67 protein-coding genes (2 of these 67 only partly in view) are annotated in these 56,215 nt (G+C 44.9%); 9 read left to right on the forward strand and 58 right to left on the reverse strand.

The window, feature by feature from the left end:
* Positions 1-163, forward strand: partial view of a GNAT family N-acetyltransferase gene (locus tag WA325_RS07770; RefSeq protein WP_336183423.1) — the 3' portion only. 335 nt of this gene lie to the left of the window's left edge; 163 of the gene's 498 nt are visible here — the last part of the coding sequence; its start codon lies off the left edge, out of view; it ends in the stop codon at positions 161-163.
* Entirely contained in the window at positions 160-678 is a 519-nt protein-coding gene (locus tag WA325_RS07775; protein WP_105990822.1) for a DUF5362 family protein, read from the forward strand. The genes WA325_RS07770 and WA325_RS07775 overlap by 4 nt, the downstream gene beginning before the upstream one ends.
* Before the next feature lie 27 nt (positions 679-705).
* On the opposite strand, the gene WA325_RS07780 is transcribed toward WA325_RS07775, so the two are convergent.
* A complete protein-coding gene (locus WA325_RS07780; protein WP_024123133.1) occupies positions 706-1,143 on the reverse strand; it encodes a DUF5392 family protein in 438 nt (145 codons plus the stop codon).
* A 243-nt stretch (positions 1,144-1,386) separates the two neighbouring features.
* Between WA325_RS07780 and cls the strand changes: the two genes are divergently transcribed.
* Together cls and WA325_RS07790 are read left to right on the forward strand one after the other, a co-directional pair.
* On the forward strand, positions 1,387-2,835 hold the full coding sequence (cls, locus tag WA325_RS07785; protein ID WP_202853143.1) for a cardiolipin synthase: 1,449 nt from the start codon (positions 1,387-1,389) through the stop codon (positions 2,833-2,835).
* A gap of 297 nt (positions 2,836-3,132) precedes the next feature.
* Complete coding sequence (locus WA325_RS07790) at positions 3,133-3,522, forward strand: DUF5362 family protein (RefSeq protein ID WP_105990821.1); 390 nt, start codon at positions 3,133-3,135, stop codon at positions 3,520-3,522.
* Positions 3,523-3,559: 37 nt separating this feature from the next.
* Here the strand turns inward: WA325_RS07790 and WA325_RS07795 are convergent, their stop codons facing one another.
* The 22 genes from WA325_RS07795 to WA325_RS07900 form a co-directional block, all read right to left on the reverse strand.
* Positions 3,560-4,201, reverse strand: coding sequence for an NAD(P)-dependent oxidoreductase (locus WA325_RS07795; RefSeq protein ID WP_336183424.1), 642 nt, complete (start codon positions 4,199-4,201; stop codon positions 3,560-3,562).
* A gap of 67 nt (positions 4,202-4,268) precedes the next feature.
* A complete protein-coding gene (locus tag WA325_RS07800; protein ID WP_024123137.1) occupies positions 4,269-4,670 on the reverse strand; it encodes an Rrf2 family transcriptional regulator in 402 nt (133 codons plus the stop codon).
* A gap of 134 nt (positions 4,671-4,804) precedes the next feature.
* On the reverse strand, positions 4,805-6,514 hold the full coding sequence (gene ureC / locus WA325_RS07805; RefSeq protein WP_105990820.1) for an urease subunit alpha: 1,710 nt from the start codon (positions 6,512-6,514) through the stop codon (positions 4,805-4,807).
* Positions 6,511-6,885, reverse strand: a complete 375-nt coding sequence (ureB, locus tag WA325_RS07810) for an urease subunit beta (protein WP_105954093.1) — start codon at positions 6,883-6,885, stop codon at positions 6,511-6,513. Before ureB ends, ureC begins: the two co-directional genes overlap by 4 nt.
* Positions 6,882-7,199 carry an urease subunit gamma gene (gene ureA / locus WA325_RS07815; RefSeq protein ID WP_024123140.1) on the reverse strand — a complete coding sequence of 106 codons (318 nt, stop codon included), beginning with the start codon at positions 7,197-7,199 and terminating at the stop codon, positions 6,882-6,884. Before ureA ends, ureB begins: the two co-directional genes overlap by 4 nt.
* A 101-nt stretch (positions 7,200-7,300) precedes the next feature.
* Positions 7,301-8,002 (reverse strand): urea ABC transporter ATP-binding subunit UrtE, encoded by a 702-nt coding sequence (gene urtE, locus WA325_RS07820; RefSeq protein ID WP_336183425.1) that lies wholly within the window; start codon positions 8,000-8,002, stop codon positions 7,301-7,303.
* On the reverse strand, positions 7,999-8,748 hold the full coding sequence (gene urtD / locus WA325_RS07825) for an urea ABC transporter ATP-binding protein UrtD (protein ID WP_336183426.1): 750 nt from the start codon (positions 8,746-8,748) through the stop codon (positions 7,999-8,001). Before urtD ends, urtE begins: the two co-directional genes overlap by 4 nt.
* Entirely contained in the window at positions 8,723-9,793 is a 1,071-nt protein-coding gene (gene urtC, locus WA325_RS07830) for an urea ABC transporter permease subunit UrtC (RefSeq protein ID WP_227598584.1), read from the reverse strand. The genes urtD and urtC overlap by 26 nt, the downstream gene beginning before the upstream one ends.
* A gap of 11 nt (positions 9,794-9,804) precedes the next feature.
* Positions 9,805-10,707: an urea ABC transporter permease subunit UrtB gene (gene urtB, locus WA325_RS07835; RefSeq protein WP_305934317.1), complete on the reverse strand. Its 903-nt coding sequence runs from the start codon at positions 10,705-10,707 to the stop codon at positions 9,805-9,807.
* 32 nt (positions 10,708-10,739) lie between these two features.
* Complete coding sequence (gene urtA / locus WA325_RS07840; protein ID WP_336183427.1) at positions 10,740-11,996, reverse strand: urea ABC transporter substrate-binding protein; 1,257 nt, start codon at positions 11,994-11,996, stop codon at positions 10,740-10,742.
* Between the two features lie 199 nt (positions 11,997-12,195).
* Positions 12,196-12,384 (reverse strand): CsbD family protein, encoded by a 189-nt coding sequence (locus WA325_RS07845; RefSeq protein WP_024123146.1) that lies wholly within the window; start codon positions 12,382-12,384, stop codon positions 12,196-12,198.
* A 73-nt stretch (positions 12,385-12,457) separates the two neighbouring features.
* A complete protein-coding gene (locus WA325_RS07850) occupies positions 12,458-12,937 on the reverse strand; it encodes a hypothetical protein (RefSeq protein WP_024123147.1) in 480 nt (159 codons plus the stop codon).
* 199 nt (positions 12,938-13,136) lie between these two features.
* Positions 13,137-14,270, reverse strand: a complete 1,134-nt coding sequence (locus WA325_RS07855) for a response regulator aspartate phosphatase (protein WP_059353697.1) — start codon at positions 14,268-14,270, stop codon at positions 13,137-13,139.
* A gap of 202 nt (positions 14,271-14,472) precedes the next feature.
* Positions 14,473-15,498 carry a GTP 3',8-cyclase MoaA gene (gene moaA / locus WA325_RS07860; protein ID WP_059292355.1) on the reverse strand — a complete coding sequence of 342 codons (1,026 nt, stop codon included), beginning with the start codon at positions 15,496-15,498 and terminating at the stop codon, positions 14,473-14,475.
* Positions 15,495-16,301, reverse strand: a complete 807-nt coding sequence (gene fdhD / locus WA325_RS07865; RefSeq protein ID WP_044159713.1) for a formate dehydrogenase accessory sulfurtransferase FdhD — start codon at positions 16,299-16,301, stop codon at positions 15,495-15,497. Before fdhD ends, moaA begins: the two co-directional genes overlap by 4 nt.
* Positions 16,302-16,401: 100 nt before the next feature.
* On the reverse strand, positions 16,402-16,563 hold the full coding sequence (locus WA325_RS07870) for a hypothetical protein (RefSeq protein ID WP_044159716.1): 162 nt from the start codon (positions 16,561-16,563) through the stop codon (positions 16,402-16,404).
* Between the two features lie 90 nt (positions 16,564-16,653).
* Positions 16,654-17,328 carry a vWA domain-containing protein gene (locus WA325_RS07875; RefSeq protein ID WP_105954140.1) on the reverse strand — a complete coding sequence of 225 codons (675 nt, stop codon included), beginning with the start codon at positions 17,326-17,328 and terminating at the stop codon, positions 16,654-16,656.
* 322 nt (positions 17,329-17,650) lie between these two features.
* Positions 17,651-18,334 (reverse strand): vWA domain-containing protein, encoded by a 684-nt coding sequence (locus WA325_RS07880; protein ID WP_024123154.1) that lies wholly within the window; start codon positions 18,332-18,334, stop codon positions 17,651-17,653.
* A gap of 423 nt (positions 18,335-18,757) precedes the next feature.
* Positions 18,758-19,789: a stage II sporulation protein D gene (gene spoIID, locus WA325_RS07885; protein WP_248338199.1), complete on the reverse strand. Its 1,032-nt coding sequence runs from the start codon at positions 19,787-19,789 to the stop codon at positions 18,758-18,760.
* 193 nt (positions 19,790-19,982) lie between these two features.
* Positions 19,983-21,293, reverse strand: coding sequence for a UDP-N-acetylglucosamine 1-carboxyvinyltransferase (murA, locus tag WA325_RS07890; protein ID WP_024123156.1), 1,311 nt, complete (start codon positions 21,291-21,293; stop codon positions 19,983-19,985).
* A 33-nt stretch (positions 21,294-21,326) separates the two neighbouring features.
* Positions 21,327-22,067, reverse strand: coding sequence for a YwmB family TATA-box binding protein (locus WA325_RS07895; RefSeq protein WP_105990813.1), 741 nt, complete (start codon positions 22,065-22,067; stop codon positions 21,327-21,329).
* Between the two features lie 142 nt (positions 22,068-22,209).
* Positions 22,210-22,440: a DUF1146 family protein gene (locus WA325_RS07900; protein ID WP_010332226.1), complete on the reverse strand. Its 231-nt coding sequence runs from the start codon at positions 22,438-22,440 to the stop codon at positions 22,210-22,212.
* Between the two features lie 177 nt (positions 22,441-22,617).
* Here WA325_RS07900 and WA325_RS07905 point away from each other — a divergent pair, with 177 nt between their 5' ends.
* Positions 22,618-23,091, forward strand: a complete 474-nt coding sequence (locus WA325_RS07905) for a hypothetical protein (RefSeq protein ID WP_336183428.1) — start codon at positions 22,618-22,620, stop codon at positions 23,089-23,091.
* A 34-nt stretch (positions 23,092-23,125) separates the two neighbouring features.
* On the opposite strand, the gene WA325_RS07910 is transcribed toward WA325_RS07905, so the two are convergent.
* The 18 genes from WA325_RS07910 to spoIIR form a co-directional block, all read right to left on the reverse strand.
* Positions 23,126-23,524, reverse strand: a complete 399-nt coding sequence (locus WA325_RS07910) for a F0F1 ATP synthase subunit epsilon (protein WP_010332228.1) — start codon at positions 23,522-23,524, stop codon at positions 23,126-23,128.
* A 23-nt stretch (positions 23,525-23,547) separates the two neighbouring features.
* The gene (atpD, locus tag WA325_RS07915; protein ID WP_105954102.1) at positions 23,548-24,969 is read right to left on the reverse strand and encodes a F0F1 ATP synthase subunit beta; all 1,422 of its coding nucleotides are present in this window, start codon (positions 24,967-24,969) and stop codon (positions 23,548-23,550) included.
* A gap of 25 nt (positions 24,970-24,994) precedes the next feature.
* Positions 24,995-25,855, reverse strand: coding sequence for an ATP synthase F1 subunit gamma (gene atpG / locus WA325_RS07920; RefSeq protein WP_010332230.1), 861 nt, complete (start codon positions 25,853-25,855; stop codon positions 24,995-24,997).
* A 76-nt stretch (positions 25,856-25,931) separates the two neighbouring features.
* Positions 25,932-27,440, reverse strand: coding sequence for a F0F1 ATP synthase subunit alpha (gene atpA, locus WA325_RS07925; protein WP_044159727.1), 1,509 nt, complete (start codon positions 27,438-27,440; stop codon positions 25,932-25,934).
* Positions 27,441-27,456: 16 nt separating this feature from the next.
* On the reverse strand, positions 27,457-28,002 hold the full coding sequence (locus tag WA325_RS07930; RefSeq protein ID WP_326049846.1) for a F0F1 ATP synthase subunit delta: 546 nt from the start codon (positions 28,000-28,002) through the stop codon (positions 27,457-27,459).
* Positions 27,999-28,511 (reverse strand): F0F1 ATP synthase subunit B, encoded by a 513-nt coding sequence (gene atpF, locus WA325_RS07935; RefSeq protein WP_024123166.1) that lies wholly within the window; start codon positions 28,509-28,511, stop codon positions 27,999-28,001. The genes WA325_RS07930 and atpF overlap by 4 nt, the downstream gene beginning before the upstream one ends.
* A gap of 162 nt (positions 28,512-28,673) precedes the next feature.
* Positions 28,674-28,886, reverse strand: a complete 213-nt coding sequence (atpE, locus tag WA325_RS07940) for a F0F1 ATP synthase subunit C (RefSeq protein WP_003151167.1) — start codon at positions 28,884-28,886, stop codon at positions 28,674-28,676.
* Between the two features lie 45 nt (positions 28,887-28,931).
* Positions 28,932-29,666: a F0F1 ATP synthase subunit A gene (gene atpB / locus WA325_RS07945; RefSeq protein ID WP_024123167.1), complete on the reverse strand. Its 735-nt coding sequence runs from the start codon at positions 29,664-29,666 to the stop codon at positions 28,932-28,934.
* A 7-nt stretch (positions 29,667-29,673) separates the two neighbouring features.
* Positions 29,674-30,057 (reverse strand): ATP synthase subunit I, encoded by a 384-nt coding sequence (gene atpI, locus WA325_RS07950; RefSeq protein WP_010332235.1) that lies wholly within the window; start codon positions 30,055-30,057, stop codon positions 29,674-29,676.
* A gap of 421 nt (positions 30,058-30,478) precedes the next feature.
* Positions 30,479-31,108, reverse strand: coding sequence for a uracil phosphoribosyltransferase (gene upp / locus WA325_RS07955; protein ID WP_003235778.1), 630 nt, complete (start codon positions 31,106-31,108; stop codon positions 30,479-30,481).
* 134 nt (positions 31,109-31,242) lie between these two features.
* Positions 31,243-32,490, reverse strand: a complete 1,248-nt coding sequence (glyA, locus tag WA325_RS07960) for a serine hydroxymethyltransferase (protein WP_105954104.1) — start codon at positions 32,488-32,490, stop codon at positions 31,243-31,245.
* Positions 32,491-32,698: 208 nt separating this feature from the next.
* A complete protein-coding gene (locus tag WA325_RS07965) occupies positions 32,699-33,241 on the reverse strand; it encodes a TIGR01440 family protein (RefSeq protein WP_024123168.1) in 543 nt (180 codons plus the stop codon).
* A 12-nt stretch (positions 33,242-33,253) separates the two neighbouring features.
* Positions 33,254-33,703, reverse strand: a complete 450-nt coding sequence (gene rpiB / locus WA325_RS07970) for a ribose 5-phosphate isomerase B (protein WP_024123169.1) — start codon at positions 33,701-33,703, stop codon at positions 33,254-33,256.
* A 157-nt stretch (positions 33,704-33,860) separates the two neighbouring features.
* Entirely contained in the window at positions 33,861-34,313 is a 453-nt protein-coding gene (locus tag WA325_RS07975) for a low molecular weight protein arginine phosphatase (RefSeq protein WP_105990808.1), read from the reverse strand.
* A 75-nt stretch (positions 34,314-34,388) separates the two neighbouring features.
* On the reverse strand, positions 34,389-34,946 hold the full coding sequence (locus WA325_RS07980) for a manganese efflux pump MntP (protein WP_103671876.1): 558 nt from the start codon (positions 34,944-34,946) through the stop codon (positions 34,389-34,391).
* A gap of 77 nt (positions 34,947-35,023) precedes the next feature.
* On the reverse strand, positions 35,024-36,064 hold the full coding sequence (locus WA325_RS07985; RefSeq protein WP_105990807.1) for an L-threonylcarbamoyladenylate synthase: 1,041 nt from the start codon (positions 36,062-36,064) through the stop codon (positions 35,024-35,026).
* A 156-nt stretch (positions 36,065-36,220) separates the two neighbouring features.
* Positions 36,221-36,664 (reverse strand): hypothetical protein, encoded by a 444-nt coding sequence (locus WA325_RS07990; RefSeq protein WP_024123174.1) that lies wholly within the window; start codon positions 36,662-36,664, stop codon positions 36,221-36,223.
* 67 nt (positions 36,665-36,731) lie between these two features.
* Positions 36,732-37,406, reverse strand: coding sequence for a stage II sporulation protein R (spoIIR, locus tag WA325_RS07995; RefSeq protein ID WP_336183429.1), 675 nt, complete (start codon positions 37,404-37,406; stop codon positions 36,732-36,734).
* 140 nt (positions 37,407-37,546) lie between these two features.
* Between spoIIR and WA325_RS08000 the strand changes: the two genes are divergently transcribed.
* Positions 37,547-37,912, forward strand: coding sequence for a UPF0715 family protein (locus tag WA325_RS08000; RefSeq protein WP_248338191.1), 366 nt, complete (start codon positions 37,547-37,549; stop codon positions 37,910-37,912).
* 15 nt (positions 37,913-37,927) lie between these two features.
* On the opposite strand, the gene WA325_RS08005 is transcribed toward WA325_RS08000, so the two are convergent.
* The 3 genes from WA325_RS08005 to prfA all read right to left on the reverse strand — a co-directional run bounded on the left by WA325_RS08005 (position 37,928) and on the right by prfA (position 40,227).
* Complete coding sequence (locus WA325_RS08005) at positions 37,928-38,215, reverse strand: DUF5316 family protein (protein ID WP_105954109.1); 288 nt, start codon at positions 38,213-38,215, stop codon at positions 37,928-37,930.
* Between the two features lie 73 nt (positions 38,216-38,288).
* Entirely contained in the window at positions 38,289-39,155 is an 867-nt protein-coding gene (gene prmC / locus WA325_RS08010) for a peptide chain release factor N(5)-glutamine methyltransferase (RefSeq protein ID WP_326049849.1), read from the reverse strand.
* 1 nt (position 39,156) lies between these two features.
* Positions 39,157-40,227: a peptide chain release factor 1 gene (prfA, locus tag WA325_RS08015; protein WP_024123179.1), complete on the reverse strand. Its 1,071-nt coding sequence runs from the start codon at positions 40,225-40,227 to the stop codon at positions 39,157-39,159.
* A 121-nt stretch (positions 40,228-40,348) separates the two neighbouring features.
* Here prfA and gloA2 point away from each other — a divergent pair, with 121 nt between their 5' ends.
* Positions 40,349-40,738: an SMU1112c/YaeR family gloxylase I-like metalloprotein gene (gene gloA2 / locus WA325_RS08020; protein WP_202853149.1), complete on the forward strand. Its 390-nt coding sequence runs from the start codon at positions 40,349-40,351 to the stop codon at positions 40,736-40,738.
* A gap of 121 nt (positions 40,739-40,859) precedes the next feature.
* Positions 40,860-41,414 (forward strand): chromosome-anchoring protein RacA, encoded by a 555-nt coding sequence (gene racA, locus WA325_RS08025; protein WP_095712809.1) that lies wholly within the window; start codon positions 40,860-40,862, stop codon positions 41,412-41,414.
* 35 nt (positions 41,415-41,449) lie between these two features.
* Here racA and WA325_RS08030 read toward each other — a convergent pair whose 3' ends face one another.
* The 11 genes from WA325_RS08030 to spo0F all read right to left on the reverse strand — a co-directional run bounded on the left by WA325_RS08030 (position 41,450) and on the right by spo0F (position 51,996).
* A complete protein-coding gene (locus WA325_RS08030) occupies positions 41,450-42,409 on the reverse strand; it encodes an AEC family transporter (RefSeq protein WP_024123182.1) in 960 nt (319 codons plus the stop codon).
* A gap of 81 nt (positions 42,410-42,490) precedes the next feature.
* On the reverse strand, positions 42,491-44,188 hold the full coding sequence (gene malS, locus WA325_RS08035; protein WP_336183430.1) for an oxaloacetate-decarboxylating malate dehydrogenase: 1,698 nt from the start codon (positions 44,186-44,188) through the stop codon (positions 42,491-42,493).
* A 288-nt stretch (positions 44,189-44,476) separates the two neighbouring features.
* A complete protein-coding gene (locus WA325_RS08040) occupies positions 44,477-45,064 on the reverse strand; it encodes a thymidine kinase (RefSeq protein ID WP_024123184.1) in 588 nt (195 codons plus the stop codon).
* A gap of 89 nt (positions 45,065-45,153) precedes the next feature.
* Entirely contained in the window at positions 45,154-45,354 is a 201-nt protein-coding gene (rpmE, locus tag WA325_RS08045) for a 50S ribosomal protein L31 (protein ID WP_003151132.1), read from the reverse strand.
* Positions 45,355-45,473: 119 nt separating this feature from the next.
* Positions 45,474-46,757 carry a transcription termination factor Rho gene (gene rho, locus WA325_RS08050; RefSeq protein ID WP_010332253.1) on the reverse strand — a complete coding sequence of 428 codons (1,284 nt, stop codon included), beginning with the start codon at positions 46,755-46,757 and terminating at the stop codon, positions 45,474-45,476.
* Positions 46,758-46,788: 31 nt separating this feature from the next.
* The gene (locus tag WA325_RS08055; protein WP_032731180.1) at positions 46,789-46,950 is read right to left on the reverse strand and encodes a hypothetical protein; all 162 of its coding nucleotides are present in this window, start codon (positions 46,948-46,950) and stop codon (positions 46,789-46,791) included.
* 214 nt (positions 46,951-47,164) lie between these two features.
* Entirely contained in the window at positions 47,165-48,130 is a 966-nt protein-coding gene (gene glpX / locus WA325_RS08060; RefSeq protein ID WP_044159762.1) for a class II fructose-bisphosphatase, read from the reverse strand.
* Positions 48,131-48,161: 31 nt separating this feature from the next.
* On the reverse strand, positions 48,162-49,451 hold the full coding sequence (locus WA325_RS08065) for a UDP-N-acetylglucosamine 1-carboxyvinyltransferase (protein ID WP_336183431.1): 1,290 nt from the start codon (positions 49,449-49,451) through the stop codon (positions 48,162-48,164).
* A gap of 376 nt (positions 49,452-49,827) precedes the next feature.
* Entirely contained in the window at positions 49,828-50,466 is a 639-nt protein-coding gene (gene fsa, locus WA325_RS08070) for a fructose-6-phosphate aldolase (RefSeq protein WP_024123188.1), read from the reverse strand.
* 117 nt (positions 50,467-50,583) lie between these two features.
* The gene (locus WA325_RS08075; protein WP_024123189.1) at positions 50,584-51,441 is read right to left on the reverse strand and encodes a class II fructose-bisphosphate aldolase; all 858 of its coding nucleotides are present in this window, start codon (positions 51,439-51,441) and stop codon (positions 50,584-50,586) included.
* 180 nt (positions 51,442-51,621) lie between these two features.
* Entirely contained in the window at positions 51,622-51,996 is a 375-nt protein-coding gene (gene spo0F, locus WA325_RS08080; protein ID WP_003227621.1) for a sporulation initiation phosphotransferase Spo0F, read from the reverse strand.
* A gap of 165 nt (positions 51,997-52,161) precedes the next feature.
* Here spo0F and WA325_RS08085 point away from each other — a divergent pair, with 165 nt between their 5' ends.
* Positions 52,162-52,683 (forward strand): DUF2529 domain-containing protein, encoded by a 522-nt coding sequence (locus WA325_RS08085; protein WP_326324455.1) that lies wholly within the window; start codon positions 52,162-52,164, stop codon positions 52,681-52,683.
* A gap of 82 nt (positions 52,684-52,765) precedes the next feature.
* On the opposite strand, the gene pyrG is transcribed toward WA325_RS08085, so the two are convergent.
* The 3 genes from pyrG to acdA all read right to left on the reverse strand — a co-directional run.
* Entirely contained in the window at positions 52,766-54,373 is a 1,608-nt protein-coding gene (gene pyrG / locus WA325_RS08090; protein WP_095712807.1) for a glutamine hydrolyzing CTP synthase, read from the reverse strand.
* A gap of 243 nt (positions 54,374-54,616) precedes the next feature.
* Positions 54,617-55,150, reverse strand: coding sequence for a DNA-directed RNA polymerase subunit delta (gene rpoE / locus WA325_RS08095; protein ID WP_202852759.1), 534 nt, complete (start codon positions 55,148-55,150; stop codon positions 54,617-54,619).
* 182 nt (positions 55,151-55,332) lie between these two features.
* Positions 55,333-56,215, reverse strand: partial view of an acyl-CoA dehydrogenase AcdA gene (gene acdA / locus WA325_RS08100; RefSeq protein ID WP_336183432.1) — the 3' portion only. It continues 257 nt past the right edge of the window; 883 of the gene's 1,140 nt are visible here — the last part of the coding sequence; its start codon lies beyond the right edge, outside the window; its stop codon occupies positions 55,333-55,335.

A 56,215-nucleotide genomic window follows, 5' to 3' on the forward strand; every position in this document is an offset into this window, starting at 1 on the left:
GCTCGGCATCCGCTCGCTTATGGCCTTCATTTTCGGACATAATAAGCCTAGCCTGAAGCTGTTTGAAAAGCACGGTTTCAAGGAATGGGGGTTATTCCCCGGCATTGCCGAAATGGACGGCAAGCGATATGACTTAAAAATATTAGGGAGAGAGCTATCATGATTAGTCTTGATAAAGATGAAAACCATATTGAAAATCACCACGAGGAAAACAGCGTGATCGAGCAGGAGAACAACAGCACAGAGGGCGAAAAACGGGAGCTGAGCGCTGCTGCTGTCAAATCGCTTTCAGACATTGCAAAGTGGGGCAAAATAACAGGAATTCTTTTGATTGTCATGGGCGCGCTGGCTGCCCTGTCGGCTTTAATGACAGTCATAGGCGCTATTCCAGGCGTTCTGCTCATTATTTCAGGCGTATTTCTGATGCGGTCAGCAAAATCAGCAAAAGAGGCGAGCGGAAATCTGACCGGCAGTGCGGGTGAAAGCATGCTGGAGAACTATGGAAAATTTATTAAAATGCAATTATTCTACGCTGCATCAAGTATCGCCGCAGGCCTTATCGGAATCATTTTGCTCATTTTCTTCCTCGTATTTGTCGGCATCGCCGCTTTTGAGGATATGGATACGTATGAAGACCCGGATTCCTATTATTATGAAGATGAGCCCGTATTTGAATAAAAAGAGCTGACCCATGTCAGCTCTTTTTTAATACAGCATTTTCTTGCGTCTGTCTTCTTCAGTCAAAAACTCAACAAAGCTCCGCATCGCAAACGGTTCTTCCTTGATCTGGCGCGTATACGTGTTTTTGCGCTCTTCTGAAAGAATTTCGCTCTTTTTGATTCTGTTCAGCATATAGATATGAACGGTCTTTTGAATTTGTTTATGCTGATAGCCCGCTTCTTTAAAAAATGCTAATCCAAGTGCAGCAAGAAGCGCAAAAAGTCCGGCGCTGATCAGAGACTCTCTGTCTGCTGAAGCATGAAAAAGGAAAGCAGCCAAATTAAAGAGAGAGAATGCAGCAAGCGGAACAGCAAGAAAACGGTAGATGACAGTTTTCTTCATTAAAGGCTGTACAGCCTTTTGAATTTTTTGCATTTCTGTTTTAATGAACCCCGGCATTTGTTCAATTCTGTAAAAGTTCATGTAATTCTCCCCCTTTATTTGATTTTGCAAGGCTTCACGAACGTTATCATATGAGTTTATTTTAACGCAGGTGCAAGCTGGTTTTAAAGAAATCTGCCCGTGTTTTTCGCGAAGAATCTGGATCAACACACTTTATTCTTTTAAAAAGTCAGTGTTATAATTTGTAATGGGAATCAGATTGCTGTTATTCATGGAATACTAATGGCAATCTTCTTGATAAATATGAATTAGCGGGGTTACAAAGTGAGTATTTCTTCCATCCTTTTGTCACTTTTTTTCATTTTGAATATTCTTTTGGCCATCATTGTCATATTCAAAGAACGGCGCGATGCCAGTGCATCATGGGCTTGGCTGCTTGTTCTTTTCTTTATTCCCGTTTTAGGCTTTATTTTATACCTATTATTCGGTCATAATCTCAGACGCAAGCATTTGTTTCAATGGGAGGATCGAAAGAAAATCGGAATCGAAAAGCTGCTGCAGCATCAGCTTGAAGAATTAGATAACAGGCAATTTCAGTTCAACAACCGGGCAACCTTTGATAATAAGGATTTAATATATATGCTCATCATGAATAATCACGCTGTCTTTACAGAGGATAATTCAGTTGATGTCATAACAGACGGACGTGATAAGTTTCAGCGGCTTTTACATGACATATCAAAGGCAAAGGATCATATCCATTTACAATATTATATTTACAAAGGTGATGAATTAGGAAAAAAATTGCGGGACGCCCTCATTCAAAAAGCGAAAGAAGGTGTTCAGGTCAGGGTTTTGTATGATGAGCTCGGGTCCAGAACGCTGCGCAAAAAGTTTTTTAAAGAACTGCGTGAGGCCGGCGGGCATGTGGAGGTCTTTTTCCCTTCAAAGCTCAGGCCGATTAACCTTCGGCTGAATTACCGCAACCACCGAAAGCTTGTTATCATAGACGGCATAACCGGTTATGTCGGAGGGTTTAATGTCGGGGATGAATATCTTGGCCTCAATCCGAAGTTCGGCTATTGGCGCGATACCCATATTCGATTGCAGGGAACGGCCGTTCACGCCATTCAGACACGATTCATCCTTGACTGGAACCAAGCTTCACATCATCATACGCTCACCTATATCCCGAACCACTTTCCCGATTGCAGCCCAAAGGGAAACGTCGGGATGCAGATTGTTACGAGCGGGCCCGATTCCGAATGGGAACAAATTAAAAATGGCTACATCAAAATGATTTCAAACGCCAAGCGGAACATTTTGATACAAACACCTTATTTTATTCCGGACGCAAGCCTGCTGGATGCATTGAGAATCGCGTGCCTGTCAGGCATTGATGTCAACATTATGATACCGAACAAGCCTGATCATGCTTTTGTATACTGGGCCACGCTTTCGTATATCGGGGATCTTTTAAAAGCCGGAGCCACCGTCTATATATACGATAATGGCTTTATCCATGCGAAAACAATTGTTGTGGATGACGAAATTGCATCGGTCGGTACAGCGAATATTGACGTCCGAAGCTTCAGGCTGAATTTTGAGGTTAATGCATTTATTTATGATATCAATATTGCCAAAAAACTGGTTTCTACATTTAAAGAAGATTTGCTCGTATCCAGAAAATACACCTACGAGGAATATCAGCAGCGGTCATTATGGATCCGCATCAAGGAATCCGTGTCACGGCTATTGTCCCCGATTTTATAAGATGTGCCAATCCCCCCGGCCTTTATGGCCGGGGTTTTTCAGCATGGTCATAATCTATCATCACGCACCCCGTAAAAACGCGCGTGACCTTTCCCATATAGCGTACAACCGTAATAAAAAATCACTAATATGATCACGTAATTTATCAACAGCGGCTTGCACCTCCGGATCGTCAGGCCAAACCCCATTCACACCGCGGCAAATTCCATTCACTATTTTTATTTCTTTATACAAAACTTCTCACAAATAGTGTATAAAAGAAAAGTGAGTATTTTTTTGTAAAGGGGACCCGTGTCAATGAATCCGGAAACGGTCAACAAAACCCTCATCAGTATTTCAAAATGGGGAAAAGCAACAGGCATCTTATTTATTATTATGGGCGCTTTTACTGCGCTTTCAGGCGCGTTCTTTTTTCTTATCGGCGCAGTGCCGGGCGTACTGCAAATCATTGCAGGCATCTTTTTGATGCGGTCAGCAAAAGAAGCAGGCTTAATGGCTGAAAAGCATAGCGGGCAATCTGAGGATTTAATGCTGGAGAACTATGCGAAATTTGTAAAGATGCAAGGGATTTATTTAATCGTGAGCATCGCTGTATCGATTCTGGCGATCATCGCATTCTTCATCTTTCTCATGCTTGGAATTGCCGACGGCATATTCAGCGATTATGATACGTACAGCACTTATTAATTAGAAAAACCCGGAGCATCCTCCGGGTTTTTTCTTGTTATTCCGCTTCGCTTACTACTGTGAAGCGTTCATTTTTGTGTGACGGATGTTCAAGCTCATCCAAAACAGCAATCGCATAATCGGCATAGCTGATATAACTGTCGCCTTTTGCGTTTACGATCACATTGTCTTTTCCTTTTTGGTAAGATCCCGTCCGCTTTCCTGCCGGATCAAAAAACGCCGCCGGGCTGAGGAACGTCCAGGAAATAGAGTCTGCCTTTTGCAGGTCTTTCAGGTTCTCTCCTTGATTTGATGCAGTCGGAAGATATTCTTTCGGGAATTCCGGTGTATCCATTAAACGTGTTGTTTTGGCTTCATCAACAAACAGGCTTCCCGCTCCGCCGACGACAAACAATCTTGTATGTTTTGCATTCTTTAGCAGGCTGATTAATGTTCTGCCTGCTTCAACATGAAGATGTTCCTGGCCAGGCGCAGCTCCAAAAGCGTTAACGAGTGCATCGAAAGGCTTGAGATCTTCTGCCGTCAGTTCAAAAACATCTTTCTCTAAAATCGCTGTATCCTGATCCTGCACTTTAGATGCATTTCGGACAATGGCAGTTACCTCGTGACCTCTTTCCTTGGCTTCTTTCAAAATCAGACTTCCCGCTTTTCCGCTTGCACCGATAATCCCTATTTTCATTTTTGATTTCCTCCTTATTTGTAACAATTTTAGTTACATGTTAGTGGTGAGAAGTCATCCCTTTTGATCAAAAGAGATGATTCATTACATCTTTTAATGACTTGCTTGCCAGCTCATTTTCCATCGCTTTTTGCACACTTTCAAATGTCTCATCCAGCGCGCACTGAATTTTTTTGCCTACCGGACACTTCGGGTTCGGGTTTTCATGAACCGCAAATAGTTCCTCTTGGTTTTGAACAGCCCGATATACTTCTAAAAGAGAAATATCAGCCGGATCTTTTTTGAGGCTCGCGCCCGGCACCCCGGCGCGTGATGTGAGAATATCGCCCTTTTTCAGCAGGCTGATCATCCTTCTTACAACAACCGGGTTGGTGTTGACACTGTCAGCGATGATTTCCGAAGACGCTTTTTCATCCATCGAAATGAGAGATAAAATATGAATGGCGACAGCAAGACGGCTGTTAATCATGTTTTTTTCACCACCGTTGTAACTATAATAGTTACATTTAATTCGTTTGTCAACATATAATATACACTAAATTTGCGCTTCTTGTGCATCCGTTTAGTCAATAAAACGGCCGGATGCACTCCGGCCGTGTCTTGTCAGAATAAGAAATATCGCTGTCCCAGCGGAACATAATCGACAGGCTGGCAGGACAATTCTTCTCCGTCTGCAAAGACCTGATACGTTTTCGGATCGACTTCAATCTTCGGCAAAGCAGCGTTTAATTTCATATCCAGCTTGCTCAGCTTGCGGATGTTTTTCACAGGAGAAATTCTTTTTTCCAGCCCTAACCTTTCCGCCACACCGCTTTCAATGCCCGCCTGGGACATAAACGTGACGGAAGTTGAGCGGTTGGCTTTACCATAGGAAGCATACATTTGACGCATGAACACCGGTTCCGGAGTCGGGATAGACGCGTTTGGATCCCCCATTTGCGCGCGTGCTATCATGCCGCCCTTTAAGACCAATTCCGGTTTCACGCCGAAAAATACAGGATCCCACAGGACAAGGTCAGCGAGCTTTCCTTTTTCTACAGAACCGACTTCATGGCTGAGGCCGTGAGTAATTGCCGGATTAATCGTATATTTGGCAATGTAGCGTTTCGCACGTACGTTATCGTTTCCGTTTTCTCCAATGAGAGCGCCGCGCTGTTTTTTCATTTTGTCAGCCACCTGCCAAGTGCGGATAATGACTTCGCCAACCCGCCCCATTGCTTGGGAATCCGATGATGTCATGCTGATCGCTCCGATATCATGGAGAATGTCCTCTGCCGCAATCGTCGCAGCCCTGATTCTGGAATGGCTGAACGCCACGTCCTCGGGCACCTTCGCATCTAAATGGTGACAGACCATCATCATGTCAAGGTGCTCATCCATCGTATTGACGGTGTAAGGGATTGTCGGCGTTGTGGATGACGGCAGAATGTTCGCGTAGGAGGCGAGCTTCATAATATCCGGAGCGTGGCCCCCGCCTGCTCCTTCAATGTGATATGTATGAATCACCCGGTCTCCGATTGCGTCAAGCGTGTTTTCCAGGAAGCCCGCTTCATTGATCGTATCCGTATGGATTGCGACTTGAATATCGGCTTCATCCACAACTTCCATACACGTTTTGATAGCGCTTGGCGTCGTGCCCCAGTCTTCATGAAGCTTCAGGCCGATGGCGCCGGCTTCCACCTGTTCGATCAGCGGCGCTTTATCGGATGCATTCCCTTTTCCTAAGAAGCCGACATTGATCGGGAATTCCTCGGCCGCTTCCAGCATCCTTGCCATATACCATGCACCTGACGTACATGTTGTCGCTTTGCTTCCTGTAGCAGGTCCCGTTCCGCCTCCAAGAAGAGTCGTCACTCCTGAAGAAAGCGCAACTTCCATCTGCTGAGGACAAATAAAGTGAATGTGCGTATCCACTCCTCCAGCCGTTAAAATTTTGCCTTCACCGGAAATCACCTCTGTACCCGCACCGATGACCATATGCGGATCGACTCCATCCATGATATCGGGGTTGCCGCTTTTTCCGACACCCACGATCCGGCCATCCTTTACACCGACATCCGCTTTAACAATGCCTGTGTAATCCAATAACACGACGTTGGTGATCACCAAATCCAAAGCGCCGTCTTTTCCTGTGATGCTGCCGTTTTGGCCCATGCCGTCACGGATCGTTTTTCCGCCTCCAAAGATCATTTCTTCACCATAAACAGTGAAGTCCTTTTCGACTTCGATCCATAAGTCCGTATCGCCCAATCTGATTTTATCGCCCGTTGTCGGACCAAACAGCTCCGCGTATTGCTCCCGTGACATTTTCATCGAATCACACCCTCCATCCAGCCGGCTTTCTTTAAGTTGGCTAACGTTTTTTCTTTCCCGCGTTCATCGATATACGTATCGGCCATTCCGTTCAGTCCTCTTACTGTTTTTCGTCCACTGAATTCAACAAGCGTGACCGTTTTCTCCTCACCTGGCTCAAAACGGACCGATGTGCCTGACGGAATGTCGATACGCATGCCGATGGCTTGTTCGCGGTCAAACGATAGCGCACCATTGGCTTCCGCAAAATGAAAATGTGAACCGACCTGAATGGAACGTGATCCGGTGTTTTTCACCGCTATCTCCCGTATCTGGCGGCCTTCGTTAATCGTAATGGTCCCCTCAGCAATCTGAAATGCTCCCGGCTTCATGACTTCACCTCCGCAGAAATCGGCTGGTGTACTGTGACAAGCTTCACTCCGTCAGGGAATGTAGCTTCCACCTGAATGCTGTCCAGCATCTCAGGCACGCCCTCCATGACATCTTTTTCAGTCAATACATGGCGGCCGGCTTCCATCAGCTCCGCCACTCCCTTTCCGTCACGCGCGCCTTCCATGATAAAACAGGTGAGATAAGCGGCAGCCTCGGGATAGTTCAGCAGAACGCCGCGCGCCTTTCGCTGTTTGGCTAATTCTCCCGCTGCAAAAATGAGCAATTTCTCTTGTTCAACTGGTGTCAGTTTCATCTTAGGTCCTCCTTATTATCGTCATTCATAAAGCGGATTGCGTTACATGAATCTCCGGAACGATGCAGGCGGGCCATCACCTCCCTTTCTCAGGATGCTGATCATACGGTGAGATGCCTTTCAAAACAGCGAGCCGTCTCTTCGTCAGCCTTTCCGTGAGCGACGACCGTTCCCCTGTCCATGACGTAAAGATAATCAGCGCACGTTAAGGCGTTCTCTAAGCTGTGTTCCACCAAAACAATTGCAGTCTCTTCTTTTCTGGAAATTTCTAAGATGACTTTTTGAATCAATTCCACGATTGAGGGCTGAATTCCTTCCATTGGTTCATCAAGTAAAATAATTTTTGGATTTCCCATCAGCGCTCTGGCAATCGCAAGCTGCTGCTGCTGTCCTCCGCTTAAATCGCCGCCTTTCCGGTCGAGCATGTCCTTCAAAATAGGAAACCACTGAAAAATCTCTTCCTTGATCCGCCCTCTCCGCTCCTTCTTAGGAAGCGGTTCTTCTCCGAGCAAAAGATTGTCGCGAACGGTTAAAGCGGGGAAGATGTCTCTCCCTTGGGGCACGTACGCAATTCCAGCTCTTGCCCGTTTTTCCGTCTTTTCGTTTTGAACAAACGTTTGATGAAAACGGATCTGTCCCTGTTTGGCCGGGATCAGGCCGATGATCGTTTTCAGCAAAGTGGATTTGCCGACTCCGTTTCGGCCTAATACAGCGACGATCTGCCCGGGGCGGACCTCCATGCTGAGGTTATGCAAAACCATGGATTGATCATAACCGGATGTCACATTACTGACTGCTATCATGACGCTCCGCTCCTTCCTAAATACACCGCTGCCACCTCTTCATTGCTTGTAATCTCATCCATCGATCCTTCACAAAGCACTCTCCCTTCATGCATCACCGTGACTTTTCTGGAAAACGAGCGGACAAACTCCATATCGTGCTCCACAATTAAAACGGAACACGTTTTGGCAATCTCCTCAAGGAGAGCCCCGGTTTTATCACGCTCTTTTCCCGTCATACCGGCGATCGGTTCATCCAGCAGCAAAAGCTTCGGCTCCATGGCGAGCTGCATGCCGATTTCGAGCCATTGTTTCTGCCCGTGTGACAGGCTGCCGGCTTCTGCATCCCGCTTCTCTTCTAACCCGATCAGCTTCAGGATGTTTGTCACCCTGTCACGCTGCTCTCTTGTCATACGCGCCATCAGCAGAGAGAGAATCGTTTTTTTCTGCTTCATGGCAAGTTCTATATTTTCAAACACGGTCAGCTGCGAAAAGACACTCGGAGCCTGAAACTTTCTGGCGACGCCCATTTTCGCGATCTGATATTCCGGAACCTTTGTCAGTTCAGCCGTTTCCTGAAACACAATCTCGCCCGAATGCGGCTTTGTTTTCCCGCAAATGATATCCAGCATGGTTGTTTTCCCGGCGCCATTCGGCCCAATCAAAAAGTGAATATCACGTTCCTGTACACTGATATCTGCCCCCTGCAGCGCCCAAAACCCGTCAAACTGAACCTTCACGTCACGGCAAATAAGTATCGGTTTCATATGCAGCCGCTCCTTTCTTTTTAGAGAAGGAAAGCTGGGTTCCAAGCTTTTCAAACAGTCCGACAATCCCTCTTGGCAGATAAAGCACGACGATCATAAACAGCGCACCGAGGAAATACAGCCAAATGTCAGGATAATATTCGCTTAAATAGCTTTTCATGCCGTTCGTTAACAGCGCGCCCAGCACAGCTCCGAAAATGGAGTGCCTGCCGCCGATCGCCACCCACAGCACCATTTCCACTGAAGGGATGATGCCCATCATTTCCGGCGAGATCATCCCGTCCTGAAGCACAAACAGCATCCCGGCAATTCCCGCCATCGCAGCGGACACACAGTAAATAAACACTTTAAAAACGGTGGAATGATAACCGAAAAAACGCACCCTGTTCTCTCCGTCGCGAACCGCCTGCAAAAGCCGGCCAAAGCGGCTTCTCGTAAGAAACAAAGCGAACACAACAGTAAGGCCGAGAAAAAAGACTGTGGCAAAATACAGGATCTGCTTCAAGGCAGGATCAGCCAGAGAATATTGAAAAATCGTATAGAAGCTGGTAAGTCCATTGGTGCCGCCGGTGATTTCCTGGCTGCCGATGAACAGTGTGACCACCACAACGACGACAGCCTGTGATATCAAAGAGAAATAAACTCCCTTTATATTGTTGCGAAACGTAAAATAGCCGAGCAGAAACGCCAGTAGCACAGGCACAGCGACAGCCGCCGCAATTGCAGCGAAAGGGTGCCTGAACAAAGCCCAGATCCACGGCAGTTCGCTGACACCCGCCCACTCCATAAAATCAGGAATGCCGGACGGTGAGGCTTCTATTTTTAAATACATCGCCATGCAGTAGGCGCCCAATCCGAAAAAGACGCCGTGCCCCAAGCTCAAAATGCCTGTATATCCCCAAATCAGGCAAATGCCGACCGCCACAATCGCAAAGCATAAAAACTTCGCCAACAGCCCCAATCGAAACTCCTGAAGAAAGAACGGAGCGGCGATAAAAAGGGCAAACATCACAACATACGGACTGAATTGCGAAAACCGCTTCATCCGGCACCCCCCTAATCAAGTAATCTCGTTCTGACGCTTGTGAGACCCGAAGGCCGCCATTGCAGAAAGAGAATAATAAACGCAAACACCACAACCTTGGCTATAGTGGCGCTTGTCGAATACTCTACAAATGTACTGAGTAATCCCACCATCACAGCCCCGATAATCGTTCCTTTTAATTTTCCGATCCCGCCTAAAATGACGATCATAAAAGCATCGACCAGATAAGACGAACCGAGAGTAGGCCCGATTGACCCAAGCAATGTGAGTGAGCTCCCCGCAATACCAGCCAGCCCGCTTCCGAGCGCAAAAGCCAATGTATCTGTTTTTCTCACAGATACACCAAGACAGGATGCCATACTCCGGTTCAGCGTAACAGCCTGCATCCTCCGCCCCGCCGGAGTTTTAAACAAATAGAATCCCAGCAGCGCAAGCGTAAAAAGAACAAGCGCCAAAATAAACAGCCTTTTATATGGAAAGGTGACCGAAAATAGCGTCACTCCTCCCGACAGCCACTCAGGAGACTGAACAGCGACATTCGGCGCGCCAAAAATCGATCTGGCCGCCTGCTGAAGGATCAAGCTTACCCCCCATGTTGCCAAAAGGCTGTCGAGCGGACGGTCATATAATCGCCTGACAATCACTTTTTCAATGACAATGCCAAGCAGTGCCGCAACTGTAAACGACATGATGACCGCAATAAAAAAGTAATAGGAAAAGAGAGAAGCCGGCAAATAGCTTAAAAACAGCTGCTGAATGACATATGTCGTGTAGGCTCCCGCCATCATCAGCTCACCGTGCGCCATATTCATAATGTTCATCAAACCGAATGTAACGGCCAATCCAATCGCAATGAGAATCAAAATAGAACCGAGACTGATCCCGTTAAATAATTGAGTCACGACGACAGACATGTTCCGCCTCCTCTCCCGCAAACGGCTTTCATTTATTTAGATAACCCCTTTGCCCAGTCGTACGTTTTTAAATACGGATCAGGTTTTACCGGATCACCTGAGTTCCATACTTCTTTAAACTGTCCATCCCCCGTGATTTGCCCGATTCTAACTGTTTTGTAAAGATGCTGTGTATCCCCATCGATTTTCACTGTGCCGCCCGGGGCCTCGAATGCAATCCCGTCAGCCGCTTTCTTCACTTTATCGATATCAAAGGACTTGGCTTTTTCAACGGCTGCCGCCCAGAGATACACCGCATTATAGCCGGCTTCAATCGGATTACTGGTCACCCTCTTATCTCCGTTCTGCTTTTTGTAATTCTTCACGAATGTATGATTTTCTGCTGTATTTGTTGTTTGGAAGTAATTCCACACCGCAAAATGCCCTTTTAGCACATCTGTCCCGATCCCCCGAATTTCTTCCTCTGCGACACTCGCCGACATGACAGGAATATCATCAGCTGTCACGCCCGCATCTTTCAGCTGTTTGAAAAATGCCACATTGCTGTCGCCGTTTAATGTGTTAAAAATCACATCCGGCTGCTTTTCTTTGATTTTGCTGACCAGCGTACTGTAATTCGTGTGGCCGAGCGGCGTATACTCTTCACCGGCAACTTCTCCCCCAGCAGCTTTCACTTGTGATTTAATGATTTTATTGGCTGTTCTCGGGAACACATAATCCGAGCCGATCAGAAAGAATGTCTTGCCTTTATTCTTCAGCAGCCAATCGACAGCCGGCACGATTTGCTGATTTGTCGTTGCTCCGGTATAAAAAATATGAGGCGATGACTCCATGCCTTCGTATTGCACCGGATAGAACAGCAGCCCGTTATTTTGCTCCACAACCGGAAGCATCGCCTTGCGGCTCGCTGATGTCCACCCTCCGAATACAGCCGCCGCTTTGTCCTGCTGAAGCAGCTTTCTCATTTTTTCGGCATAGGTAGGCCAGTCAGATGCCCCGTCCTCCACGACAGGTTCAAGCTTTTTGCCGAGAACGCCGCCTTTTTGGTTGATTTCATGAATAGCCAGCAGCTCTGCATCATGGACGGATACCTCGCTGATTGCCATTGTCCCGCTTAATGAGTGAAGAATCCCAACCTTCACTGAATCCCCGCTTGTGTCAATTTCAACTGTTTTTTTCGCATCTCCGCTGGCTTCCGACACTTTCTTCGGCGCCGTACATCCCGTGATCAGAATCATGATAAGAAACATCAGAAAGACAGCCTGTTTTCTAACCCCTTTGCTTTTCATTCAGAACCTCCTTTGTCTGATTGAGTCAACTGATGTCATAAAAGTTAACAACTTATGTCATTTATTATATAGAACAGAGGCATTACTTTAAAGAATATTTAAAAAATTTAGATACTTTAACCAAATCGATTGTCTTTTTTGTCATATTTATTCACATAAAAAAAGGCAAGAAACAATGTTTCTTGCCTTGCCGATCTGATTAATCTTTATCTGTGAATTTATCCTTCGCTTCACCGATACCCTTTTGGACCTCGCCTTTTGCCTTATCTTTTTTGCCTTCAGCCTGCATGTCCGTTTTGTCGGTCATATCTCCAACTTTATCCTTCACTTCTCCCTTGGCTTTATTTAAGCCGCCTTTCATTTTATCTTTTACACTATCGTTACCCATGTATCATTCTCTCCCTTCATTTAAGTGTGTACTTGTTACCTTCCCGATCTGAGCAGCGGTAAACATTTGAATATTATTTATCGATTTCATAACGCTCTCCGTAACGGAGCACCTTGTAGAGCGCCAGCCCGTCAGATGATTTATTTTCTGAGTAACGGACCGGCAGCAGGGCAAAAAACACATAATACGTAGAAAAGTAGACAAACTGATAGAAAAACACATTTGGCTCCAATACACTGTGTATAATGAGCAAATTCACTGCGAAAATGGTTATTAAGTTAAACAGGCAGCCTCCCGCATAAACGAGTGCGTGTGAGAATCGGTTGTCGATCTTCAGCTCACCGTACCGGCAAAACGAATCCATAAAATAAATGGTTCTGACCTGTATCGGCCCGATCTTGAACAGTTTTTTGCCCATTCCGATATCCAATGAACCCTTCCCGCCAAAAACAAAAGCCATAAAGCTGTGCCCGGCAACATGTATAATAGATACAAGCGGCAGAACGATGAGGAAAGACCATAGAAACTTCACCATATCATCAAATCCAAACATTGAATTCCCCCTCACGCTTGTCATAAACAACAACACATATGCACTCCGCCATTTCTCTGTTTCACAAAATCGCGGCTTTCCATTCGTTTGTGTTCAAAAACAGTATGTAGCGATTTTTCCTGTTCTCCACGGAAATAAACGTCCCGATGCTCCCCTTTTTTTGTATAAAAAAAACCATCCGGCATCAGATGGTTTCGTCTTACACTTGATATAAACAGTCTTCCTTCAGAATCAGCGCTCTCATGCTGACCGCTTTTTCATAGAAAAACACCGCATCTTTATAGTTTTCATGAAGGCTGGAATATGCAGCCGCATCCAGAGCAAATTCCTCAATATACACATACAGGGACTTGGCTTCCATATAATCAAATACCTCTTGAATCATATCCATATTAACGGATTCCACATATAGAGCCTGCAGAAATTTATATTTTTCCAGACTGAAGCTGTCGTTTCGTTTTCGGGCGATGGCAATCCCTTTTTCATAATAATGCATAGCCGCCTGTTCTGCCTGTTTTTTGAAGAGTACACGCGTTAAGCTGAACAGCGCTTTCGGGAGCTGCTCCAGCTGGTGTTCTTCAAAGACAGGAAGCGCTTTTTCAAAGTACGCAGCCGCCTGGTCCAGTTCTCCTTTTTCATCATAACAGTTCCCCATGTTGTAGAGGGCTGATCCGATCAAGCGGGGCTGTCCTTCCAGTAAAGCCAAACGATAAGCGTCATCGAGATGCTCGAGCGCTTTTTCATAATTTCTGTAGTCTATATAGTTTCCTGATATGACAAAATGGCATTGAATTCTTCTGACCCTGTAAAAATCATGAGCCTTGTAGGTCTCAAGCGCCTGTATCGCATGATTCATGGAAAAGTGGGTCTGCTTCATAATATAAAATACTTCCGCTACTTTAAAATGAAATTCCGCTCTTTCAATATCATCCTCTACAAACGCAAGCATTTTCTCAGCTTTCCGATAGAAAGATATGGCTGAGATGTAATTGTTCTGTTCAAATTCATACATCCCTCTGAACAAATGAAAATAATACTCAGATAATCCCGAGATGCTGTCCTTGCTGCTTTCCAGCCTCTCGATCAATTCACGATATTGGAGCTGAGATTCCTCGTGCAGGTCGGGCTTTACATAATCAAGCATAATTTGATGACGGTAGCTGATCAGCTGATAGTACAACAGAAGCAGCTGATCCTCTTCCATATGTTCTATATCATGATCAATCTCTTCCTTCAGCTGAACGGCATCAGCCACTTGAAATGCTAAAATGTGCTTATACCACTGATTGATTTTTACTCCTACTTGAGATGACGGGATCTCGTAAGCGGCCATGCCTCTCCAACCCTTTCTATGAACTAGTGGTTATATTTTATCATATTGTATGGCTTTGGAATTAAAATTTCTTCCAGTGATTCCTTCTTTTTGCCTATCCTTATATTTTTCGGTTTCTGATTGGATTTTCTGCACTTTTTGGCGCATTACAGTTTTTGACACAAAAAAGCTTACCGGACTTAGCCGATAAGCTTTTATCATATTAACCGCCAATATAAGACATTTCCACTTTCTTTTTGCCCGCTGTTTTTGAAAGAGTCCGGTCAACTGAATATTGGTCTATCCGATTCTTCCACACTGTGCCGATCATCGCTGTCAGCTCGCCGTCACTTAATCCCTGCCGAACCGGCGCTCTGAGGTCATATCCGCTTGAAGCAAACAGGCAAGTAAACAACTCACCGCGCGCAGACAGGCGGGCCCTGTTACACGAGCCGCAGAACGCATCAGATACAGAAGAAATTACGCCGATTTCGCCAGATCCGTCCAAGTAGCGAAACCTTGAAGCAACTTCCCCTTTATAATTAGGCGCGATCGGCTCAACAGGCATGTGTTCATTGATTACATCAATGATTTCCGCCTTTGTCATGACGTCTTTCTTTTCCCATTGGTTGGTGTTGCCGACGTCCATAAATTCGATGAATCTCAAGATATGCCCTTTTTCTTTAAAATAGCGCGCCATAGGCAGGATATCTTTTTCATTGACGCCCCTTTGGACGACCATGTTGATTTTAACGCCGAGCCCTGCTTGTTTCGCCGCTTCAATGCCTTCAAGCACCTTGCTGACAGAAACCCCTCGCCCGTTGATCATTTTAAAGCGTTCGTCCTCTAATGAATCAAGGCTGATGGTCACCCGTTTCAAGCCGGCTTCTTTGAGCTTCTCGGCATAAACAGGCAGCAGCGACCCGTTTGTGGTCATCGCAATATCACGGAGACCCGGAATGCGGGCCAGTTTTTTGATTAATTCGGGCATGTCCTTTCTCATGAGCGGCTCTCCGCCGGTCAAGCGGATTTTCTCCACTCCGAACCTGGTGACAAACAGCGTCGCAAGCCGTTCCAATTCCTCAAATGAAAGCAGCTCCTCTTTCTTTAAAAAAGGATAATCCGGGCCGAATAACTCGGCTGGCATACAGTACGTGCATCGGAAGTTGCAGCGGTCTGTAACAGAAATGCGAAGATCTCTGAGCGGTCTGTTCCTTTTATCTAACATCTGGCGAGATTCTGTATTCATTGCTGCAGCCCCTCCTGTCCCTCAATTCTCTCGGGATGTGTATACACATTAAAAGATCCGTCTCTCACAAAACCGATCGCTGTAATATTTAATTCTTCTGCCATTTGAATCGCAAGCTCTGTCGGGGCCGATTTTGAAATCACAATCGACACGCCGATTTTTGCCGCTTTTAACAGCACTTCTGATGAGATTCTTCCGCTGAAGACAATCAGTTTATCGCGGACGGACATCCCATTCAGCAGACAATGTCCGTATAATTTATCAAGCGCGTTGTGACGGCCGATATCTGTTCGCATCAAAAGCACTTTCTCCGTATCGCAAAGCGCCGCATTATGCACGCCTCCCGTCTCCTGAAATGTCCCGCTCCCTTTTTGCATGTCTTTCATGAGCGCCAGACAAGATTCAGGCGAAATCTTCATTTGGCTGACAGCCGTCTTGGCGGTTTTGACATCCTGCTGAAAATAAAAATGGCGGCCCTTTCCGCAGCACGAGCCGATTACCCGTTTTGTATATTCCTGTTGATCCAATGTCTCAGGATGAATGAGATCGACATACACAAAACCGAGACTTTCATCTATTGTAAACCTTTTAATCTCTTTTTGAAATCGAATAACACCCTCAGATGCGAGAAATCCGATGACGAGCTCTTTGATATGCTCCGGTGTGCAAACGAGCGTGACAAACTCACTGCCGTTCACCATCACCGTCAACGGATATTCTGTCACCATCCGGTCGGTTTGCCTGCTCATTTCCCCTTGTTCATAACGCCATATCTCCCTGACCGCAGTTACTTTATCGTTCAATGTCTCTTCCCCTCCGCAATGTTCCTGCCTTTATATTTTTTCACACTCCTCAGATTTTGTCGAATCCTGTTATAAAAAAAAGAGCCCATTCTAAAGGACTCTACGTTTGGTTATGCTGATTCTTTTTCAGGATCATAAACAGCACAAGAGCTGCGATCAAAGTGAGCATGCTGACAAAAAAGAAAGCTGCCAGTTTCAGAAAAACACCGAGCAATATGAAGGCCACGGCGGCTATAAGAAATATCAGTCCTAACAATCTCATGTTTTCAACCCCTTTTACGGGTATCATTCCCGCCGGCCCTGTTTTTAAACCAATAGAAAAAGGCGCCTGGGGGAGCGCCTTTTCATTCGGTTACTCAGTAAATTTTTGTGCTTCTTTTTCCCAGGCCTGCTCAAATTCTTCCGCGCTGTCAGCTGAAATATATTCTCCTCCGCCAGCAACAGCCGCCTGTTTCATTTCCGCGTTTCCTTTCACATCAAAGTTGAAGCCGATAATATTTACAATCGTATCTACATTCGCTTCACGAAGCTTTTCAATTTCATCAGCAGGATTTCCGCCGCATGTTTCTTCACCGTCAGTGATTAAATACACCACGTTTTTCCCGTCTGCATCAAACGCTTCAAATTCTTTTCTTGTATCAGAAAGCGCTTTGGCAATTGGCGTCCAGCCGGTCGGTTTGATGCCGCTTAATGAATGGTCAAAGAGCGTTCCTTCATATGGATGGAGGCCGTAAATCGTTTCTGTTGTGCTGCATGAAAGAGCCTTTCCGGAAAGTTTATTGTTTCCCGCATGTCCAAAGACGCGAAGCATCAGATTTGTATCCTCAGGAAGCAGCTCGGCAAAAGACTTTACAGATTTTTTGGCAATGTCTATTTTTCGTTCTCCTCCTGTTTTTTGAACCATACTTCCGCTTCCATCAAACAGGACAGCTACATTCGTGTCGGCTTTTTTCTCAGCGGCAAAAGACGGGGACGCAATGGAGACAGTCAACAGTCCAATAATACCGGCAGTCAGTAATTTTTTCATGTTCAACTTCCTTTCTTTATCATATTTTCCAACCATTTGTTGGATTCTTCTTTATGCTAGAATATGAAACCACAAAATGATATAGGGCAAGCTGCCTTTTATCTCCCTTTCACTCTCTATTCAAAATCGCTGGAAACCTCAATATTTTTTAGCCATTTCCACCCAAAAAATATAGAAAGAATGTGACACCATTCATTCTTTCTTCTCCGTGATCAGGAGAGAAAAGCTGAAATCTGCTACTATGCTACAGGCGGGCAGCTGCTTACTTTTGAACGTTTTGTTAAAAACAAAAAAGAGGCTGACCTTTCAGCCTCTTTTTTTCTTATTTAGATAACATCAGTGATTGCTGAGTGAAAATTTTCTCAACATCTTTTTGCGTATAAGCAGGGAAATATTCTCCGCCGCCGACTTTAGCAATTGCGTTCAGCTGGCCTTTATACCCTTCTTTATAGTCAAATCCAATCACATTTACTGTGATGTTGTCTTTATGAAGTTCTTTTGCTGTTTTGATCGGGTTGCCGCCGCATGTTTCCTCACCGTCTGTTAGCAGGTAAACGACTTTTTCTCCTTTTGCATCAAGCTGATCGAAAGAAGATTTTGCCTCGTTCAGCGCTTTTGCGATCGGTGTCCAGCCAGTCGGCCCGATTGTGTTAAGAGAATTGAGGAAGCTCTGTTCGTTAAAGCTTTGGAAGCCGTATACGTTGCGAATGGCTTCGCATGATTGAACTTTTCCGGAATTCTTATTGTTTCCTTCTGAACCAAACACACTCATTTTCACTTGAGTGTCCGCAGGCAGTGAGCTTGCAAACTTTGAAATTTCTTTTTTGGCTGAATTAAATTTAGATACACCGTCTATTCTTTTCGCCATGCTTCCGCTAGCATCTAGCAAAACCGCCACGTTTGCCGGAGCTTCAGCCTTCGGTTCTGTTTTTTCAGCAGCAAAAGCAGGTGACGTCAGTCCAAATAGCAATCCTGTCATCATGATCAGTGAAAATCTTTTCTTCATGTTCGTGCCCCTTTTCAAGTTTGTTTCTGCGTGCAGATGTTCAACGCTGAACATAACTAATCGTAATCGACAAAAACAGAGAAATAAATAGGGCGGGCTTCCCCATTACCGCTGTTTACTTTTGCATAGAAACCTTTGTTTTTATTAGTGATTTCCGCCTAACAGCAGGATGAAAAATCATGATTGTCAGCCTTTCGCCTTTCGTTATATGAGTCTGTCGAAGCCTGTCGATCAATGTGGATTACTTTACCACAATCTCAGTGTCAGCAAATATGAAAAAGGAACTGATTCCCTCATCATCATATAGGCTGTAAAATACGCAGGAGGCCTTTAGAAGGTCTTTAACCGCTCTTACATAAAATAGACTAAGGAACAGAATATACGCTTAAAAACGGCAAAAAAGACGCTTTATGAAGCGTCTTTTTATTTCTTCGCCATATACTTATTCAAAAACGAATCGGCGGTTGAAACCTGTGTTCCTTGATAATAGTACTTCACAATCTCATCAACTGTTTTGCCCTCTTTCGCCATAAAATTGGCTCCATACTGGCTCATTCCCACACCGTGGCCAAAGCCTTTTGTGGTAATGGTAATGGTGTCTCCGTTTCGTTTCCATTCAAAATCAGCTGAATTGAGGCCAAGCTTTTCGCGTATGTCCCTTCCTTTCAGCGTCTTGCCGTTAATGACAGCTGTTGCCACCTGATGGCCCGGTGTCTCTCCGGTAATTTTTCCGACTGTATTTGACCCATTCAGCCGGACGCCAAGCTTTTGTTCAAATTGCGCCACTGTAAAGGTTCTGGTGGCCTTATACTTCGGAGACTTTTTATCCCAAGAGCTTTTGACGCTTTTTAAATAAGGAATGGCACTTGTCCAATATGCTTCCGCATTTTCTGTATAACCGTTGCTTGTGGAGAAAAAGGAGGCTTCAATCGGCTGGTTGTTGTACGTTAAGATTTTGCCTTGCGTACTGGCAACCGCATCTGTGATTTTTTTCAGCTTTGCTTCATAATCTGCGCCCCACTGTTTCTTCAGCTCCGCTTTGCTTTTGTACACCTGGAACATCTGAGTATCATCCACCAGCGAGCCTTTAGGGGCCTCTACTGCAGAATTTGAGACCATCAGTCTGACAATAAACGTTCTTGCGGCGAGAGCCTGAGCCTTCAGCGCTTCAGGTTCAAAGGTAGCCGGCATTTCGGAGGCGACGACTCCGATGACATACTCTTCAAGCGGAATATCTTCTACGGATTGATTGGCGGTTCGATAGACTGGAATAGAAACAGGCGATGCTTTCAATGTTTCCGCTCCTTTTGATTCTTGTATCGTGTTGACTGCTGTCTTTCCTGATTCTCCTCTGGCCCCGGCTTCTTTATTATGCTGAAACGGGATCACTAAGAGTGTGGGGACCAAGAGAATCAATGCACATAGTACGGATAGTGTGATTGCGAATTGTTTCATATTCAGCTGCCTCCTGCTCGGGATTCGATTCTAGTCTAGTCTATGGGCAGGGACAAGCTAATATGACTCTCCTTTTGGACAGAAACTTTATTTGTCATTTACGTATTCTTTTTTGCTATTTTGCGCATAATGATGATAATACACTAAAAATAAAAAACCAGTATGCCAGAATGACATACTGATTTTCAATCCTTTATGCGTTTAAGTCTGAGACAACTTCTTTGCTTTCTTGCTCAGAAGCAGACTCATCGTTTACACGTTCGATGTCTGCGCCAAGACCGGCAAGCTTCTGATGGAAATCAACATAACCGCGGTCTAAGTGTTTCAGTTCAGTAACACGTGTATGACCTTCAGCCACTAACCCCGCAAGAATCAACGCTGCGCCTGCACGCAAGTCAGTAGCTGCAACTTCAGCTCCTTGAAGCTGTACAGGGCCGTTAATAATCACAGAACGACCTTCAATCTTGATATCACCATTCATACGGCGGAATTCTTCCGCATGCATAAAACGGTTTTCAAAAACAGTTTCCGTAATCATGCTTGTGCCGCTTGCACGAAGCAGAAGCGCCATCATTTGTGACTGCATATCAGTCGGGAATCCAGGGTGAGGCATTGTTTTAATGTCGATCGGTTTCAGTTCTTTCGGACCGATCACACGAAGGCCTTCTCCTTCATCCTTAATCGTAACACCCATCTCTTCCATTTTTGCGATTAAAGAAGTGAGGTGTTCAGGAACCGCTCCTTTAACTAAAACATTTCCTTCAGTGATTGCAGCGGCAACCATGAATGTGCCCGCTTCAATACGGTCAGGTATAATATGGTGTCTTACGCCGTGAAGCTTGTCGACTCCTTCAATTTTAATGGTGCCGGTGCCCGCTCCGCGGATTTTTCCGCCCATGCCGTTGATATAGTTTGCTAAATCAACGATTTCAGGCTCTTTCGCCACGTTCTCAAGCGTTGTTGTTCCTTCTGCTAAAGCAGCTGCCATAATCAGGTTTTCTGTTGCTCCCACACTTGGGAAATCCAGATAGATTTTTGCGCCTTGCAGACGGCCTTTTACTTCAGCTTCAATGAAGCCATTACCGACTTTAATTTCTGCGCCCATTGCTTCAAAACCTTTTAAATGCTGGTCTATTGGTCTTGATCCAATTGCGCATCCGCCCGGAAGCGCTACTCTTGCATGACCTGTACGCGCAAGAAGCGGCCCCATGACAAGCACAGACGCACGCATTTTACGCACATATTCAAAAGGTGCTTCAGTTTGCAAAGCGTATGAAGCATTTACAGTGACTTCATTATTCTCAAAATGCACATCTGCTCCTAAATGACGCAACACTTCATTAATTGTATATACATCGGAGAGCGTAGGTACATCACAAATTACGCTTTTTTCTTCACTTGCTAATAAAGATGCAGCGATAACTGGTAAAACGGCATTTTTAGCGCCTTCAACTTTGACTGTGCCGTTTAACTTTTGACCGCCGCGGACGATGATTTTTTCCAAGGTATTCCCCTCCGCGTCCCTAAATTCTCTATATTAATATTCAGTCGTAACGATTGGTGTGCCAACCGTAACGATATGTTTTCCGCCCATTCCTGCACTTCTAAGTGCAATTTGCAAATTCATTTTATGTTCTGAGGTCATGATAGACTCTTTCCACTCATCTGTATACGCAGAAATAGAAACGAAACTTGGCTCAACTACATGTTCAACAGATCTTGCTTGAAATTCATTTAATAACTGATTTGCTTTTTTTTGCAAAACAATATTCATATTATCATCTAAATGACCATTTAGACAAGTAAAAATAACTACTTTTTCTTGGAATATCCCGAGTGCCTGCCGTTCAAACTGTTCATATGTATCATTCCAGCTAATCGGTGTCTCAAGACTCATTTGCTCATATAATAAATACGAAGTTGGGTTGTGTTTTTTGAGGGTTGTGACAAGCTGCAGTTTAAAAGAAGTATGATTTTTTTTGTCAGTATACGTGCCAATGGCCTTTACTATTTGGTCTTCCTGTGCAAGTGCCCAATTATATTGACGATACTCTGATTTTAAACGTTGCACTTTTTTATAAAATTCTTTTTCGGTCAGAGACATATTTTGTTTTGCATGCAAAGTCCACTTATCAATTGACACATTCTGGCGTTCCATTCCCTCTGCAATTTGTGCTAATGGCGTTAGCTCACTCGCATGAATCGTATGGAAAACAGCAATGACGAAACTTAACACAACAGATACAATAATAGCATGGCTTACTTGTTTTTTCTTCATTATGATCTCTCCCCCTAATCTCCAGTTTTACCGGAGGCAAGGGGTGCCATACGTGAAAATCTTCGTCAAAACTCGCGTGATTACAGGAAGCGATTTATCCCGCTTCCCCAGCCATTCCCATGTTTTCGGCAATCAAAACCTATCAAAATAAATAGGGAAGCTGCTGTGAATAATTAAGGTAATCTAAAAAGAAGTTTCCGACAGTCGTTCCGATTGCAATGGTCAGCAAAATCATTAGAAGTCTTGCCTGCACGACTTTGCCTTTTCTGATTAACGGATCAATATTGACGGCTTGCAGCGCCCACCAAGTGACCGCGATAAAAATCAAGTGAACGATAATGCCAATTGCAGCCTGCTGTCCCAATACGCTCATCTATACGCACTCCTTTCATCCATTCTCCGCTTTATACCCTTTCTTATTATATAAGAAGAAGAGATAAAGATGATACATTTTATACAGAACGGAATATTCATCCAAAACTAGGGCTAATCTCCGCTTAAACAGCGGCTCTTTTGCATGGTATACTTTTTTGGAAAGGAGCTGGCAATTATGAATCATTCATTTTTTCAGCCTGAAAAGCAATATGGTGAGGACTTGCCTGTATTTGAGCAGGAATGGGAAGCAATTGCATTCTATTATGATTATAGACAGTCACAGATTGAAGAACTGAATGAATTGTGTCAGTTTTATAACATTTCTCTCACCCAAACGAGAGAAAGCCTCGAAGAACTTGAACATTTTTATTTTCAAAGCATACAAGAGCTTTTGCTTGCTGATTGGAATCTTCCTATTGAAGAATTTGAGAAGATGATCAGTGTTTATCTTATAGATTGTGTGATTGCCCATCACGAAGATGCCGAATGGATCGTAAAGCCTTATCCGTATACAGACGGGGCTTATACAATGGGCTTTAGAAGACACCGTAAATCATGGCATACCGTGAATTGCTGTGACCGTTTATACTTGCGTCAAAAAGAGAGTCAGCCGCTGCTGTCACTGTTTGATTCTCTTGTGCAGTCATAAAAAAATCCTTCTCATGAAGAGAAGGATTTTTTTATTATTTCCCTGCTACATCCAATCTGTTCAAAGCCCGCTGTAATGCAAGCTCAGCCCGACGAATGTCAGTATCATCTGATTGAGAATTCAAACGCTCCTGCGCCCGCTGACGTGCAGCTTCAGCGCGCTCTTTATCGATGCCTTCCGCTGTCTCAGCAGTTTGGGCAAGGATGGTCACCTGATCAGGACGAACTTCTATAAATCCGCCGCTGACGGCAACCAATTCAGTCTGTCCGTCTTTTTTCAGACGAACAGCGCCGATTTTAAGAGGAGCCACGGTTGGAATATGACCTGGCAAAATACCGAGATCGCCGCTTTCGGCTCTCACACTCACCATTTCGATATTCGCATCGTATACTGGGCCGTCGGGAGTAACGATATTGACTTGAACGGTCTTCATGCTTTTACCCTCCTAGGACCAGTTTAAACTTCTACACCCATTTCTTTTGCTTTCTCAATAACTTCTTCGATACGGCCTACAAGACGGAACGCATCTTCAGGAAGATGGTCGTATTTGCCGGCTAAGATTTCTTTGAAACCTTGAACCGTTTCTTTTACAGGCACGTAAGAACCTTTTTGTCCAGTGAACTGTTCAGCCACGTGGAAGTTTTGAGAAAGGAAGAACTGAATGCGGCGTGCGCGTTGAACGACAAGTTTATCTTCGTCACTCAATTCATCCATACCGAGAATCGCAATGATATCCTGAAGCTCTTTGTAACGCTGAAGCGTTGATTGAACTTCACGGGCAACCGCATAATGCTCTTCTCCGACAATTTCTGGAGCAAGGGCGCGTGATGTAGAAGCCAACGGATCAACCGCAGGGTAGATACCCATCTCAGTTAACTTACGCTCAAGGTTTGTTGTCGCATCCAAGTGAGCGAACGTCGTTGCCGGCGCCGGGTCAGTGTAGTCATCGGCAGGCACGTAGATCGCCTGGATAGATGTAACGGATCCAACGTTTGTAGACGTGATACGCTCTTGAAGCTGACCCATTTCAGTTGCAAGCGTCGGCTGATAACCAACCGCAGAAGGCATACGGCCGAGAAGGGCAGAAACCTCTGAACCCGCTTGTGTGAAACGGAAGATGTTATCGATGAAGAACAGTACGTCCTGTCCTTGCTCATCACGGAAATGCTCAGCCATTGTAAGACCTGTCAGTGCAACACGCATACGTGCGCCCGGCGGCTCGTTCATTTGTCCGAATACCATGGCTGTTTTGTTGATTACGCCAGAGTCGCTCATCTCGTAGAAAAGGTCGTTCCCTTCACGAGTACGCTCTCCTACGCCGGCGAATACAGAGATACCGCCGTGCTCTTGCGCGATGTTGTTGATCAATTCCTGGATTAATACGGTTTTACCTACACCGGCACCGCCGAACAATCCAATCTTACCGCCCTTGATGTATGGAGCAAGCAAGTCAACAACTTTAATTCCTGTTTCAAGGATTTCAACTTCTGTTGAAAGCTGATCAAATGAAGGAGCCTGTCTGTGAATCGGGTCCTTCTTCGCATCCGCAGGAACCGGCTCATTTAAATCAATATTTTCTCCGAGTACGTTAAATACACGGCCGAGTGTCACATTACCAACCGGAACTGAAATCGGCGCTCCCGTATCGACAGCTTCCATTCCGCGCTGAACACCATCCGTAGATGCCATTGCGATTGTACGGACTGTGTCATCGCCTAAATGAAGAGCGACCTCAAGCGTCAAATCAATACCTACTTCGTTTTCACTTCCAGCCGGCTGTGAAATTTTAATCGCATTATATATTTCAGGTAAGTGACCGTCTTCAAAACGTACGTCGACAACTGGTCCTAATACCTGGCTAACGCGTCCTTTCTTCATCGCTATCCCTCCTGACAAAATCTTTCTATTCTAAAGCGGCTGCTCCGCCGACAATTTCCGTAATTTCTTGTGTGATCGCTGCTTGGCGAGCGCGGTTGTAAGAAAGCGAAAGTGAATCGATAAGATCCTTCGCATTGTCTGTCGCGTTTTTCATCGCCGTCATTCTTGCAGCATGTTCACTTGCTTTACTGTCAAGAAGCGCACCGAAGATTAAGCTTTCTGCGTATTGAGGAAGCAAAACCTCCAGAACCTCCTCTTCAGACGGTTCAAATTCATAAGACGCCGTTCTTTTTCCGCCGCCGCCCAAATCAGATAGCGGCAGAAGTTTTTTCTCCGTCACTTCTTGAGAAATGGCGCTGACATAATGGTTATATACAAGGTGCAATTCATCAAATGCACCGTCTATAAACATTTGAATCGTTTGACGGGCAAGGTCCTTAATTTCTGAAAACGACACTTCGTCTCCAAGTCCTGTTAACTCAGAAATGATCGGAATGTCGCGTTTTTTAAAGAAATCACGGCCCACTCGTCCGATAACGATCACTGCATACTCATCCTTAGACTGATGACGTTCTTGAATGGCCTGATAAGCACTTCGTAAAACCGAACTGTTAAAAGCGCCAGCAAGACCGCGGTCAGATGTAATAACGAGGTATGCCGTCTTTTTCACTTCTCTGCTGAGAAGCATCGGATGTTTCGCGCTGCCGGATACTTTTCCGACATTTGATACAACCTCTTGGATCTTATCCATATATGGCACAAATGATTTTGCATTGTTTTCAGCACGATTCAGCTTAGCTGCAGATACCATCTGCATGGCTTTTGTAATCTGGCTCGTTTTTTTCGTTGACGTGATCCTTGACTTAATATCGCGTAATGAGGCCAAAGATTTCACCACCTTTTCTCTTCATTTGCGTAAAAAGAGAGAAAAAGAGAACCTTTTTCTCTCATCAGCATTCGAGTTAGTTGCTTGGTGCAAATGTGCGTTTGAAGCCTTCGATTGCAGCTGCGAAGTCTTCATCAGCAGGAAGGTTCCCTGTTTTTGCAATTCCGTCAAGCAGCTCTTTATGGTTTTGGTCAAGGTACATGTAGTACTCTTCTTCAAAACGTCTGATGTCCGCTACAGGAATATCATCAAGATATCCTTTTGTCAGCGCATAAAGAATGGCTACCTGTTTTTCAACCGGAAGCGGCTTGTTCAGATCCTGCTTCAGTACTTCAACTGTGCGCGCACCGCGGTTCAGTTTCGCCTGAGTCGCTTGGTCGAGGTCAGATCCGAATTGAGCGAATGCTTCCAGCTCACGGTATGATGCAAGATCAAGACGCAATGTTCCTGATACTTTTTTCATCGCTTTGATTTGCGCGGAACCGCCGACACGTGATACAGACAATCCGGCGTTGATCGCTGGGCGTACGCCTGAGAAGAACAAATCAGATTGCAGGAATATCTGTCCGTCGGTGATGGAAATAACGTTTGTCGGGATATACGCTGAGATATCTCCGGCTTGAGTTTCTACGAACGGCAGAGCTGTAATTGATCCTGCGCCTTTCGCGTCGCTAAGCTTTGCTGCACGCTCAAGCAGACGGGAATGAAGATAGAATACATCCCCCGGGAACGCTTCACGGCCTGGCGGACGGCGAAGAAGCAAGGACAGCTCACGGTAAGCAGCCGCTTGTTTAGAAAGATCATCGTATACAACAAGAACGTGCTTGCCATTGTACATAAATTCTTCTGCCATTGTAACCCCTGCATACGGAGCAAGGTACAGAAGCGGTGCCGGCTGTGACGCAGACGCCGTTACAACAATTGTATAATCAAGCGCGCCGTGCTTACGCAATGTTTCTACTACGCCGCGGACTGTAGATTCTTTTTGACCGATCGCTACATATACGCAGATCATGTCTTGGTCTTTTTGGTTTAAGATCGAATCGATCGCAACAGATGTTTTACCTGTTTGACGGTCACCGATGATCAGCTCACGCTGGCCGCGGCCGATTGGAATCAGTGCATCAATTGCTTTAATACCAGTTTGAAGCGGTTCATGAACGGATTTACGGTCCATAACACCAGGTGCCTGGCTTTCGATCGGACGAGTTTTGCTTGTGAGGATCGGGCCAAGTCCGTCTACCGGCTGACCTAACGGGTTCACAATACGGCCGATTAATTCTTCACCGACAGGAACCTCCATGATGCGGCCTGTTCTTTTTACTTCGTCCCCTTCACGGATCTCTGTGTAAGGTCCTAAGATAACGATACCTACGTTTGATTCTTCAAGGTTTTGAGCCATACCCAAAACGCCGTTTGAAAATTCAACAAGTTCACCGGCCATACAGTTGTCAAGACCGTGTACACGAGCGATACCGTCACCGACTTGGATGACTGTACCTACGTCATGAACTTCAATTTCAGATTGATAATTTTGTATTTGCTGTTTTATCAGCGTGCTAATCTCTTCAGCTTTGATGCTCACTTAGGTTTCACCCCTTCTATCGATTTTCCCCGGCAAGTTGACGTTCAATGCGCTGAAGCTTTCCGCTTACGCTGCCGTCAAAAATCCGGTTTCCAATGCGGACTTTAATGCCGCCTATTAAATCCGTCTGCACTTCATTTCTGATTCTCAGAGAAGCGACTCCGGCTTTTTTTGCAAACACTTGTGATAATGATGAAATTTCCGCATCCGTCAGCGGTTTAACTGAATATACAATTGCGTCTTCTGTTTGACGGGCCTCGTTTGCGAGTTTCACAAACTCATCTGTGAGATCAGGCACAATTGATGCCCGATGACGGTCAATCAAAAGAAAAATCGTATGGAGCACGGACTGTGATAAAGATCCAAAAGCGTTTTGGATGAGTTCTTTTTTCTTTTTGCCCGGCACCTTCGGATGGTTTAACACATCATTTAGCGCTTTTTCATTTTGAAATACTTCTTTTACAACTTTTAGCTCTTCTTCTACCTGATTGAGCTGAGAGGACTCATTGGCAATATCGAAAAGAGCTGATGCATATCGTTTAGAGACAGCTGATCCACTCATCGGCTTTCTCCTACCTCTTTAAGATAGTCCTGGATCAATTTCTCTTGAGCCTGTTCATCCAGTTCTTTTTCGATCACTTTCGACGCAATCATGACAGAAAGAGACGCTACTTGCTCACGGAGAGCAGAAACCGCCTGTTCTTTTTCCTTCACGATTTCAGTTCTGGCTGCTTCTTTCAGACGTTCAGATTCTGCACGCGCAGCCTGAATAATCTCTTCTTTTTGGTTCTCTCCCAGTTTCTTCGCATTTTCGATAAGCGTTTGGGATTCCTGTCTTGCTTCTTTTAACATAGCGCGCTGCTCATCAATAAGCTGCTGCGCTTCTTTATTTTTTTCTTCAGCAGACGTAATTTCTCCAGCGATATGATCTTCACGCTGTTTCATTATGTTTAATAGCGGCCCTAAAGCGTATTTCTTCAGAAGCGCTAATAAAATTAACATAGCTAACAGTTGGAACAGGATATCTCCGCCGTTAAACGACAGTCCTAGTTCAAGTGGTAATTGAGACATCTACTACGGCAACTCCCTTCTGCAGGTTTTTCTTTGCTGATCCAGCAGCCGCACTTGTCTCTTTTCAGCCGGCAAGGCGGGATGCTTATCAGACATAAAGCAATGGCGAAGGTTCTCTTGGAATGATCTTCGCCATTTTTAGTTCATATAAGGCTTTTATGCTTAGCCAAAGAACGCTAAGAATGCGATAACGACAGCGATAATAGGAAGGGCCTCAACTAATGCGATACCCATGAACATAAGAGTTCTAAGTTCTTTACCTGCCTCCGGCTGACGGGCAATCCCCTCTACCGTACGTGAAACAATCAAACCGTTACCAATACCTGCACCAAGTGCGCCTAAACCAATTGCAATCGCAGCTGCTATTAAATTCATGAAAAAGTTCCTCCTTTAAAATGTTATCCGTTTGGATATAATGTTTTAATGATCATTACTGATTTTATGAGACATGTACACCATCGTCAGCATCGTAAAGATAAACGCCTGGATGGCACCTATAAATAAACTGAATGCCTGCCATGCCAGCATCGGCAGAATGGCACCGATTGTACCGACAAGTCCGAGAACCACGCTTTGCGAATAGAAGCTTGTCGCTAATCCCGCAAGCAGGCCGAGAAGAATCTCACCGGCGAAGATGTTACCATAAAGCCGCAAACCGAGAGTCAGCGTATTCGCAAACTCTTCTATGATTTTCATCGGGAGCATGAACGGAACAGGTCTTAAATACTCCTTGGAATATTCCTTGAGCCCTTTCATCTTTACACCATAATAATGGGTTAAAGCGACGACCATTACGGCAAGCGTTAATGTAATGGCAGGATCGGCTGTCGGAGATTTCCACCAGAGCTCATGTCCGATTGTGACAGAGAACGGCAGCCCCAGCATATTCGACACAAATATGTACATCAGCAATGTGACACCAAGTGCCAAGAAGTTAGCCCCTGTTTTCAAATCCATTGTACTGCCGATAATATTGCGGACAAAATCAACAATCCATTCCATAAAGTTCTGGGCTTTTCCGGGACGGATCGAAAGCGTTCTTGTGGTAAGGATGGCAATCAATAACACGATCACACTCGCCACAGTAATCATCAGAATGTTTGTCAGATTAAAAGTAAGTCCTAGAAATTCAATAGTTCTGTATTCATGATTCAAAGGGTTTTCACCTCTCTTCCATTGATGAACGTTTAAGCTGGATAAAGGAATCTATCATAATGACAGGATAAATTGTCATTAATCCAATAACTGTACTTGCCATATGAAAATGCTCGGGATATTTATAGGCGACAGCCGCAGCAAGAATCGCATTGCACCACCGCGCTGCGCTCCCAAGGGATCGTATGGACTTGCCTTTCGCAACGGCCCTGTCAAAAGCATTCATTCTTCTGACGAGCAGTAAAAAATTAAACAAACTGAAAACAGTTCCCAGAATAAGGCCTAAAAAAACGGTTTTATACGCTGTTAAACCATAACCCAGTACATACGCTGCCAAAATGAACAATAGATATTTTCGTTGTCTGCTAAATTGTAGCTTGGGATCGTCCATCAACTATCTGTCTCCTGATGAAAAAATAATGTATTTCTTGGATACGGCAAAATCAGCGGTTAACCCTAGTAGAAGACCTTTTTTGTCCGGCAAAACGGGCCTGTTCGAAAAAATCATTCATCCGCAAGCCTTGCAGGGATGCTGTTTCATTCGCTTGAATAAATCCTCATAAAACGGGTTTTCTGGGAGGATTTACATTGGGGATGAGGACTATAATGAAAGCTATGAAAACCTTCTCATAATACCCTCGTTTAGCATACAATAGCCCCTAACATGTGTCAATCTGTTTAAAGTTAAAAAACTTTTTATACTGTAAGCCTCCACAGAATGTTCACATTTTCACCTATAATTGTATAGAGATTCACCGAATAGCAAATAACTGGATAACAAAAAAAGAAAACCCGCCAACGGGTTTTCTTTTTTATTTTGTTCCGAACATACGGTCTCCTGCGTCTCCGAGACCCGGAACGATATAACCTTTTTCATTTAATTTTTCATCAAGCGCCGCTATGTAAATATCCACGTCAGAATGATGCTTCTGCAATTCTTCCACACCTTCAGGCGCAGCTACGAGACACATGAAACGGATGTTTTTCGCACCGCGTTTTTTCAGGCTGTTAATCGCTTCAACTGCGGAACCGCCTGTGGCCAGCATCGGGTCAACCACGATGAATTCACGCTCTTCCACATCAGAAGGAAGCTTCACATAGTATTCCACGGGTTTTAAGGTTTCAGGATCACGGTACAGACCGACATGTCCCACTTTTGCCGCAGGGATCAGTTTCAAGATGCCTTCAACCATTCCTAAACCTGCTCTGAGAATAGGAACAACCCCGAGTTTTTTCCCTGAGATGACTTTCGATTTCGCAGTCTGAACCGGTGTGTTGATATCCACTTCCTCTAGAGGGAGATCACGGGTAATTTCAAACGCCATAAGCGTGGCTACTTCGTCTACAAGCTCTCTAAAATCCTTCGTGCCTGTCTCTACATTCCGAATATATGTCAGCTTGTGCTGAATTAAAGGATGATCAAATACATAAACCTTTCCCATACTGTGTTTCAGCTCCTTTTTTATTGTCCCATCGACAATTTCACACTTCTATTGATTCTACAAAAAAAGACATTGAGTTTCAAGGACATCGTCAAAAAACCCGCCGGGCATAAGCCCGAGCGGGTTTTTCAATCTTAGTAATCTAATTCTTTATATAGAGGGAACTTGCCAGTCAGAGCAGCTACGCGCTGTCTTGCTTCTTCAAGTTTTCCTTCATCTTCGTGGTTTTTCAATGCAAGCGCAATGATGGCACCGACTTCATCCAATGCCTCTCCGTCAAAACCGCGGCTTGTCACAGCAGCTGTTCCGAGACGGATACCGCTTGTTACGAACGGTTTTTCAGGATCGTATGGAATCGCGTTTTTGTTTGATGTAATCCCGATTTCATCAAGCACATGCTCTGCAACCTTGCCTGTCAGTCCGAGAGAACGAAGATCAACCAGGATGAGGTGGTTGTCAGTTCCGCCGGAAACGAGCTGAACACCCTCTTTTGTTAATGATTCTGCAAGACGCTTCGCGTTTGAAATCACGTTTTGTGCGTATGTTTTGAAATCATCGCGCAATACTTCGCCGAATGAAACAGCTTTTGCGGCAATTACGTGCATCAGCGGTCCGCCTTGAATGCCAGGGAAGATGGACTTATCAATTTTCTTGCCGAACTCTTCACGGCAAAGGATCATACCGCCGCGAGGTCCGCGAAGTGTTTTATGTGTCGTTGTTGTAACGAAATCAGCGTAAGGAACCGGGTTTGGATGAAGGCCTGCCGCAACAAGTCCTGCGATATGCGCCATATCCACCATAAAGTAAGCGCCGACTTCATCAGCAATTTCACGGAATTTCTTAAAGTCGATTGTACGAGGATACGCACTTGCTCCTGCCACGATTAGCTTAGGCTTGTGAGCGAGAGCTTTTTCACGCACGTCATCGTAATCAATATGTTGAGTTTCTTTATCTACGCCGTACTCAACAAAGTTATATTGAACACCGCTGAAGTTAACTGGACTTCCGTGTGTTAAATGACCGCCGTGGGAGAGGTTCATCCCAAGTACAGTATCGCCTTGTTCCAAAATCGTGAAATAGACAGCCATGTTTGCTTGTGCGCCTGAATGTGGCTGAACGTTTACATGCTCCGCTCCAAAGATTTCCTTCGCGCGGTCACGAGCGATATCTTCAACGACATCGACGTGCTCACATCCGCCATAATAGCGTTTGCCAGGATATCCTTCAGCGTATTTGTTTGTTAAAACAGAACCTTGTGCTTCCATAACCGCTTCACTTACAAAGTTTTCAGAAGCAATCAATTCGATCTTAGTCTGTTGGCGTTCACGCTCATTTTTAATGGCGTTAAACACCTGTTCGTCTTGCGCAGGTAAATGTTTCATCAGCGAGATCCTCTCCTATCCGTATCCTGTTCTTTGTTTTTACCACCACTATTGTACATGGTTTTTTAGGCCGATGTAAAAGATTATTTTCAAAAAAACGAAAATTTTATTGGCAAAAACGAATATTTATAACTTAAATTTAATTTAAAGTTCGGAATTTATTTCAGCGGCGAAAATTAAAGAAAAGACTGGCCCATGCAGTCCTTTCTCATTCACACTCATAAACTGCCCGCATTCCGCCGATCAGCTTTGGCCGTGTGCGCGCCAATGTCACATGGGCAGCACCGAGACTGTTCTGAGAAATGCGTACAGGAACAGCAACCGGCTTTAAGTGCATGCCGATAAACGTGTCGCCTATATCTATTCCGGCATCTGCCTGAATGGTTTCTACCAGAACAGGAGACTTCATTTGCTTAAACGCATAAGAAGCCATCGCCCCGCCCGCTTTTGGAACAGGTACAGCGGAAACGGCCGGAAGCCTGAACAGCTCGGCCGTTTCTTCCTCCACTACAAGCGCTCTGTTTAAATGCTCACAGCATTGAAACGCCAGATGGATTCCCGTTTTTTCCTTCAGCTCTGCAAGTCCGCTGTAGATGCTTTCCGCGATGTCTGTACTGCCTGATGTGCCAATATGGCTGCCGGCCACTTCGCTTGTGCTGCAACCAAGGACAAAGAGCTGATTTTCTTTCAATCCCGCTTTGTCCTGAAACTCTGACAGCATCGTCTTCCACGTTTGTGTGATCTCACTCATCGAGCAGCACCCCTACAGGTTTTTCTCTTCATAGTCCGAGATTTTTCCGATGCGGGTTTGGTGTCTTCCGCCAGTAAATTCAGTGGTCAGCCAGATTTTCGCAATTTCACGTGCCAAACCGGGTCCAATCACCCGTTCGCCCATCGCGAGGATATTAGTATCGTTATGTTCTCTCGTCGCCTTTGCACTGAATGTATCATGTGCCAGCGCACAGCGGATGCCTTTGACTTTATTGGCGGAAATGCTCATGCCAATGCCTGTCCCGCAAATTAAAATGCCTCTGTCCACTTCACCGTTTACTACTTTTTCGGCCACCGGAAAAGCATAGTCCGGATAATCGACAGATCCGCTGCCGCAGTCACAGCCCATATCGACATATTCAATTTGCAATTCGTCCATTAGATCTTTGATTTCGTTTCGAATGTGAACGCCGCCATGATCCGATGCTATGGCTACTTTCATCAGCTTTTCCTCCCAGCGTGTGTGATGCGGCCCGCCCGCTTTGTTGACCGCGCAGCCTGTCCGCTCATTGATTCACACCATATCGATGTGCTTTTCACTATATTCTACTCCTTCACGCAGGATTTGCAAATGACCTGTCTGCAGATTCTCTGACAAGTTATTTGCCGTTATTTTTCAATCGTTCTGCCAGCTGCTGAAGAAGCTCTTCAAGCTCATCTCTCGTTTTTTTGTAAATTTCAACGGAGCCGCCAAACGGGTCTATAATATCGCCCCGGCTGCCTGTCACATATTCTTTTAGCGTAAACACTTTATCACGATAACGTTCGAATTGGCTGACGATAACCTGTTTGTGCTGGTGGGTCATTGCCAGAACCAAATCTGCCGATTCCATATGTTCTTCAGTTAATGGCGAAGAAACATGATTAAGGGCAATGCGCTTTTCAAAAAGCGCTTCGACCGCGTGAGGCGACGCTTTCCCGTTAGGTGAGGCAAATACGCCTGCCGAGCGGATGCTGACATCCAGCCCTTCCGCTTCTGCAATTGATTTAAAAAGCGCCTCAGCCATTGGACTGCGGCACGTATTTCCAGTACAGACAAAAATGATGTTCATGTCAGTCACCCCTTATTTTTTTCTATTATATATGAAGAAAAAAGAAACGGCGACATCGTTTCTTTTATTGGTATATTAAATTGGCAAAAGCAGCTTAAGGCCAAATACGATTAATATGGTCCCCCCGAGCGCTTCACTGTATGAGCCGAGCCAGGACTGTACTTGCTTTCCGATTATCAGGCCCAGCCAAGTCAACATCATGCTGAAAAGCCCAAACAGGGTAATGGTGAGAAGCGGATGCGAGCCGTATATTCCAAGGCTCAGACCGACGGAGAAACTATCGAGGCTGACGCCGACTGCAAATAACAATAAGCCAGGCCCAGCCGGTGACATCAAACGTTCTTCTGACTGTTTAAAAGATGCGATCACCATTTGAACACCGAGAACAAACAGCAGCGAACCCCCGATATATACGGCTACCATGCCGAGGAGTCCTGACAGCATATTTCCCGCCGCCATCCCTCCTAGAGGCATGATGACGTGAAAGAGACCGATAATGAATCCAATATAGATTATCTGCTTTTTTCTGAGTTTGACCATGCCCATTCCGAGGCCGACAGAAAAAGCATCCATACCTAAAGCAAACGCCATGATGCTTAAGGTAATCAGTTCGCCTATAAACATATCCGACATCACATGCATAACCCCCTTGGACACGCCCGCTTTTTTAGCCTATGCGTGTCCAAAAGGGGTTAGAACTTCTGACTGTGTCAGCGAATCACTCTTCCTCCGGCTGCTTTCATCAGCCTGTTCATAATAGCAAGTCCGACGCCTGTGTCAGGAAACGATTCTGCAATAATAAAATCAACCTTTTCTTCATCAAAACTGCGCAATGCATCATAGAGGGCTGCCGCTACTGTTTCAAGCTGATCTCTTCTGCCGCAGCTCTTCACAAAGTCAGCCGAATAAAAATCCGCATTTTCTTCTGTCGTCAGGACGCCGACCCGTTTTCCGCCCTGCTGATATTCTTGAATAAGCGTTTGAATGCGCTCAGGGCTTCCTTCAGAAATAACAAGCGGCGCTGACGGCGCGTAATGTGTATATTTCATTCCCGGAGAAATCGGCTTCTCATTTTGATCAGCAAGCCCTTTATCCACAAGAATCGGTCCGATTTCGGCTTCTATTTGTTCTTTTGTAATGCCGCCCGGACGAAGGAGCACAGGGGTTTCTCCTGCACATGAAAGTACGGTTGATTCGACACCGATTCCCGTAGATCCCCCATCCATCATTCCAGCTATGCGGCCATCCAAGTCGTGAGCCACGTGTTCAGCCTTTGTCGGACTTGGTTTGCCTGATAAATTAGCACTCGGCGCTGCAATCGGGAGACCCGCGGCACGGATGAGTGCCAGAGCCAGCGGATGATCAGGCATTCTGACGGCCACTGTATCCAGCCCTGCCGTTACACGGGGTGACAGCGCACCAGGTTTACAAGGCAAAATCAGTGTAAGCGCCCCTGGCCAAAAGCGCTTCATTAATATTTTCGCCTTTTCTGGCGCCGGGCCTGTTAAACCGTCAAGCTGACTGATATCCGCAATGTGGACAATCAGTGGATTATCACTCGGCCGCCCTTTCGCCTCATATATTTTTTTGACCGCATCTGTGCTTTTCGCATTTGCGCCGAGACCATACACAGTTTCTGTCGGAAACGCGACAACCTCATTTTCCCGGAGCAAAGCGGCTGCTTGTGCAATTTGTGGATCATTTGTGGATAACTCGTCCATTACATCCACAAACCATCTTTTCGTTTTCATTTCTGACCAAACTCCTTATTCACAACAATAAAACGATCGTTTTACGCGTGTAATCCTTTTGAAAGTATAAAAGATGTCCTGTAATAAAACAAGCGTTATCCACAAATTGTGGACAACGCATATAAAGAAGTGGATAAGTTTGTGTATAAATCTCACTTATCCGGATGCTTTTTTCATTAAGACGGCCCCTTCCGCTTGCCTTGATTCACAGAAGTGATCCGAGGCAAACAGCTCTTCCGGCACACTCTCTGCCCGTTCAAAGCCCATGGCCCCCAGGAAATCAGCCGAAGAATGCTGATTGGCTACCAAGTATACCGTTTTAATCTCATGCTTTTCACAAAGCACCTCCATGCTTTGAAAGAGCGATACAATATGACCTTGGTGAAGCTTGTCCGATATCACAAGTGAGCGAAGCAGGGCTTGATCGCAGCTGATTTTTTCGATCCCCAGACAGCCGGCTATGTTTTTCTCGCTGTCCTCCAGCATCAGAAACTGGGTGAACCCTTCCTTTACGCCCTCATGATTCGTTTTGGCCTGTTTTAAAAATTCCTCAAGTATGTCTCCGTCCTTTTCCCTTGCCACCCGCAGTTGATAAAACATTCGTTCACCCCGTTTTCAGCGTTCTTTCTTCCAATCTATGAAGCAAATCTATTTTTAGACCTGGCGATTAAGAAAAAAGATCGGAAAACCATTCGACAACGAAGAATTTCACTTCTGTATTGTCTTCTTTCTCTTTCTTATCTTCTTTTTCAGCTTTCTCCGCTTTGGCTGTTAAGTCCTCAAGCGCTTTTTCTGTTTGTTTTTTTGATGCTTCTTTATCTTCTTGTTCTTTTACGGCTTCCCCATTCGAAAAATCAAGAAAGCAGAGCGGCGGGAATAACACGCACCACCAATTGGCACCTTCACCGTTCCCAAGCGTAATCAGAATGGCTTCGTATTCTCCAGCAGGATATACCATGCTGCCATAAAGTTTTGTCGGAAATGAGATTTTGTCAAAATCAACAGATATTGATTGACTGGCGCCTTCTTTTTCCATGGTTTCTTTTGCAATTTCCTTGATATCAGGCAGCTTTGAGCGGATCAAACGCCGCGCTTCTTCAATAGAAGTAATATCCTTGACCCATGTTGTGATTTCTTTATTGACGGCGTCTCTGATATGACGCTTTAATGCTTGGTCCTCGCCACGATCGCTGTTTGCCAATATTCTCAGGCGAATCGCCTCGTCCGGAATGACAACCGGCTCATTTTCAGATTGCTGTGCCGTCTCTTCTTTCGCCAATCCTACGAGTGCCCCAGATAATAAAAGAAACATATATATACAAATGATAACTGTTTTTTTCATCGGTCCCCACCGTTCCTCTCCGTGCTTTGTATCTAGCCCTATTATGGACAAGGAACGTATGGAGTAAACCTGCAGCGGCAAAAAAATCTAGCAAGCTTTTAATCTAATTTATGGTACGATAGTGTTTTAGGAGGTTTAAAATGAAATATAATTACACAGTGCTGCTGTCAGCGTTCACGATGTCAGTTCTTTATTCGATTATTTACATTCATTCCTTTATTATAGCTGCTCTCGTAACGATGGCCTTTTATTTCTTATTCCCTTATTTAATATTCGCGCTGCCGCTTCAGATCATGATGAATAAAAAGCCGAAACGGTTCAGCCCTTTGTACTTGCTGTATTATCTTGCCGCGGCGTTTATCGCCAACGCGATCATCTTTGGGGTGCTGCAGCCTTCCGGGCAATCCCTGCTTCAAAATACAGCCTTTTACATCTTCGCTGTATTAACAGCTGTTGTCTACTGGATATGGGATTCTGTTTTGCTGCAAAAAAAGGAAGCCTCCTAAGGGCTTCCTTTTTCATTAGATCAAAACGGTCAATAGATAACATAGAATAGAAGGTATGGCAGCAACAAAGAAAGCAGCTGATATTTTCAACCGGGCTGTCCGGCCTTCTTTGGTTTCTGAATGGTAATTTGCCCGCTGGTTGCTTCCGCTTACAGCTAAACCCGATGTCACAATGGCAAGCCCGATCAAAACAAGAGACGCAATGCCGAAAATGTATTCATAAGAAATGGCTTGCGCAAAAATAGAACCCACCATACTTTCAATGGCAATAAGTAAAATTCCTGCTGTCAGGGCCTTTTTCATCTTTTACATCCCCTTTGCTGGTGTTAAAACAGCTTGCTGGTCCCGTTCTTATCTCAACTCACCAGCAAGCTGCTTATTTATTCTTATGAATTACCGCGCATATGGTTCTGTCTTTTCCGTTAATATCCTTCAGGACTTCAACTGCCGCATCCTTAAACGCATGCAGAATCAGCTCTTTTACAGCTGCGCCCTGCTTCCACCCGATTTCAAAGACGACAAGCGCGGTATTCTTCATGACCAGCGGAATGGCTTCCATAAACCGCTTATAAAATTTCAGCCCGTCTCCGCCGTCAGTGAGGGCATGCAAAGGTTCATGGAAACGGACAATCCCAGATAAATCGGCCATTTCTTCTTCAGAAATATAAGGAGGGTTTGAGACGATAATATCCGCTTTTTTTCCTGCCTTAATAAAGGGCTCAAGCAGGTCGCCTTGAAGAAAATGCACCTCCGCTCCGAGCTTTTCCGCATTGGCTGAAGCAACGTCCAGCGCCTCTTTGGAGATATCAATCGCTGAAACAGAAAAGTTTTTGTTTTCCAGTGCAAGCGTGACGGCTATTGCGCCGCTGCCGGTGCCGACATCTACCACTTCGAGCTGTTCTCCTTCAGAAAAGACACTTCTATATTTCTCAAGAAGATGGCAGACAACCTCTTCCGTTTCCGGACGCGGGATCAGCACATCATCATTCACCATAAATTCCCGTCCGTAAAAAAACTCTATTCCGATAATGTACTGAACCGGTACGCCTTCTTTGTGCATATCGACGTGGCGTTTAAAGCGATACAGCTCATCTTCGCCGATCGGTTCCTGCAGGCTGGCGAGCAGCTTGCTTCTATCCATTCCGGTATCATAAAGCAAAAGCAGTTCAGCCGCATTTTCTTCTCTTCCCGCTTCCGTTAAATAAGAAGAAGCCCATTTCAGGGCTTCAAATATCGTCTTCATCTTAACTATCCGCCTGCTGAAGCTTGCTTGCCTGATCTTCTACAATCAGTGTTTCAACCACTTCGTCAAGTTTTCCTTCAAGAATCTGATCAAGCTTTTGAATGGTCAGGCCGATTCTGTGATCCGTCACACGGTTTTGCGGGAAGTTGTATGTGCGGATACGCTCAGAGCGGTCACCTGATCCGACAGCCGATTTCCGTGTTTGATCATATTCAGCCTGTGCTTCCTGCTGAAATTTATCGTAGATTCTGGCACGGAGAACCTTCATTGCTTTTTCTTTGTTTTTGATTTGAGATTTTTCATCCTGGCATGATACGACAACGCCTGTCGGCAAATGCGTCAGACGAACGGCAGACATTGTCGTGTTCACGCTTTGTCCGCCCGGTCCGCTTGAAGCAAACGTATCAACACGGATATCCTTCTCATGAATGTCAACCTCTACCTCTTCGGCCTCAGGAAGACATGCTACTGTTGCAGTAGAAGTATGGATACGGCCGCCTGATTCTGTTTCCGGAACACGCTGAACACGGTGAGCGCCGTTTTCATATTTGAGTTTAGAATATGCGCCGCTGCCCGTAATCATAAAGATGATCTCTTTGTAGCCGCCCGTTCCGGTTACACTTGCTTCCATGACCTCGGTTTTCCAGCCTTGAAGCTCGGCATAGCGGGAATACATTCTGTACAGGTTGCCTGCAAATAAAGCAGCTTCCTCTCCGCCTGCAGCTCCGCGGATCTCCATGATAACGTTTTTATCATCATTAGGATCTTTCGGGATCAGGAGCACCTTCAGACGCTCTGACAGTGTTTCCGTTTCTTTCTGGAGTTCAGAAATCTCTTCCTTCACCATGTCGCGCATCTCAGCATCAAGCTTATCCTCAAGCATTGCTTTTGCATCAGCCAGCTGTTCTGACGCATCTCTGTATTGTCTATATACGTCAACTGTTTCTTGTATATCAGATTGCTCTTTCGAATATTCTCTAAGCTTTTTCGGATCGTTGACAACTTCTGGATCGCTTAAAAGCTCATTTAATTTTTCATATCGTTCTTCGATTGACTTTAAACGGTCTAACACGGTCTTCACCTCTGTTTTCCTGTGCGTAACATTCTCATTATAGTATAGGGACTATCGCCAGTCAAAAGCATTTCAATCCCAGTTAAAAAAGCCTCCTCTGCTATACTGAAAAAGAGGAGGGATCGTATTGCTTACATCCATACATCATATTGCAATCATATGCTCAGAATATGAAAAGTCGAAAGCTTTCTACGTACATAAGCTCGGTTTTCAGGTGATACAAGAAACATACCGAGAAGAGCGCGACTCCTACAAGCTTGATTTGTCGCTTAACGGCTCGTACGTCATTGAGCTGTTTTCGTTCCCTGATCCGCCCGCACGTCAAACCCGTCCTGAAGGTGCAGGGCTCCGTCATCTTGCCTTTACGGTCAGCAGCTTAGAACAGGCTGTTCAGGAGCTTCACGAAAAAGGAATCGAGACAGAGCCAATCAGGACAGATCCGCTGACAGGCAAGCGGTTCACCTTCTTTTTTGATCCCGATCAGCTTCCGTTAGAGCTGTATGAGCAATAACGGTTTTTGAAGAAAAAAGGGAGATGCCCACTTTCTTTGCCGAATCTTTTCTTGTTTTGTCTAATAGGAAGGGAACCGCTCCCCATGGTCGAATACCTAGCTAAAAAGGAGGTATGGGATCATGAATACAAATATGGTAGCAAGTGAACTCGGCGTCTCCGCAAAAACAGTGCAGCGGTGGGTGAAGCAGCTGAACCTTCCGGCTGAACGGAACGAGCTCGGACACTATTCGTTTACGGCTGAAGATGTGCAAGTCCTGAAATCTGTTCAAAAACAAATTTCTGAAGGCACGGCGCTTCAGGATATCAATGTGCCGCAAAGCAATAAGAAGCGCACAGGCTTCCTTGTCCAAAAAACAAACAGTGACACAGAGAAAAGAATCGAACAGCTCGAACAAAAGCTTGACACCTTATTACAGCAAAAACAGGACGAAAACGGGCTGCTGGCAAGAATTGAGGAACTGGAACGCCAGCTTAAACAAAAAGCCGATGAGGGCGTATCCTATCAGCTTCTGCAGCACAGAAGAGAAATTGATGACATTCTTGCTGATCTGCAATCACTGACCTCACATATGAAAGAATTCACCGCTCAGCCGACCCCTGAGACTGCTGCTTCTTCCGAAAAAATAAAAACAAGAAAAAAACCGCTGCTGTCACTGTTTAAATTTCAAACGTAAAGTAAAAAAGCTCCCCTTAAAGGGAGCTTTTTTGATTACGCAGTAAGCGCAATAATAATTGGAAGTGAAATCAATGACAGAATCGCACTGATCACAAACGCAGTCGCAGTTTCTTCCTCTTGTTTCTCGAAACGAGTCGCAATCATGGCTGCAACGGCAGAACCAGGGAATGCAACAAGAAGGATCGCTTTTGTTGTTTGGTCAGCTGGAAGTCCGACTGCAAGAGCAATCAGGAACATTAACGCAGGCTGAACCGCAACTTTTAGTAACGCAATACCGATAGCCGGCAGACTGAGTTTAATTTTACGAATACCAACGGTAACACCGACAGCAAAGAGAGCAACACCAGATGTTGTGCTTCCAAGCTGATCAAGCATTTTAACACCCAGCTCAGGAAGAGTGAAATTGAAAACCAGCACTAAGATCATACTGATTAACGGAGCAGCTGCAAGCGGCTCACAAAGACCATGCAGAATTGATTTCCCTGTCATCTTCCAGAAACTGTCGCCGCTCTCTTCGTTTTTCTTAGAAGACTCACCCACTGTAGCAACAATGATCGCAAGCGGATCAAGAATCGCGTTAACAACGATACCTGTTACAGCGATCGGAATCGCAACCTCTTGCGCACCGAACAAGCTTCCCAATACAGGAATACCCATAAATGCGAATGTCGGCTGTGCAGAGTTCAAAGAAAATACGGATGAGTTCGTTAAATCATACTTAAAGACAAATCTGCAAACCAATAGAATGATGATATAGAAACCAACAATTCCGATAAGTAAAGAAACCATTAATGGAACTTGTGATAAAAATTCACTTCTGGAAGTTGTCAAAATACCAGCGATAAAGTGAGCTGGAAGTGCGTATTTCGTTACTAACGTACTTACCCCTTTTGCTGACTTGGCATCATAACTTCCGAAATGTCCTGCAAACCAACCCAGCACGATAACAAAGAAGATCGGTGCCAGGAGGATTAAGATATCTAAGATGCTCAAAATATTCTCCTCCAAATCCTATGTCCGTATACTTTAGCTTTATTCAAAGCTTTCCCTCGGACAGAAAAATTACACGCTCAATTATTTTGCGATGACTTTTTTGTATTCAGGTGTCCACATTGCATCAAGAACAGCTTGTTTTACATCTTCAGGCTGACGATTTGCTACGCCGTCTTTGATCGCTGCTTCAGCTACAGCAATGGCAACTTGAATAGATACTTCTTGAAGCTTGTCGATGCTTGGAAGCAATCCAGCTCCAGGTGTTTCAAAATCAACCATTTCAGCAATCGCATCAGCTGTTGCAGCAAACATAGCAGGCGTAATAACACGCGCTTCAGCTACGATTGAACCAAGGCCAAGACCAGGGAATGCGAATGCGTTGTTAGATTGTCCGATTTCATAAGAAACGCCATTGTACTCGACATTGTCAAATGGGCTTCCTGTTGCTACAAGCACTTTTCCGTCAGTCCATTTGAACAGATCTTCAGGAACAGCTTCTGCAAGGTGAGTCGGGTTAGACATCGGCATGATCACCGGACGGTCTACGTGAGATGCCATCTCTTTCACAATTTCCTCTGTGAACGCTCCTGAAACCCCTGAAGTGCCGATTAAGATCGTTGGTTTTGCTTGGCGAACCACTTCATCGAATGAAATTTGGTCTTTTTCATCACGTTTCCAGTCTTTCACTTCTGCTGCACTGCGAAGGTAAGGTTTTTGGAAATCAAGGATGCCTTCCATATCGTCTGTTAACAGGCCTCTGTAATCAAGTGTGAAGAACGCTTTGTTTGCTTCTTCTTCAGATAATCCAGCAAGCACCATTGTGTCACGGATTTGGTCAGCAATACCGATACCAGCTGAACCTGCACCGAAGACAACTACACGCTGATCTTTAATAGATGCGCCTGTTTTCTTCATAGCAGCAAGCACACCAGCAAGTGTAATTGCGCCTGTACCTTGAATATCATCGTTGAATGTCAGGATTTCGTTGTTGTATTTTTTCATGATATTGCGCGCGTTTTTGTTTCCAAAGTCTTCCCAGTGAAGAAGCGCTTTAGGGAAGAATTTAAGCGCAGCTTTTACATACGCATCAACGAATTCTTCATAACGTTCATCAGAAATACGTTCATGATGGTTACCAATGTATAAAGGATCATTTAAAAGTTTTTCGTTGTTTGTACCGACATCAAGCACTACAGGGATAACACGGCTAGGGTCAATACCAGCTGCAGCAGTGTAAACAGCCAATTTACCGATAGCGATGTTAATACCGCCTACACCCCAGTCACCGATACCAAGGATACTTTCAGAGTCAGTTGCAACGATAAGATCAATATCGCCTGCTGTCGCATGAAGGTTTTCAAAAGCCTTTTCAATACCGTCAATGTTGTCGATTGACAAGTAGATACCTTGAGGTCTTCTGTATTCATGGCTGTATTCTTGAATTGCTTCACCAACTGTTGGTGTGTACACAACAGGAAGCATTTCACGAAGGTGATTTTGCAGCAATTTATAGAAAAGAACTTCATTGCGGTTAGCAAGATCATTTAAGTAAACATTTTGACGAAGGCGGTCTGGCTGAGCTTTAAATTGCTCGTATGCGCGTTTTGCTTGTTGATCAAGAGAAAGTACAGTTGGCGGAAGAAGTCCTTCTAAGCCAAGTTCTTGTCTTTCTTCTAATGTAAAAGCAACACCTTTATTTAAAGTAGGAATAGATAAAACTTCTTTTCCTCTTAATGTTGTTTCTAAATGGCCTTCCTTAGTTTTTTTAATGTTATTCAAGCAAATCTCCTTCTTTCTTGAAATAGTTAACCAAGTTAAGTAATAACTCATCTAAAAATAACCGATCATGATCTTTATGCGACTTTGTGACAATTATTCGAACAATGTCTCAAAACTATTTACATTACGTTAGTTATTTTATGCCTGTCAAAATCAAAATTCAAGGGAAGAAAATTACTTAATTTTTTAATACACTTAATTAAATTTTTTAATTGATTGTTATCAGAATATATAAAAAAACACCAGCTTTTCGGCCGGTGCTTTCTATCTTTTTACCCATGTTTTGTATTAGTTTTTAGATTTTCCCGGGACTTCGTGATGATGTCTGCATCTTGCTTCATAGGATTCGGACGCCCCCACCAGAATGACCGGATCATCATAAGAAGCCGGCTTTCCGTCAATGAGCCGCTGTGTTCTGCTTGCCGGTGATCCGCAGACGGAACAGACGGCCTGCAGCTTCGTCACACTTTCAGCGATGGCCATAATATCCGGCACAACGCCGAACGGCTCTCCTCTGAAATCCATATCAAGGCCCGCCGCGATCACACGGTAGCCTTTATCGGCAAGAGACGATAAAACACCAATGATTGACCGATCGAAGAATTGAACCTCGTCCACTGCAATCACATCCGTGCTCTCACTGATATGATTCCAAATGTCCTCAGCCGAAGAAATGGCATAGCTCGTCATAGATGTTCCATTATGGGAAACAACAGCATCCTCGCTGTATCGATTGTCAATCACAGGTTTAAAGACCCTGACCTCCTGCTTGGCATAAGTTGCTCTCTTCACTCTTCTGATCAGCTCTTCAGATTTTCCCGAGAACATGCTGCCGCAAATCAGCTCCAGCCACCCGCTTTGCTTCATTATGTACATTGGCTCTGCTCCCCTCTCTCTGCCAGCTGTGTTTTTGACAATATAAAAAACAGGCAAGAAGTGCTTCTTGCCTGTTGAAAAATCTATTATTACTTAAGACCGTATTTTTTATTAAAGCGATCAACACGACCATCAGCAGAAGCGAATTTTTGACGGCCAGTGTAGAATGGGTGGCATTCAGAGCAAATCTCAACGCGTACCTCTTCTTTTACTGAGCCTGTTTCAAATTCATTTCCGCAAGCGCATTTAACTGTTGCTTTTTTGAAATTAGGATGAATTCCTGCTTTCATTGTATCCATCTCCTTCCGCCCTGAATCCCGTGTGGAAACAGAGTTAACTATTTCGGAGCATTGTCCGAAACGCATATGAGAAAATTATATCAGTGATTTACTTCTTTTGCAAATAGATTTTATCGTCTGGCTGATGATAGATTTGCCTGTTTCCATTCTTGATTGAGAATATCGAAAAATTCCTGGTTTGTTTTGGTTTTTTTCATTTTTCTCATGAATTTTTCCGCGAAATCAGGCGAATCTGACATCGTTTTGCGGATAGACCATAAACGATCAAGATGCTCTTTAGGCACAAGCAACTCTTCCTTTCGCGTTCCAGAACGGCGAATATCGATGGCAGGGAAGATGCGGCGTTCTGCCAGAGAGCGGTCAAGATGAAGCTCCATGTTGCCCGTTCCTTTGAATTCTTCATAGATGACATCATCCATACGGGATCCTGTATCAACAAGAGCAGTGGCGAGGATCGTTAAGCTTCCGCCCTCTTCGATATTTCTCGCCGCCCCGAAGAAACGCTTCGGACGGTGGAACGCTGCCGGGTCAATCCCTCCGGAAAGTGTTCTTCCGCTCGGCGGAATCACTAAGTTGTAGGCGCGGGCCAGACGTGTGATACTGTCCATCAGGATAATGACGTCTTTCTTGTGTTCAACGAGGCGCATAGCGCGTTCAAGCACAAGCTCGGCTACTTTGATATGGTTTTCCGGCACTTCATCAAACGTTGAGCTGACGACATCCCCAGCAACAGAACGCTCAATGTCTGTAACCTCTTCCGGTCTTTCGTCAATCAACAGCACAATCAGCTCTGCTTCAGGCTGGTTCGCTGTAATGCTGTTGGCGATTTCCTTCAGCAGCATCGTTTTCCCGGCTTTCGGCGGCGCAACAATCAAACCGCGCTGGCCAAAGCCTACCGGCGCCATCATGTCCATAATTCTTGTAGACAAGAAATTCGGTTTTGTTTCGAGCACCATATGGCGGTCTGGATAAAGCGGAGTAAGGGCTGGGAAGTGAACGCGCTCTTTTGCCGATTCCGGATCATCTCCATTTACCGCTTCAACGTGCAAAAGTCCATAATAGCGCTCGTTTTCTTTTGGCGGGCGAACCTTGCCTGATACTTTGTCTCCGTTCCGTAAATCGAAACGACGGATTTGTGAAGCTGAGATGTAAATGTCTTCAGAGCTTGGAGAATAGTTAATCGGTCTCAGGAAGCCAAATCCCTCTGATTGGATGATCTCAAGAACACCTTCCATAAACAGAAGATCTTCCTGCTCTGCATTCGCTTTCAGAATGGCGAAAATCAGTTCTTTTTTTGTCAGTTTGCTGTAGTAGGAGATTTTATAATGTCTTGCAAGTTCATATAGCTCTTTCAATTTCATATTTTCCAAAGAGGAAATAGATACGTCTTTCATAAAAAACACCACGCTTTTCATAGTCAATATCTTACTTTACACATGTAATCTGCTGCTTTTGCACAACATCCGCCAAAGCACATTCTTTTTTTAACATAAAGGAACTTCTATCGGTAACACTTCCACCCATGATCGGCGCTTTTGTTAAAAGGATTGTCTTAATGAGTTTTGAAGGAAGCGAGGACAAAAACATGAGAAGATCAATACTTATATCGTCTGTATGCGGTAGAAATTGAAACTTTCCTAGTGCTTAAAAGAAGGAATTACGCAGTTAAAAATCGCAGCACTCTTTATTTTTACCTTATTTCAAACAATTATTCAACTGAAATAAGGTTTTGACACGCAATTGATAGGGTTGTCTCTTTTTTGCAAAAGAAAAGCGGGTCAACACCCGCTTTTTCTCTTTGTTATGGACGGATTACGAGATTTGGTTTTTTCTTCAGGCTGTGTCTGCCGTCAACGAAACGGACAGTTCCTGACTTCGCACGGATGACCAAGCTTTCAGTCGTGCCGACAGACCCTTTGAATTGAACGCCTTTTAACAGCTCGCCGTCAGTTACGCCGGTAGCCGCAAAAATCGCGTCATCGCCTCTCACAAGGTCTTCCATACGCAGCACTTTGCTTAAATCAAGGCCCATTTTGTTGCAGCGTATGATTTCTTCCTCGCTTTGCGGAAGAAGTTTACCGATAATTTCTCCGCCCAGCGCTTTTAACGCTACAGCAGATAGGACGCCTTCAGGAGCACCGCCTGATCCGAACAGGATGTCTACGCCTGTGTGGTCGAAAGCCGTGTTGATGGCGCCTGCGACATCCCCGTCATTGATCAGTTTGATTCTGGCGCCGGCCTCGCGAAGCTCGGAAATGATTTTTTCGTGTCTATCACGGTTTAAAATGGTGGCAACGACGTCCTCGACGTCTTTGTTTTTCGCTTTTGCTACCGCTTTAAGGTTATCAATGACTGGAGCTTCAATATCAATGCAGCCCACTGCTTCCGGACCGACTGCGATTTTCTGCATATACATATCTGGAGCGTTTAAAAGCGTGCCGTGGTCCGCAACTGCAATGACCGTCAGCGCATTCCAGCCGCCGCTTGCCAAAATGTTTGTGCCTTCGAGAGGATCAACGGCGACATCGACACGCGGACCGTACCCGTTTCCGAGTTTTTCCCCGATATAAAGCATCGGTGCTTCGTCCATTTCCCCTTCTCCGATCACAACCGTTCCTTTCATCGGAACTGTATCAAAAACGTCTCTCATTGCGCTTGTTGCTGCTTCATCAGCCTCGTCTTTTTTTCCCCGGCCCATCCATCTTGCAGATGCTAATGCCGCAGCTTCAGTCACACGAACCAATTCCATTGATAAACTTCTTTCCATCTCAACACGATCTCCTCTCGCAAATAACCAATTAAGAATTTTGCAGCTGTTCTATCTCTTCATCAGTCATTCTCTCGCGCCAGATTGTGGCTCCCAGACCCTCGAGTTTTTTCTCAAGGCTGCTGTATCCGCGATCAATATGTTCCAGACCTGTAATTTCTGTGACGCCGTCGGCCATCAGCCCGGCAACCACTAAACAGGCTCCGGCCCGCAGATCGCTCGCCTTGACCTTAGCGCCTTGAAGGTCGACAGGTCCCGTTATGATTGCAGATCTGCCCTCTACCTTCATATTAGCGCCCATTCGTCTCAGCTCATCAATATGCTTGAATCTCGCCGAATAGATGGTGTCAGTCACGACGCTTGTCCCTTTTGCTCTCGTCAAAAGCGCTGTCATCGGCTGCTGCAAATCAGTCGGAAAGCCCGGGTATACTAGGGTTTTTACATCAACCGGCTTTAGGTTTTTCTGCCCGCCGACAATAAGCAGCTGGTCGTCGCTTGTCTCAATGTGAAAGCCCATTTCTCTCAGCTTTGCTGTTAAGGACTCAAGGTGTGTCGGGATTACATTATCGATGATGACCTCTTTGCCCATCGCAGCACCGGCAATCATAAATGTTCCGGCCTCAATTCTGTCCGGGATGATCGTATGTTTGCAGCCGTGCAGTTCCTTTACGCCATCGATTCGGATTACGTTGGTTCCAGCGCCTTTGATTTTTGCGCCCATGCTGGTGAGCAGTGTCGCGACATCAATAATCTCCGGCTCTTTCGCAGCGTTTTCAATGATGGTTTTCCCTTCTGCCAAAACTGCCGCAAGCATAATGTTAATCGTTGCCCCGACGCTTACGACATCTAAATATATACGTGCGCCTCTCAGCCTTTCAGCGCGCAAATAAATCGCGCCCTGTTCATTGGTCACTTCAGCTCCGAGCGCTTCGAAGCCCTTGATGTGTTGGTCAATCGGACGGGGGCCCAAGTGGCAGCCGCCAGGCAATCCGATGACGGCCTGTTTAAAGCGGCCGAGAATCGCCCCCATTAAATAATACGACGCGCGCAGTTTTTTCACTTTTCCGTTAGGAAGCGGCATGCTGATCATTGATGTGGGGTCTACAATCATATCCCCATTCTCAAAATGCACATTGCCGCCGATTTCCTGTAACAGGTCACGCAGCGTTTCAATATCTGAAATCTCAGGAAGCCCTTCTATTGTCACCTCGGAATTTGCCAAAATGGTTGCTGGTATTAATGCAACAGCACTGTTTTTAGCGCCGCTGATGTGTACTGTACCGTTTAACGAGTCACCGCCGGCAATATTCAACTTTTCCATGATAGTCTCCTTCCATAAGAAGATAGCTGCGGAGCTAAATAAAATGGCATTTTATTCTGTCTCTGCAAATAAAGCTCATGTCCAAAATCTAGCCAATTCGAAGAGAAAGAATACAACACATTGTAAAATATCAGGAAGAAAATAGCGAAGGTTTGCGGGGGCATAGGTTTCAAAAAATCGACAGAGACCCGCCGGCTAAAGAGACATCTTCGTCATCCGGCAAAAGCAGCACGCAACCCTCATTCCGATATCAGCTTCTGCAGCCCAATGATTCCTTCTCTGTAAGCGGCGTGCATCTGAAGGTCCGCTGGATCAGGACGGTGAAAAGCAAAGGCCGCGGCAAACAGACACTACACTCTGTTTGCCGCCGCTTGAATTACTTGTTCCAGTCTGCTAGGAATTGTTCGATTCCTTTGTCTGTTAACGGGTGCTTTGTCAGCTGATAAATGACTTTAAGCGGCATTGTGCCGATATGAGCCCCTCTTAATGCAGCTTCAGTTACATGCTGAGGATGGCGGATTGACGCCGCGATGATTTGCGTATCAAGCCCGTGGATATCAAAAATCTGCTTGACTTCTGAAATCAGGTCAAGCCCGTTATGGCCGATATCATCTAAGCGGCCTAAGAATGGAGATACATATGTAGCGCCCGCTCTTGCAGCAAGAAGCGCTTGGTTTGCATTGAAGATCAATGTGACATTTGTTTTGATGTTTAAGTCAGTAAGTGCTTTTACGGCTTTTAAACCGTCAGCCGTCATCGGGATTTTCACCGTGATGTTCGGAGCGATTTTCGCCAGTTCTTTTCCTTCCTCGATCATTTCCTCAGCTTTCAGAGAAATAACCTCCGCGCTTACAGAGCCCGGAACGACTTCTGTGATTTCACGAAGGCGGTCATGGAATGATACGTTAGCTTCTTTTGCTACTAAACTAGGATTCGTTGTTACACCGGCAAGAACTCCTAATTCATACGCTTCTTTAATCTCATCGATATTGGCAGTATCAATAAAAAATAACATTTACAAAAGCCTCCCTGAGTAAGAATTTTCAGAACTGTGAATATGATTGCGCTTTCTAAAGATAGACGGAAAACCGCCTGTCAAGCTGTCAGGCGGCTATAAAAAGTTCCAATTGAATTAAGCTTGGTTTGAAGAACCAAATTCACGCATTTTACCGATAACAGTTTCTTTAATCGCTTCGCGAGCAGGTCCAAGGTATTTACGAGGATCGTACTCATCAGGCTTAGCTGCCAACGTTTCGCGAACAGCTTTTGCAGAAGAAATTTGGTTTTCAGTATTTACGTTGATTTTAGCTGTACCAAGTGAGATTGATTTTTTGATGTCAGCAGTCGGAATTCCAGTACCGCCGTGAAGAACGAGCGGAAGACCAGTTGAATTTCCGATCTCTTCCATTTCTTTGAAGCCAAGGTTTGGCTCACCTTTGTAAGGGCCGTGAACAGAACCTAATGCAGGTGCAAGGCAGTCGATGCCAGTGCGCTCAACAAGCTCTTGGCACTCTTTAGGATCAGCGTAGATTACGCCTTCAGCGATAACGTCGTCCTCTTGTCCGCCGACTGTTCCTAGCTCAGCTTCTACAGATACACCGTGGAAATGAGCAAGCTCAACAACTTTAGAAGTTGTTGCTACGTTTTCTTCAAATGGATGGTGAGAAGCGTCGATCATTACAGATGTGAAACCTGCATGAATCGCTTTCGCACAAGATTCAAAGCTTGAACCGTGGTCTAAGTGGATCGCAACAGGAACTGTCACTTTGTACTCTTCCATTAGTGCTTTTACCATAGCTACGACTGTTTTGAAGCCGCCCATGTAGCGTCCCGCACCTTCGGAAACACCAAGGATCACTGGAGATTTTTCTTCTTCAGCTGCTTGTAAAATCGCTTGAGTAAACTCAAGGTTGTTTAAGTTAAATTGTCCTACAGCATAACCTTTTTCTTTAGCTGTATTCAACATTTCCGTCATTGAAACTAAAGGCATGTCGAATGTCCTCCTTATGTAGCCTGATTGTCTTCTAGCGAAAAAAGCTTTCCACCCTAGCATGACCCATAATTTGCTGTCATATGTAAATACTCAGATCGCTTTTTCTCCATAACTAGAATACCAACTTTTCGACAAATCGGCAACACAATGAGCTCATTCAATTGTTTCTTCTTTTTGTCAGTTAGACTTCAGGGGCAGATATTTTTTGACGGCGTCTCTGATTTCGTCGATGTCAAACGGCTTCGCAAAGTGCGTCAATGCGCCCAGTTCCTTTGATTCCTGGATCATATCGAGTTCTCCGTAAGCCGTCATGATGATCACGCGGATGTTTTCGTCAATGACTTTCATCCGTTTTAAAATTTCGATTCCGTCCATGCCGGGAATTTTCATATCCAGAAGGACAAGGTCCGGACGTTCTTTTGTCACAATATCAAGCGCTTGAAGGCCGTTCGCAGCCTGAAATGTCTGATAGCCCTCTTTATTGAACACTTCGTTAAGCAAAATACGTATTCCGTATTGATCATCAACGATTAAAATTTTTTCATTCATCATTTTACACCCCAATATTATGATTTTCGTCAAAAGTAAGCAGTAGTTTATGTATTCTGTTTGATTTTCCTATTTCCTTTAATTATAATAGTCTACTTTACGACATTTTCTGAGCATTTTCTCTTTTGTTGTATACTGTTATTGTACGTTATAAAGGAGGATTCACTTATGTTGAAAATATTTACGACACAGTTAACAGGTATTTTTTCCCGCATTCAGGATAAGGAATCTGACGCGATTGAAGATGGGGCGCGATTGCTTGCTCAAGCGGTGGTCAGCGGACATTCCATATATATATACGGGGCAAATGAGCTTCAGGGCGTCTTATATGAGGCTACCGAAAGCAAAGAGCCGCTTCCTTCCGTCAAAGCGTTTCCCGCCAACGCGGATGAAGTCACAGAAAGCGACAGGGTGCTGATGTTTTGCTCAGGGACAGGTACAGATGAAGAACAGGCGCTCGCGAAAGAGCTTTATGAAAAAGGCGCGGGAGTCGTTTGCGTATCGCCGGCAGTCAAAGACAGCGCCGGAATCGAACAATATTGCGATGTGCATATTGATTCGAAGCTGAAAATGCCGCTCGTTCCCGATGAAGACGGCACCCGTTACGGCTTCCCTTCATTAATGACAGCATTGTATGTCTACCATGCTCTATCATTTACATTAAAAGAAATTTTGCAAGAGTATGCATAATCACTTATTGTACATTCTGTATCTTGCCGGAAACAAATAAAAAAGACTTGTCCGCTTTTGACAAACGGCAAGTCTTTTTTTATTACTTCTGATTTGCAGCCTCAACAGACGCTCCGATAAAGCCTTTGAATAATGGCTGAGGTCTTGTCGGTCTTGACTTGAACTCTGGGTGGAACTGAGAAGCCACAAACCAAGGATGGTCTTTCAGCTCGATAATTTCAACAAGGCGTCCGTCCGGGCTGGTGCCTGAGAATACGAAGCCTTGGTCTTCCATTTGCTGTCTGAATTCGTTGTTGAATTCATAACGGTGGCGGTGACGCTCGTACACCACTTCATCCTGATACACTTCAAATGCTTTCGTGCCCTCTTCAAGCTTACAAGGGTAAAGGCCGAGACGAAGTGTTCCTCCAAGATCTTCAACATCCTTCTGTTCAGGAAGAAGGTCGATGATCGGGTATTGAGTTGACGGATCAATTTCCGCAGAGTGAGCGCCTTTTAAGCCTAATACGTTTCGGGCATACTCAATAGATGCAACCTGCATGCCTAAGCAAATGCCCAAGAACGGAATCTTGTTTTCGCGCGCATGTTTTGTCGCAATGATTTTACCTTCAACACCGCGGTCACCGAAGCCGCCCGGTACGATAATACCGTCTGTGCCGCTAGTAAGCTCTCCGATGTTGCTTTCTGTTACTTCCTCAGCGTTAATCCATTTCACTTTTACATCTGTGTCAAACGCGTAGCCCGCGTGGCGAAGTGATTCAACGACAGAGATGTAAGCGTCAGGAAGCTCAACATATTTTCCGACAAGTCCGATTGTGGTCGTTTGAGACAGGTTGCTGACTTTGTTTACAAGCTCTTTCCACTCGGACATTTCCGCTTCTTTGCATTCCAGCTGCATGTGCTGGCAAACAAGCTTATCAAGTCCTTGCTTTTGAAGCTCAAGCGGAATGGAATAGAGGTTGTCCGCATCTTCACATTCAATAACCGCTTTTGTATCAATGTCGCAGAATAATGCGATTTTGTCCTTCATATCTTGAGAAATCGGCATTTCTGTACGAACAACGATAATGTTTGGCTGAATGCCCAGGCTTCTTAATTCTTTTACGCTGTGCTGTGTCGGTTTTGTTTTCAGTTCGCCGGCTGCTTTAATGTAAGGCACAAGTGTACAGTGGATGTACATCACGTTTTCACGGCCGATGTCACTCTTCATTTGGCGGATCGCTTCAAGGAATGGCAGGGATTCGATGTCTCCGACAGTACCGCCGATTTCTGTAATCACGACATCCGCGTTTGTTTCTTTACCTGCGCGGTATACGCGGTCTTTCAATTCATTTGTGATGTGCGGAATAACCTGCACTGTTCCGCCGAGGTAATCTCCGCGGCGTTCTTTTTTAAGAACTGTTGAATAGATTTTACCTGTTGTTACGTTGCTGAATTTATTCAGGTTGATGTCGATAAAACGCTCATAGTGGCCCAGGTCTAAGTCTGTTTCAGCGCCGTCATCTGTTACGAATACTTCACCGTGCTGGTACGGGCTCATTGTTCCCGGATCGACGTTGATGTATGGATCGAATTTTTGAATGGTGACGTTCAGTCCGCGGTTTTTCAGCAAACGCCCTAATGAAGCTGCTACAATTCCCTTTCCAAGTGAGGATACGACTCCCCCGGTTACAAAAATATATTTCGTCATTTCGTTTGCTCCTCTCTTCGCTCTAAGCTACATTTCTTAAAATGTACCGTTTTATAGGAAATCATTTAGCCTTTTAAATGATTTATAAGAAAAATGAGGGGTGAAAATAAGAAAGCTCCCTTTCAATTTCTTGAAAGGGAGCATAACGTTCTATGTTCTCTCTTCGTTTTTGAAGAGCCCAAAATACATACTACATAGTTCGACTATGAAAGTCAAGATCGATTTGAGGATGAAATTCTTTTACTATTTTTTATCCTCATCGCCTTCATCATAGTCATCATCTTCTTCCTCTTCATCGTCATCAATGAGATCATCGTCAATTTCGAGCTCGTCTTCGTCGTCGTCTTCATCGATATCGTCAAACTCATCAGCATCGAGATCAAGTTCTTCCTCAACCTCAGCCAAATCGAGGTCGTCTTCGTCAACCTCTTCAAATTCATCAAGATCAAGATCTTCTTCAACAGCTTTTTTCGCTTTTTTCTTTTTCGCCTTAACTGTCGGCTGTGTTTCTTCATCAAGCTGATCGTACGGATACCAGCTGCGAAGGCCCCAAGTCTGGTCAGAGAGCGCCAAGAAGCGGCCGTCAATGTTTAAATCTGTATAAAATTGTGCGACGCGGTCTCCAAGCTCTTCTTTTTTCACGCCGAGCAATGATGCAATTTCATTTAAAAGCTCCTGAAAAGGAACTGGTTTTTTATGATCTTCAAATAATTCGTGAGCGATTTCAACTAAAGCCATTTCCTTTAGCTGTTCCTGTGAATATTGTTTGATACCCAAGGTCGGACACTCCCTTTCTATTACTTATATGTATCTGTTTTATCAATAATGAAAGCGATATTGTATCGTTCTTATACAAACCATACCTCTCATTATAAACAAAATAAAACAGAATATGCTACCCTTAACAGCGTTAATTTAAATAATTTTACAAGAGTGATCCGACTGATAGATGTTTTGCCTTATTCTGCGAGCATTCTGGAGATAACCAGCCTTTGAATTTCTTGGGTGCCTTCGTAGATTTGCGTAATTTTCGCGTCGCGCATATAGCGTTCAACCGGATAATCCTTCGTATAGCCGTAGCCGCCGAAAATCTGCACAGCTTCGGTCGTTACCTTCATTGCCGTATCCCCTGCCAGCAGTTTGGACATAGCGGAGGCTTTTCCATACGGAAGGCCTGACGATTCCAGCCATGCCGCCTGATAGGTCAGTAGCCTTGAAGCTTCTATCATTGTCGCCATATCTGCAAGTTTAAAAGCTATGCCCTGCTGCTCGGCGATCGATTTGCCGAACTGGTTTCTTTCTTTTGCGTATTGAAGCGCCGCATCAAGCGCTCCCTGGGCGATGCCAACAGCCTGCGCCGCAATGCCGTTTCTTCCTCCGTCAAGCGTCTTCATCGCGATTTTGAAGCCTTCCCCTTCTTCACCGAGACGATTTTCTGCGGGAACGACACAGTCTTCGAAGATGATCTCTGTTGTCGGAGAAGAACGGATGCCTAGTTTCTTTTCTTTCTTGCCTGCCAAAAATCCTTCAAAATCCTTTTCTACAATAAAAGCGGAAATGCCTTTTTTCTTTTTCTCAGCGTCAGTGACTGCAAACACAATATAAATATCAGCGGCGCCGCCGTTTGTGATAAACACTTTTGATCCGTTTAATACATAGTCATCACCGATTCGCTCAGCGGTTGTTTTCATCCCGCCGGCGTCTGAACCGGAGCCCGCTTCAGTCAAAGCGAAAGCCCCGATTTTCTGCCCAAGGGCCAGCTGTGTTAAGTACGCTGCCTTTTGTTCTTCTGTGCCAAATGCAAACAGCGGCCAGCCGCAAAGCGAGATATGGGCTGAAAGC

It is taken from the genome of Bacillus sp. 205(2023), from assembly GCF_037027485.1.
GTDB lineage: Bacteria > Bacillota > Bacilli > Bacillales > Bacillaceae > Bacillus > Bacillus halotolerans.

What these genes read in the sequence shown, in the direction of transcription:
- WA325_RS08075 (WP_024123189.1), bottom strand. Translation starts at nt 51,441, where the DNA reads ATGCCTTTAGTTTCAATGACGGAAATGTTGAATACAGCTAAAGAAAAA.
- WA325_RS07875 (WP_105954140.1), bottom strand. Translation starts at nt 17,328, where the DNA reads ATGAAAAAATTACTGACTGCCGGTATTATTGGACTGTTGACTGTCTCC.
- WA325_RS07910 (WP_010332228.1), bottom strand. Translation starts at nt 23,524, where the DNA reads ATGAAGACCGTTCAAGTCAATATCGTTACTCCCGACGGCCCAGTATAC.
- WA325_RS07900 (WP_010332226.1), bottom strand. Translation starts at nt 22,440, where the DNA reads ATGAGCGTATTGGGACAGCAGGCTGCAATTGGCATTATCGTTCACTTG.
- WA325_RS08040 (WP_024123184.1), bottom strand. Translation starts at nt 45,064, where the DNA reads ATGTACATAATGAAGCAAAGCGGGTGGCTGGAGCTGATTTGCGGCAGC.
- fsa (WP_024123188.1), bottom strand. Translation starts at nt 50,466, where the DNA reads ATGTTATTTTTTATTGATACTGCCAATATCGATGAGATTAAAGAAGCG.
- pyrG (WP_095712807.1), bottom strand. Translation starts at nt 54,373, where the DNA reads ATGACGAAATATATTTTTGTAACCGGGGGAGTCGTATCCTCACTTGGA.
- WA325_RS07780 (WP_024123133.1), bottom strand. Translation starts at nt 1,143, where the DNA reads ATGAACTTTTACAGAATTGAACAAATGCCGGGGTTCATTAAAACAGAA.
- WA325_RS08065 (WP_336183431.1), bottom strand. Translation starts at nt 49,451, where the DNA reads ATGGAAAAGTTGAATATTGCCGGCGGTGACTCGTTAAACGGTACAGTA.
- WA325_RS07975 (WP_105990808.1), bottom strand. Translation starts at nt 34,313, where the DNA reads ATGAACATCATTTTTGTCTGTACTGGAAATACGTGCCGCAGTCCAATG.
- urtE (WP_336183425.1), bottom strand. Translation starts at nt 8,002, where the DNA reads ATGATAGCAGTCAGTAATGTGACATCCGGTTATGATCAATCCATGGTT.
- rpiB (WP_024123169.1), bottom strand. Translation starts at nt 33,703, where the DNA reads ATGAAAGTAGCCATAGCATCGGATCATGGCGGCGTTCACATTCGAAAC.
- ureA (WP_024123140.1), bottom strand. Translation starts at nt 7,199, where the DNA reads ATGAAACTGACACCAGTTGAACAAGAGAAATTGCTCATTTTTGCAGCG.
- WA325_RS07850 (WP_024123147.1), bottom strand. Translation starts at nt 12,937, where the DNA reads ATGTTTGGATTTGATGATATGGTGAAGTTTCTATGGTCTTTCCTCATC.
- rpmE (WP_003151132.1), bottom strand. Translation starts at nt 45,354, where the DNA reads ATGAAAGCAGGAATTCATCCTAATTTCAAAAAAGCAACAGTTAAATGC.
- WA325_RS07800 (WP_024123137.1), bottom strand. Translation starts at nt 4,670, where the DNA reads ATGATTAACAGCCGTCTTGCTGTCGCCATTCATATTTTATCTCTCATT.
- WA325_RS07880 (WP_024123154.1), bottom strand. Translation starts at nt 18,334, where the DNA reads ATGAAGAAAAGATTTTCACTGATCATGATGACAGGATTGCTATTTGGA.
- WA325_RS07845 (WP_024123146.1), bottom strand. Translation starts at nt 12,384, where the DNA reads ATGGGTAACGATAGTGTAAAAGATAAAATGAAAGGCGGCTTAAATAAA.
- WA325_RS07905 (WP_336183428.1), top strand. Translation starts at nt 22,618, where the DNA reads ATGAATCATTCATTTTTTCAGCCTGAAAAGCAATATGGTGAGGACTTG.
- WA325_RS07895 (WP_105990813.1), bottom strand. Translation starts at nt 22,067, where the DNA reads ATGAAGAAAAAACAAGTAAGCCATGCTATTATTGTATCTGTTGTGTTA.
- ureB (WP_105954093.1), bottom strand. Translation starts at nt 6,885, where the DNA reads ATGAAGCCGGGAGCATTTCAGATTGCTGAGGGGACCATTACGATTAAC.
- ureC (WP_105990820.1), bottom strand. Translation starts at nt 6,514, where the DNA reads ATGAAAATGTCACGGGAGCAATACGCGGAGCTGTTTGGTCCGACAACG.
- WA325_RS07985 (WP_105990807.1), bottom strand. Translation starts at nt 36,064, where the DNA reads ATGAAAACGAAAAGATGGTTTGTGGATGTAATGGACGAGTTATCCACA.
- WA325_RS07795 (WP_336183424.1), bottom strand. Translation starts at nt 4,201, where the DNA reads ATGAAAATAGGGATTATCGGTGCAAGCGGAAAAGCGGGAAGTCTGATT.
- urtD (WP_336183426.1), bottom strand. Translation starts at nt 8,748, where the DNA reads ATGAAACCGATACTTATTTGCCGTGACGTGAAGGTTCAGTTTGACGGG.
- urtB (WP_305934317.1), bottom strand. Translation starts at nt 10,707, where the DNA reads ATGTCTGTCGTCGTGACTCAATTATTTAACGGGATCAGTCTCGGTTCT.
- spoIIR (WP_336183429.1), bottom strand. Translation starts at nt 37,406, where the DNA reads ATGAAAAAAACAGTTATCATTTGTATATATATGTTTCTTTTATTATCT.
- atpE (WP_003151167.1), bottom strand. Translation starts at nt 28,886, where the DNA reads ATGAATTTAATAGCAGCTGCGATTGCAATTGGTTTAGGCGCACTTGGT.
- urtC (WP_227598584.1), bottom strand. Translation starts at nt 9,793, where the DNA reads ATGAAGCGGTTTTCGCAATTCAGTCCGTATGTTGTGATGTTTGCCCTT.
- upp (WP_003235778.1), bottom strand. Translation starts at nt 31,108, where the DNA reads ATGGGAAAGGTTTATGTATTTGATCATCCTTTAATTCAGCACAAGCTG.
- racA (WP_095712809.1), top strand. Translation starts at nt 40,860, where the DNA reads ATGAATACAAATATGGTAGCAAGTGAACTCGGCGTCTCCGCAAAAACA.
- WA325_RS07790 (WP_105990821.1), top strand. Translation starts at nt 3,133, where the DNA reads ATGAATCCGGAAACGGTCAACAAAACCCTCATCAGTATTTCAAAATGG.
- spoIID (WP_248338199.1), bottom strand. Translation starts at nt 19,789, where the DNA reads ATGAAACAATTCGCAATCACACTATCCGTACTATGTGCATTGATTCTC.
- atpF (WP_024123166.1), bottom strand. Translation starts at nt 28,511, where the DNA reads ATGTCTCAATTACCACTTGAACTAGGACTGTCGTTTAACGGCGGAGAT.
- WA325_RS08085 (WP_326324455.1), top strand. Translation starts at nt 52,162, where the DNA reads ATGTTGAAAATATTTACGACACAGTTAACAGGTATTTTTTCCCGCATT.
- spo0F (WP_003227621.1), bottom strand. Translation starts at nt 51,996, where the DNA reads ATGATGAATGAAAAAATTTTAATCGTTGATGATCAATACGGAATACGT.
- WA325_RS07775 (WP_105990822.1), top strand. Translation starts at nt 160, where the DNA reads ATGATTAGTCTTGATAAAGATGAAAACCATATTGAAAATCACCACGAG.
- atpI (WP_010332235.1), bottom strand. Translation starts at nt 30,057, where the DNA reads ATGGACGATCCCAAGCTACAATTTAGCAGACAACGAAAATATCTATTG.
- WA325_RS08000 (WP_248338191.1), top strand. Translation starts at nt 37,547, where the DNA reads ATGAAATATAATTACACAGTGCTGCTGTCAGCGTTCACGATGTCAGTT.
- WA325_RS07870 (WP_044159716.1), bottom strand. Translation starts at nt 16,563, where the DNA reads ATGAGATTGTTAGGACTGATATTTCTTATAGCCGCCGTGGCCTTCATA.
- WA325_RS07930 (WP_326049846.1), bottom strand. Translation starts at nt 28,002, where the DNA reads ATGAGTGGATCAGCTGTCTCTAAACGATATGCATCAGCTCTTTTCGAT.
- WA325_RS07855 (WP_059353697.1), bottom strand. Translation starts at nt 14,270, where the DNA reads ATGGCCGCTTACGAGATCCCGTCATCTCAAGTAGGAGTAAAAATCAAT.
- atpD (WP_105954102.1), bottom strand. Translation starts at nt 24,969, where the DNA reads ATGAAGAAAGGACGCGTTAGCCAGGTATTAGGACCAGTTGTCGACGTA.
- WA325_RS07990 (WP_024123174.1), bottom strand. Translation starts at nt 36,664, where the DNA reads ATGTTTTATCAACTGCGGGTGGCAAGGGAAAAGGACGGAGACATACTT.
- WA325_RS07980 (WP_103671876.1), bottom strand. Translation starts at nt 34,946, where the DNA reads ATGTCGGATATGTTTATAGGCGAACTGATTACCTTAAGCATCATGGCG.
- urtA (WP_336183427.1), bottom strand. Translation starts at nt 11,996, where the DNA reads ATGAAAAGCAAAGGGGTTAGAAAACAGGCTGTCTTTCTGATGTTTCTT.
- glyA (WP_105954104.1), bottom strand. Translation starts at nt 32,490, where the DNA reads ATGAAACATTTACCTGCGCAAGACGAACAGGTGTTTAACGCCATTAAA.
- WA325_RS07965 (WP_024123168.1), bottom strand. Translation starts at nt 33,241, where the DNA reads ATGAGTGAGATCACACAAACGTGGAAGACGATGCTGTCAGAGTTTCAG.
- WA325_RS08055 (WP_032731180.1), bottom strand. Translation starts at nt 46,950, where the DNA reads ATGTTTTTGTCCTCGCTTCCTTCAAAACTCATTAAGACAATCCTTTTA.
- WA325_RS08005 (WP_105954109.1), bottom strand. Translation starts at nt 38,215, where the DNA reads ATGAAAAAGGCCCTGACAGCAGGAATTTTACTTATTGCCATTGAAAGT.
- rho (WP_010332253.1), bottom strand. Translation starts at nt 46,757, where the DNA reads ATGAAAGACGTATCTATTTCCTCTTTGGAAAATATGAAATTGAAAGAG.
- prmC (WP_326049849.1), bottom strand. Translation starts at nt 39,155, where the DNA reads ATGAAGACGATATTTGAAGCCCTGAAATGGGCTTCTTCTTATTTAACG.
- glpX (WP_044159762.1), bottom strand. Translation starts at nt 48,130, where the DNA reads ATGGAAAGAAGTTTATCAATGGAATTGGTTCGTGTGACTGAAGCTGCG.
- moaA (WP_059292355.1), bottom strand. Translation starts at nt 15,498, where the DNA reads ATGAATACAGAATCTCGCCAGATGTTAGATAAAAGGAACAGACCGCTC.